This window comes from Mycobacterium sp. URHD0025 (genome assembly GCF_000426065.1).
In the GTDB taxonomy this organism is placed as follows: domain Bacteria; phylum Actinomycetota; class Actinomycetes; order Mycobacteriales; family Mycobacteriaceae; genus Mycobacterium.
On the sequence record NZ_AUEQ01000016.1, the window covers coordinates 57672 to 112959 of the forward strand.

General features: G+C 66.1%; 59 protein-coding genes and 1 tRNA gene (2 of these 60 only partly in view). 31 read left to right on the forward strand and 29 right to left on the reverse strand.

Annotated elements, in window-relative coordinates; all coding sequences use genetic code 11:
- Positions 1-106 carry the 5' portion of an acyl-CoA dehydrogenase family protein gene (locus tag H977_RS0124365; RefSeq protein WP_029110317.1) on the reverse strand. 1073 nt of this gene lie to the left of the window's left edge, so only the first 106 of its 1179 coding nucleotides appear in the window; its start codon is at positions 104-106; its stop codon lies off the left edge, out of view.
- 165 nt (positions 107-271) lie between these two features.
- On the opposite strand from H977_RS0124365, the gene H977_RS0124370 reads away from it, so the two are divergent.
- From H977_RS0124370 to H977_RS0124425, 12 genes are all read left to right on the forward strand, one after another.
- Entirely contained in the window at positions 272-463 is a 192-nt protein-coding gene (locus H977_RS0124370) for a ferredoxin (RefSeq protein ID WP_029110318.1), read from the forward strand.
- 66 nt (positions 464-529) lie between these two features.
- Entirely contained in the window at positions 530-1450 is a 921-nt protein-coding gene (locus H977_RS0124375; RefSeq protein WP_029110319.1) for a 3-oxoacyl-ACP reductase, read from the forward strand.
- 270 nt (positions 1451-1720) lie between these two features.
- Positions 1721-2485 carry an MlaE family ABC transporter permease gene (locus H977_RS0124380; RefSeq protein ID WP_003879810.1) on the forward strand — a complete coding sequence of 255 codons (765 nt, stop codon included), beginning with the start codon at positions 1721-1723 and terminating at the stop codon, positions 2483-2485.
- Complete coding sequence (locus tag H977_RS0124385; protein ID WP_029110320.1) at positions 2482-3324, forward strand: ABC transporter permease; 843 nt, start codon at positions 2482-2484, stop codon at positions 3322-3324. Before H977_RS0124380 ends, H977_RS0124385 begins: the two co-directional genes overlap by 4 nt.
- A 15-nt stretch (positions 3325-3339) precedes the next feature.
- Positions 3340-4545 (forward strand): MCE family protein, encoded by a 1206-nt coding sequence (locus H977_RS0124390; RefSeq protein WP_029110321.1) that lies wholly within the window; start codon positions 3340-3342, stop codon positions 4543-4545.
- The gene (locus tag H977_RS0124395) at positions 4545-5591 is read left to right on the forward strand and encodes an MCE family protein (RefSeq protein WP_029110322.1); all 1047 of its coding nucleotides are present in this window, start codon (positions 4545-4547) and stop codon (positions 5589-5591) included. The genes H977_RS0124390 and H977_RS0124395 overlap by 1 nt, the downstream gene beginning before the upstream one ends.
- Positions 5584-6642 carry a virulence factor Mce family protein gene (locus H977_RS0124400; RefSeq protein ID WP_029110323.1) on the forward strand — a complete coding sequence of 353 codons (1059 nt, stop codon included), beginning with the start codon at positions 5584-5586 and terminating at the stop codon, positions 6640-6642. Before H977_RS0124395 ends, H977_RS0124400 begins: the two co-directional genes overlap by 8 nt.
- On the forward strand, positions 6639-8042 hold the full coding sequence (locus H977_RS0124405; protein ID WP_036477064.1) for an MCE family protein: 1404 nt from the start codon (positions 6639-6641) through the stop codon (positions 8040-8042). Before H977_RS0124400 ends, H977_RS0124405 begins: the two co-directional genes overlap by 4 nt.
- Complete coding sequence (locus H977_RS0124410) at positions 8039-9235, forward strand: MCE family protein (protein WP_051289045.1); 1197 nt, start codon at positions 8039-8041, stop codon at positions 9233-9235. Before H977_RS0124405 ends, H977_RS0124410 begins: the two co-directional genes overlap by 4 nt.
- A complete protein-coding gene (locus tag H977_RS0124415; RefSeq protein WP_029110326.1) occupies positions 9236-10936 on the forward strand; it encodes an MCE family protein in 1701 nt (566 codons plus the stop codon).
- Positions 10936-11634, forward strand: a complete 699-nt coding sequence (locus H977_RS0124420) for an Rv1363c family protein (protein ID WP_029110327.1) — start codon at positions 10936-10938, stop codon at positions 11632-11634. Before H977_RS0124415 ends, H977_RS0124420 begins: the two co-directional genes overlap by 1 nt.
- Positions 11634-12119 carry a hypothetical protein gene (locus H977_RS0124425; RefSeq protein ID WP_029110328.1) on the forward strand — a complete coding sequence of 162 codons (486 nt, stop codon included), beginning with the start codon at positions 11634-11636 and terminating at the stop codon, positions 12117-12119. The genes H977_RS0124420 and H977_RS0124425 overlap by 1 nt, the downstream gene beginning before the upstream one ends.
- Positions 12120-12222: 103 nt before the next feature.
- On the opposite strand, the gene H977_RS0124430 is transcribed toward H977_RS0124425, so the two are convergent.
- From H977_RS0124430 to H977_RS0124450, 5 genes are all read right to left on the reverse strand, one after another.
- The gene (locus tag H977_RS0124430; protein WP_029110329.1) at positions 12223-13674 is read right to left on the reverse strand and encodes an alpha,alpha-trehalose-phosphate synthase (UDP-forming); all 1452 of its coding nucleotides are present in this window, start codon (positions 13672-13674) and stop codon (positions 12223-12225) included.
- On the reverse strand, positions 13675-13839 hold the full coding sequence (locus tag H977_RS35415) for a hypothetical protein (protein ID WP_155946808.1): 165 nt from the start codon (positions 13837-13839) through the stop codon (positions 13675-13677).
- A gap of 45 nt (positions 13840-13884) precedes the next feature.
- Positions 13885-14274 (reverse strand): hypothetical protein, encoded by a 390-nt coding sequence (locus tag H977_RS0124440; RefSeq protein WP_029110330.1) that lies wholly within the window; start codon positions 14272-14274, stop codon positions 13885-13887.
- A gap of 95 nt (positions 14275-14369) precedes the next feature.
- Positions 14370-14702 carry a hypothetical protein gene (locus H977_RS0124445; protein WP_036477067.1) on the reverse strand — a complete coding sequence of 111 codons (333 nt, stop codon included), beginning with the start codon at positions 14700-14702 and terminating at the stop codon, positions 14370-14372.
- 56 nt (positions 14703-14758) lie between these two features.
- Complete coding sequence (locus tag H977_RS0124450) at positions 14759-15115, reverse strand: hypothetical protein (RefSeq protein ID WP_029110332.1); 357 nt, start codon at positions 15113-15115, stop codon at positions 14759-14761.
- A 267-nt stretch (positions 15116-15382) separates the two neighbouring features.
- Between H977_RS0124450 and H977_RS0124455 the strand changes: the two genes are divergently transcribed.
- Both H977_RS0124455 and H977_RS0124460 read left to right on the forward strand, forming a co-directional pair.
- Positions 15383-16291 (forward strand): enoyl-CoA hydratase, encoded by a 909-nt coding sequence (locus H977_RS0124455; RefSeq protein WP_029110333.1) that lies wholly within the window; start codon positions 15383-15385, stop codon positions 16289-16291.
- An 11-nt stretch (positions 16292-16302) separates the two neighbouring features.
- Positions 16303-17145, forward strand: coding sequence for an SDR family oxidoreductase (locus H977_RS0124460; protein WP_029110334.1), 843 nt, complete (start codon positions 16303-16305; stop codon positions 17143-17145).
- 70 nt (positions 17146-17215) lie between these two features.
- Here the strand turns inward: H977_RS0124460 and H977_RS0124465 are convergent, their stop codons facing one another.
- Positions 17216-18112, reverse strand: a complete 897-nt coding sequence (locus H977_RS0124465) for an NAD(P)-dependent oxidoreductase (protein WP_029110335.1) — start codon at positions 18110-18112, stop codon at positions 17216-17218.
- A 40-nt stretch (positions 18113-18152) separates the two neighbouring features.
- On the opposite strand from H977_RS0124465, the gene H977_RS0124470 reads away from it, so the two are divergent.
- The gene (locus H977_RS0124470; protein ID WP_029110336.1) at positions 18153-18587 is read left to right on the forward strand and encodes a YdeI/OmpD-associated family protein; all 435 of its coding nucleotides are present in this window, start codon (positions 18153-18155) and stop codon (positions 18585-18587) included.
- Here the strand turns inward: H977_RS0124470 and H977_RS0124475 are convergent.
- The 4 genes from H977_RS0124475 to H977_RS0124490 are packed head-to-tail and all read right to left on the reverse strand — an operon-like array spanning position 18565 to position 23018.
- A complete protein-coding gene (locus tag H977_RS0124475) occupies positions 18565-19071 on the reverse strand; it encodes a (2Fe-2S)-binding protein (RefSeq protein ID WP_029110337.1) in 507 nt (168 codons plus the stop codon). The genes H977_RS0124470 and H977_RS0124475 overlap by 23 nt on opposite strands.
- Positions 19064-19948 carry an FAD binding domain-containing protein gene (locus H977_RS0124480; protein WP_029110338.1) on the reverse strand — a complete coding sequence of 295 codons (885 nt, stop codon included), beginning with the start codon at positions 19946-19948 and terminating at the stop codon, positions 19064-19066. Before H977_RS0124480 ends, H977_RS0124475 begins: the two co-directional genes overlap by 8 nt.
- Complete coding sequence (locus tag H977_RS0124485) at positions 19945-20646, reverse strand: SRPBCC family protein (RefSeq protein ID WP_029110339.1); 702 nt, start codon at positions 20644-20646, stop codon at positions 19945-19947. The genes H977_RS0124480 and H977_RS0124485 overlap by 4 nt, the downstream gene beginning before the upstream one ends.
- A gap of 2 nt (positions 20647-20648) precedes the next feature.
- Positions 20649-23018 carry a xanthine dehydrogenase family protein molybdopterin-binding subunit gene (locus H977_RS0124490; protein WP_029110340.1) on the reverse strand — a complete coding sequence of 790 codons (2370 nt, stop codon included), beginning with the start codon at positions 23016-23018 and terminating at the stop codon, positions 20649-20651.
- Between the two features lie 231 nt (positions 23019-23249).
- Here H977_RS0124490 and H977_RS33845 point away from each other — a divergent pair, with 231 nt between their 5' ends.
- Entirely contained in the window at positions 23250-24182 is a 933-nt protein-coding gene (locus tag H977_RS33845; protein WP_051289046.1) for a DUF5995 family protein, read from the forward strand.
- On the opposite strand, the gene H977_RS0124500 is transcribed toward H977_RS33845, so the two are convergent.
- Together H977_RS0124500 and H977_RS0124505 are read right to left on the reverse strand one after the other, a co-directional pair.
- The gene (locus H977_RS0124500; protein WP_029110341.1) at positions 24088-25797 is read right to left on the reverse strand and encodes a hydroxysqualene dehydroxylase; all 1710 of its coding nucleotides are present in this window, start codon (positions 25795-25797) and stop codon (positions 24088-24090) included. The two genes, H977_RS33845 and H977_RS0124500, sit on opposite strands and share 95 nt — an antisense overlap.
- Entirely contained in the window at positions 25794-28979 is a 3186-nt protein-coding gene (locus tag H977_RS0124505; RefSeq protein WP_029110342.1) for an ATP-binding protein, read from the reverse strand. Before H977_RS0124505 ends, H977_RS0124500 begins: the two co-directional genes overlap by 4 nt.
- 161 nt (positions 28980-29140) lie before the next feature.
- Between H977_RS0124505 and H977_RS0124510 the strand changes: the two genes are divergently transcribed.
- The 4 genes from H977_RS0124510 to H977_RS35420 all read left to right on the forward strand — a co-directional run bounded on the left by H977_RS0124510 (position 29141) and on the right by H977_RS35420 (position 31941).
- A complete protein-coding gene (locus tag H977_RS0124510) occupies positions 29141-29710 on the forward strand; it encodes a M15 family metallopeptidase (RefSeq protein WP_081681841.1) in 570 nt (189 codons plus the stop codon).
- A gap of 98 nt (positions 29711-29808) precedes the next feature.
- On the forward strand, positions 29809-30510 hold the full coding sequence (locus tag H977_RS0124515) for a cutinase family protein (protein ID WP_029110344.1): 702 nt from the start codon (positions 29809-29811) through the stop codon (positions 30508-30510).
- Positions 30511-30601: 91 nt separating this feature from the next.
- Positions 30602-31747: a glycoside hydrolase 5 family protein gene (locus H977_RS0124520; RefSeq protein WP_029110345.1), complete on the forward strand. Its 1146-nt coding sequence runs from the start codon at positions 30602-30604 to the stop codon at positions 31745-31747.
- Between the two features lie 38 nt (positions 31748-31785).
- Positions 31786-31941 (forward strand): hypothetical protein, encoded by a 156-nt coding sequence (locus H977_RS35420; protein ID WP_155946809.1) that lies wholly within the window; start codon positions 31786-31788, stop codon positions 31939-31941.
- Positions 31942-31962: 21 nt separating this feature from the next.
- Here H977_RS35420 and H977_RS0124530 read toward each other — a convergent pair whose 3' ends face one another.
- The 3 genes from H977_RS0124530 to H977_RS0124540 all read right to left on the reverse strand — a co-directional run bounded on the left by H977_RS0124530 (position 31963) and on the right by H977_RS0124540 (position 33327).
- Positions 31963-32367 carry an HNH endonuclease gene (locus tag H977_RS0124530; RefSeq protein ID WP_029110346.1) on the reverse strand — a complete coding sequence of 135 codons (405 nt, stop codon included), beginning with the start codon at positions 32365-32367 and terminating at the stop codon, positions 31963-31965.
- Between the two features lie 42 nt (positions 32368-32409).
- Positions 32410-32484, reverse strand: a tRNA-Thr gene (locus H977_RS0124535).
- Between the two features lie 27 nt (positions 32485-32511).
- Positions 32512-33327 carry a hypothetical protein gene (locus tag H977_RS0124540; protein WP_029110347.1) on the reverse strand — a complete coding sequence of 272 codons (816 nt, stop codon included), beginning with the start codon at positions 33325-33327 and terminating at the stop codon, positions 32512-32514.
- 95 nt (positions 33328-33422) lie between these two features.
- Between H977_RS0124540 and H977_RS0124545 the strand changes: the two genes are divergently transcribed.
- Positions 33423-34142 (forward strand): response regulator transcription factor, encoded by a 720-nt coding sequence (locus tag H977_RS0124545; RefSeq protein WP_003879841.1) that lies wholly within the window; start codon positions 33423-33425, stop codon positions 34140-34142.
- Positions 34143-34172: 30 nt separating this feature from the next.
- A complete protein-coding gene (locus H977_RS0124550; RefSeq protein ID WP_029110348.1) occupies positions 34173-35606 on the forward strand; it encodes a sensor histidine kinase in 1434 nt (477 codons plus the stop codon).
- Here the strand turns inward: H977_RS0124550 and H977_RS0124555 are convergent.
- From H977_RS0124555 to H977_RS0124600, 10 genes are all read right to left on the reverse strand, one after another.
- Positions 35566-35982 carry an HIT family protein gene (locus H977_RS0124555; RefSeq protein ID WP_029110349.1) on the reverse strand — a complete coding sequence of 139 codons (417 nt, stop codon included), beginning with the start codon at positions 35980-35982 and terminating at the stop codon, positions 35566-35568. The genes H977_RS0124550 and H977_RS0124555 overlap by 41 nt on opposite strands.
- A gap of 39 nt (positions 35983-36021) precedes the next feature.
- Positions 36022-36858, reverse strand: a complete 837-nt coding sequence (locus H977_RS0124560; protein ID WP_036477115.1) for an SDR family NAD(P)-dependent oxidoreductase — start codon at positions 36856-36858, stop codon at positions 36022-36024.
- A gap of 29 nt (positions 36859-36887) precedes the next feature.
- On the reverse strand, positions 36888-37346 hold the full coding sequence (locus H977_RS0124565) for a nuclear transport factor 2 family protein (RefSeq protein ID WP_051289047.1): 459 nt from the start codon (positions 37344-37346) through the stop codon (positions 36888-36890).
- 62 nt (positions 37347-37408) lie between these two features.
- Complete coding sequence (locus tag H977_RS0124570; protein ID WP_029110352.1) at positions 37409-38542, reverse strand: NDMA-dependent alcohol dehydrogenase; 1134 nt, start codon at positions 38540-38542, stop codon at positions 37409-37411.
- A gap of 92 nt (positions 38543-38634) precedes the next feature.
- Positions 38635-39183: a nuclear transport factor 2 family protein gene (locus H977_RS0124575; protein ID WP_029110353.1), complete on the reverse strand. Its 549-nt coding sequence runs from the start codon at positions 39181-39183 to the stop codon at positions 38635-38637.
- A gap of 2 nt (positions 39184-39185) precedes the next feature.
- Complete coding sequence (gene fdx / locus H977_RS0124580; protein ID WP_029110354.1) at positions 39186-39392, reverse strand: ferredoxin Fdx; 207 nt, start codon at positions 39390-39392, stop codon at positions 39186-39188.
- A gap of 1 nt (position 39393) precedes the next feature.
- On the reverse strand, positions 39394-40761 hold the full coding sequence (gene cyp51, locus H977_RS0124585) for a lanosterol 14-alpha demethylase (RefSeq protein WP_029110355.1): 1368 nt from the start codon (positions 40759-40761) through the stop codon (positions 39394-39396).
- An 8-nt stretch (positions 40762-40769) separates the two neighbouring features.
- The gene (locus tag H977_RS0124590) at positions 40770-41579 is read right to left on the reverse strand and encodes an SDR family oxidoreductase (protein WP_029110356.1); all 810 of its coding nucleotides are present in this window, start codon (positions 41577-41579) and stop codon (positions 40770-40772) included.
- A gap of 51 nt (positions 41580-41630) precedes the next feature.
- The gene (locus tag H977_RS0124595; RefSeq protein WP_029110357.1) at positions 41631-42833 is read right to left on the reverse strand and encodes a cytochrome P450; all 1203 of its coding nucleotides are present in this window, start codon (positions 42831-42833) and stop codon (positions 41631-41633) included.
- 72 nt (positions 42834-42905) lie between these two features.
- The gene (locus H977_RS0124600) at positions 42906-43517 is read right to left on the reverse strand and encodes a TetR family transcriptional regulator (protein WP_029110358.1); all 612 of its coding nucleotides are present in this window, start codon (positions 43515-43517) and stop codon (positions 42906-42908) included.
- 188 nt (positions 43518-43705) lie between these two features.
- Here H977_RS0124600 and H977_RS0124605 point away from each other — a divergent pair, with 188 nt between their 5' ends.
- The 6 genes from H977_RS0124605 to H977_RS0124630 all read left to right on the forward strand — a co-directional run bounded on the left by H977_RS0124605 (position 43706) and on the right by H977_RS0124630 (position 49304).
- Positions 43706-45175: an aldehyde dehydrogenase gene (locus H977_RS0124605; RefSeq protein ID WP_029110359.1), complete on the forward strand. Its 1470-nt coding sequence runs from the start codon at positions 43706-43708 to the stop codon at positions 45173-45175.
- Positions 45176-45254: 79 nt separating this feature from the next.
- Positions 45255-46007 (forward strand): SDR family oxidoreductase, encoded by a 753-nt coding sequence (locus tag H977_RS0124610; protein WP_019344176.1) that lies wholly within the window; start codon positions 45255-45257, stop codon positions 46005-46007.
- Positions 46004-46894 carry an NAD(P)-dependent oxidoreductase gene (locus tag H977_RS0124615; protein WP_051289048.1) on the forward strand — a complete coding sequence of 297 codons (891 nt, stop codon included), beginning with the start codon at positions 46004-46006 and terminating at the stop codon, positions 46892-46894. Before H977_RS0124610 ends, H977_RS0124615 begins: the two co-directional genes overlap by 4 nt.
- Positions 46895-46907: 13 nt before the next feature.
- Positions 46908-47351 (forward strand): carboxymuconolactone decarboxylase family protein, encoded by a 444-nt coding sequence (locus H977_RS0124620; RefSeq protein WP_029110361.1) that lies wholly within the window; start codon positions 46908-46910, stop codon positions 47349-47351.
- Complete coding sequence (locus H977_RS0124625) at positions 47341-48567, forward strand: hypothetical protein (RefSeq protein WP_029110362.1); 1227 nt, start codon at positions 47341-47343, stop codon at positions 48565-48567. The genes H977_RS0124620 and H977_RS0124625 overlap by 11 nt, the downstream gene beginning before the upstream one ends.
- Positions 48568-48611: 44 nt before the next feature.
- Positions 48612-49304 carry a M15 family metallopeptidase gene (locus tag H977_RS0124630; protein ID WP_029110363.1) on the forward strand — a complete coding sequence of 231 codons (693 nt, stop codon included), beginning with the start codon at positions 48612-48614 and terminating at the stop codon, positions 49302-49304.
- A gap of 14 nt (positions 49305-49318) precedes the next feature.
- Here the strand turns inward: H977_RS0124630 and H977_RS0124635 are convergent, their stop codons facing one another.
- A complete protein-coding gene (locus H977_RS0124635) occupies positions 49319-49948 on the reverse strand; it encodes a TetR/AcrR family transcriptional regulator (protein WP_029110364.1) in 630 nt (209 codons plus the stop codon).
- Between the two features lie 38 nt (positions 49949-49986).
- A complete protein-coding gene (locus H977_RS33850) occupies positions 49987-51261 on the reverse strand; it encodes a cytochrome P450 (RefSeq protein ID WP_051289049.1) in 1275 nt (424 codons plus the stop codon).
- Positions 51262-51370: 109 nt separating this feature from the next.
- Here H977_RS33850 and purD point away from each other — a divergent pair, with 109 nt between their 5' ends.
- Positions 51371-52639, forward strand: a complete 1269-nt coding sequence (gene purD / locus H977_RS0124645; protein ID WP_029110365.1) for a phosphoribosylamine--glycine ligase — start codon at positions 51371-51373, stop codon at positions 52637-52639.
- Between the two features lie 4 nt (positions 52640-52643).
- Here purD and H977_RS0124650 read toward each other — a convergent pair whose 3' ends face one another.
- Positions 52644-53477, reverse strand: coding sequence for an alpha/beta hydrolase (locus tag H977_RS0124650; RefSeq protein ID WP_029110366.1), 834 nt, complete (start codon positions 53475-53477; stop codon positions 52644-52646).
- A gap of 126 nt (positions 53478-53603) precedes the next feature.
- Between H977_RS0124650 and H977_RS0124655 the strand changes: the two genes are divergently transcribed.
- Both H977_RS0124655 and H977_RS0124660 read left to right on the forward strand, forming a co-directional pair.
- Positions 53604-54242 (forward strand): TetR/AcrR family transcriptional regulator, encoded by a 639-nt coding sequence (locus H977_RS0124655; RefSeq protein ID WP_029110367.1) that lies wholly within the window; start codon positions 53604-53606, stop codon positions 54240-54242.
- Positions 54243-54252: 10 nt separating this feature from the next.
- A protein-coding gene (locus tag H977_RS0124660; RefSeq protein WP_029110368.1) for an APC family permease crosses the window boundary here: on the forward strand, positions 54253-55288 show its 5' portion. The gene runs 404 nt beyond the window's last position; 1036 of the gene's 1440 nt are visible here — the first part of the coding sequence; the start codon lies at positions 54253-54255; its stop codon lies beyond the right edge, outside the window.

A 55288-nucleotide genomic window follows, 5' to 3' on the forward strand; every position in this document is an offset into this window, starting at 1 on the left:
CGGAGGAGCTGAGTGCCTCGACCCGTTCGGGCGTCATCAACTTGGAGAAGTACGCGCGCAACTCGCGGCGCAGCTCCTCCTGCTCGGGGGTGTAACCGATCCGCATTGCGCTGCATCCTCACTGCTTGGTAGACCTGAGTTCTCACCTGGTTGTAACACGTTCTAGTCTTAGGATCCAGGCCGGTGTCGGACTGGTATCCGTCAGGTGTGGTCGTATTCTGTGGCTGCGCGCCCGCAGCCCCGTGCGCGCACACGTCGTGAGGAGGTCGCCATGCGAGTAGAAGTTGACCGTGATCGCTGTGAAGGTAATGCGGTCTGCGTGGGTATTGCCCCCGATTTGTTCGATCTTGATGACGACGACTACGCCGTGGTCAAGGCCGATCCAGTGCCTGCCGGCCAGGAGGATCTGGCCGAGCAGTCCGTCGCCGAATGCCCCCGGGCAGCCCTGATCCGAAAAGACTAGAGGCATTCATAAAAATGTCCCGCGCACGCGAGGCGCGGAAACGATGAAGCGCACGCGAGGAGCGAAATGACAACCGACGACGCCCAGATCGATCTGTCCGGGAAGGTGGCCGTGGTCACCGGTGCGGCGGCAGGCCTGGGCCGCGCCGAAGCCATCGGCCTGGCCAAGGCCGGGGCCACCGTGGTGGTCAACGACATGGCAGGTGCGCTGGACGCCTCTGACGTCATCGACGAGATCGCGGCTGCCGGCTCCAAGGGCGTCGCGGTCGCCGGGGACATCAGCGCGCGCTCGACCGCCGACGAGCTGGTCGCCACCGCCGACGGCCTCGGCGGCCTGGACATCGTGGTCAACAACGCGGGCATCACGCGCGACCGGATCCTGTTCAACATGAGCGACGAGGAGTGGGACGCCGTCATCGCGGTGCATCTGCGCGGCCACTTCCTCTTGACCCGGAACGCTGCCGTCTACTGGCGCAACAAGGCCAAGGCGGGGGATGGGACGGTCTACGGCCGGATCATCAACACCTCGTCGGAGGCCGGACTGTCGGGCCCCGTCGGCCAGCCCAACTACGGCGCCGCCAAGGCGGGTATCACCGCGCTGACGGTGTCGGCGGCCCGGGCCCTCGAGCGCTTCGGGGTACGGGCCAACGCGATCGCTCCGCGGGCCCGCACGGCCATGACCGCAGGCGTGTTCGGCGACGCGCCCGACACCGCCGACGGACAGGTCGATCCGCTGTCGACCGACCACGTCGTCACGCTTGTCCGATTCCTCGCCGCGCCCGCGTCCGAAGCTGTCAACGCGCAGCTGTTCATCGTCTATGGTCCAACTGTCACGTTGGTCGCGCCGCCTACGGCGGAGAAGCATTTTACTGCGGACTCCGACGCCTGGAATCCGGCCGACCTCAGCGGGGCACTGCACGATTACTTTGCTGATCGTGACCTGGGGCGTGGATTCTCGGCCACTGAGCTGATGGATTCACGAGACTGACGGTCTCGTTGACCGTCGCTCGACAGTAGTAGAACGTGTTCCAATCCGAGTTCGGCTCGGTACGCTCTGAACAGCGAAAATAGCGTCCGACATCAGCATTTTGAATTCTTTGACAGTGCGAACATGTTCTAGTTAGTATGATCCGGCTCACTAAGAGCACCGTAAGACCAAGGGGTGGGAGAGCGACCACGACACGTGGTCGTCAAGCTTTCGCTAACGCGAGTTTCCGCGAAATTCCCCCGCCCGAGTACCCCGAGAACGGAGCCCAGGTTGATCGAACAGCTTGCGGTTCCGGCCCGGGCCGTGGGCGGCTTCGTCGAGATGTCCTTGGACACCTTCGCCAAGATGTTCCGTCGACCGTTCCAGTTCAAGGAGTTCCTTGATCAGACGTGGATGATCGCGCGGGTCTCGCTGGTGCCGACGCTGTTGGTCGCCATTCCGTTCACGGTTCTGGTCGCGTTCACGCTCAACATCCTCCTTCGCGAGATCGGTGCCGCCGACCTGTCCGGTGCAGGCACCGCCTTCGGCACCATCACACAGCTGGGCCCGGTGGTGACCGTGCTGGTCGTCGCCGGCGCGGGCGCGACCGCCATCTGCGCCGACCTCGGGGCCCGCACCATCCGCGAAGAGATCGACGCCATGCGGGTATTGGGCATCGATCCGATCCAGCGTCTGGTCGTTCCCCGCGTGCTGGCCTCGACCTTCGTCGCGCTTCTGCTCAACGGTCTGGTGTGCGCCATCGGTCTGGCCGGTGGCTATGTGTTCTCGGTGTTCCTCCAGGGGGTGAACCCGGGTTCGTTCATCAACGGCCTCACCGTGCTGACCGGTCTCGGCGAGCTCGTGCTGGCAGAGATCAAGGCACTGCTGTTCGGTGTGGTGGCAGGCCTGGTCGGGTGCTACCGCGGCCTGACGGTAAAGGGAGGCCCGAAGGGTGTCGGTAACGCAGTGAACGAAACGGTGGTCTACGCCTTCATCTGTCTGTTCGTGATCAACGTGATCATGACGGCAATCGGCGTGCGGGTGCTTGTCCGATGAGTTATGACGCGACACTCCGCTTCCGCCGCCTCTTCCGCGGCGTGCCCAAGGTCGTCGACACCGTCGGCGAACAGGCACTGTTCTACGGCGAGACCATGCGGTACCTGCCCAACGCGATCAACCGCTACCGCAAGGAGACCATCCGGCTGGTAGCCGAGATGACCATGGGCGCCGGCGCCCTGGTGATGATCGGTGGCACCGTCGGCGTCGCGGCGTTCCTCACCCTGGCCTCCGGCGGTGTGATCGCGGTCCAGGGTTATTCGTCGCTCGGTAACATCGGCATCGAGGCCCTGACCGGCTTCCTGTCGGCGTTCCTCAACGTGCGCATCGTCGCGCCGGTGATCGCAGGTATCGCGCTGGCCGCCACGATCGGTGCGGGCGCCACCGCGCAGCTGGGTGCCATGCGGGTGGCCGAGGAGATCGACGCCGTCGAAGCGATGGCGGTCCACGCCGTGTCCTATCTCGTGTCCACCCGACTGCTCGCCGGCCTGATCGCGATCGTGCCGCTGTACTCACTGTCGGTGCTGGCCGCGTTCTTCGCCGCCCGGTTCACCACGGTGTTCATCAACGGACAGTCGGCGGGCCTGTACGACCACTACTTCAATACCTTCCTGATACCGAGTGACCTGCTGTGGTCGTTCCTGCAGGCAATCGTGATGGCCATCGCGGTGATGCTGGTGCACACCTACTACGGCTACAACGCCTCCGGCGGCCCGGTGGGCGTGGGCATCGCGGTCGGTCAGGCCGTGCGCACCTCGCTGATCGTCGTCGTCACCATCACCCTGTTCATCTCCCTGGCCGTCTACGGCGCGTCCGGCAACTTCAACCTTTCCGGTTAGGTGGCGGGAATTTCTATGACAGAGGCAAGCTCCAAACACCGTCGCCATGTCAGGATCGCCGCCGCGATCCTGGCGGCGATCGTGGCCGCCGCCGTGATATTCACCTACCTGTCCTACACAGCTGCCTTCACACCGACCGACACCGTCAGCCTCACCGCGCCGCGGGCCGGCCTGGTGATGGAGCGCGACGCCAAGGTGAAGTACCGGGGCATCCAGATCGGCAAGGTCACCGACATCGCCTACGCCGGCAAAGAGGCGAAGCTGACGCTGTCCATCAAGCGCGGCGAGATGCGCTACATCCCGTCCAACGCCACCGTGCGGATCGCGGGCAACACCATCTTCGGTGCGAAGTCGGTGGAGTTCCTGCCACCCGCACAGCCGCAGCCGACATCGCTGCGCCCGGGTAGCACCGTCGCTGCCAAGGACGTGCAGCTCGAGGTCAACACTCTGTTCCAGACGCTGTCGGATGTGCTCAACAAGATCGACCCGGTCAGCCTGAACGCCACGCTGACCGCTCTCGGCGAAGGCCTGCGTGGCCACGGGGACGATCTCGGTGCGGCCATCTCGGGCCTCAACGGTTATCTGGCACAGATCAATCCAAAACTGCCGACCCTGCAGGACGACTTCGCCAAGGCCGCCGCCGTCGCCAACATCTACGGCGACGCCGGGCCCGACGTGGCCAGCATCGTCGACAACGTGCCCGCCCTGAACAAGACGATCGTCGACGAGAAGACCAACCTCAACGCCACGCTGCTGGCCGCGACCGGATTGGCCAACAACGGCACCGCGACGCTGCAGCCCGCTGCCGACGACTACATCGCCGCGATCCAGCGACTGCGCGCCCCGCTGAAGGTGGCCAGCGACTACTCACCGGAGTTCGGCTGCGTGTTGAAGGGTGTGTCGATCGGTGTCGACCGTTTCGCGCCGATCATCGGTGGTATCCGGCCCGGTCTGTTCGTGTCGTCGAACTTCCTGCCCGGCGCTCCGGCGTACACGTACCCGGAGAGCCTGCCGATCGTGAACGCCTCAGGTGGTCCCAACTGCCGTGGCTTGCCGGACATCCCGTCCAAGCAGTTCGGCGGTAGCTGGTACCACGCGCCGTTCCTGGTGACCGACAACGCCTATGTGCCGTTCCAGCCGAACACCGAGGTGCAGTTCGACGCCCCGGCGACACTGCAGTTCCTGTTCAACGGCGCGTTCGCGGAAAGGGATCGGTTCTGATGGCCGCGGGTGCACGTCCTGACCGGACCATGCTCAAAGTCAGCATCTTCACCATCGCGATGCTGTTGGTGGCGGCGATGCTGGTCGTGGTGTTCGGCGAATTCCGGTTCGCCTCGGAGAACGGCTATCACGCCACGTTCAGCCAGGCCTCGCGGCTGAAGGCGGGCCAGGACGTCCGCATCGCCGGTGTGCCGGTCGGCACGGTCAACGAGGTCAAGCTCAACCCGGACAACACCGTCGACGTGAAGTTCGACGTCAACAAGCGCTACCAGATCTACACGTCCAGCCAGGCCAAGGTGCGTTACGAAAACCTGGTCGGCGACCGGTATCTGGAGATCACCTCCGGCCCTGGGGAGCTGCGCAAGCTGCCCCCGGGTGCGACCATCCCGCAGCAGAACACCCAGCCGGCGCTGGATCTCGACGCGCTGCTGGGCGGGCTGCGCCCGGTGATGAAAGGCCTTGACGGCAACAAGGTCAACGAGATCTCCAACGCCGTGATCGAGATGCTGCAGGGCCAGGGTGGAGCGCTGGCGAACATGCTGACCAGCACCAGCGCATTCACCCAGAACCTGGCCGCCCGCGATCAGCTCATCGGTGACGTGATCACCAACCTCAACACCGTGCTGGGCACGGTGGACGAGAAGGGCGCGCAGTTCGACTCCAGCGTCGACGAACTGCAGAAGCTCGTCAGCGGCCTGGCCGAGGGGCGCGACCCCATCGCCGGCGCCATCGCACCGCTGGCCTCGGCTGAGAACGATCTGACGGACATGCTGGAGAAGTCGCGTCGCCCGCTGCAGGCCGTCATCGAGAACGCGCGTCCGCTGGCGCAGCGCCTCGACGAACGCAAGGGCGACGTCAACAAGGTCATCGAGCCACTTGCCGAGAACTACCTGCGGCTCAACGGGCTCGGCGCCTACGGCTCGTTCTTCAACATCTACTACTGCTCGATCCGGATGAAGGTCAATGGTCCGGCAGGCAGCGACATTCTGATTCCGTTCGGCGGCCCGCCGGACCCGTCCAAGGGGAGGTGTTCGGAGAATGGCTAAGCGCGACGGCGACACAGCGCTACGCACCGGGATCTTCGGGATCGCTCTGGTGGCATGTGTGGTGCTGGTGTCCTTCGGCTACACCGGGCTTCCCTTCTTCCCCCAGGGCAAGAAGTATGAGGCGTATTTCAGCGATGCCGGCGGGATCGACCCGGGTAACGATGTGAACGTCTCCGGCATCGCAGTCGGCAAGGTCACCGGAGTGGCGCTGGCGGGGGACACCGCCAAGGTCAGCTTCACCGTGGATCGCAACGTCAAGATCGGCGATCAGTCACTGGTGGCGATCAAGACCGAAACCGTGCTCGGACAGAAGTCGCTCTCGGTCACGCCGAAAGGCAGCGGGACGTCGACGGTGATCCCATTGGGGCGCACCACGACTCCGTACACCCTCAACACCGCCCTGCAGGATCTCGGTCAGAACGTATCCGAGTTGGACAAACCCAAGTTCGAACAGGCCCTGCAGACGCTGACCGACACACTGCGCGACGCCACGCCGCAGTTGCGCGGCGCGCTGGACGGTGTGGCGAACCTGTCGCGCAGCATCAACAAGCGTGACGAGGCCCTCGAGGGGTTGCTGGCGCACGCCAAGCGGGTGTCGGATCTGCTGGCCTCACGGGCCGGGCAGGTCAACCAGTTGGTCACCGACGGCAACCAGTTGTTCGCCGCGCTGGACGAGCGCAGGCAGGCGCTGAGCAATCTGATCGCCGGTATCGACGATGTGTCCCGGCAGCTCTCGGGATTCGTCGCGGACAACCGCAAGGAGTTCAAGCCGGCGCTCGAAAAGCTCAACCTGGTCATGGACAACCTGTTGGAGCGCAAGGAGCACATCGGCGAGGCGCTGAGACGGCTGCCGCCGTACGCGACCACACTCGCCGAGGTGGTCGGCAACGGTCCCGGCTTCAACATCAACCTGTACGGCCTGCCGCCCGCGTCGATGTCCGAGGTGCTGCTCGATACCTACTTCCAGCCGGGCAAGCTCCCCGACAGCCTCGCCGACATGCTGCGTGGATACATCTCCGAACGCACGATCGTTAGGCCGAAATCGCCATGACCGCAGCTGATCCAGGAGAAAACTCGGTGTCGTCCGGTCGCAACCGGTGGCTGCGGATCGGGCTGGCTGTTCTGCTGCTGGCCGTCCTCGCCGTCGGCGTCTACCAGGTGTGGCCGTCGCGGACCGGCCCCAAGCTCACGGCGTACTTCACCAACGCCGTCGGGTTGTACCCCGGCGACGAGGTGCGGATCGTCGGTGTGCCGGTGGGCACGATCGACTCGATCGAGCCGCGGCCCTCGGACGTCAAGATCGAGATGACCCTCGACCGCGGCATCAAGGTGCCCGCCGATGCGAAGGCGTTGATCCTCTCGCCGAACCTGGTGTCGGCCAGGTTCATTCAGCTGACACCGGCCTACACCGAGGGCGACGTGATGGCCGACGGCGCGTCGATCAGGCTGGACCGCACCGGCGTCCCCGTGGAGTGGGACGAGGTCAAAGAGCAACTCACGCAGCTCAGTTCACAGCTCGGGCCGCAGGCCAACTCGGTCCAGGGCCCGATCGCACAGTTCGTCGATCAAGCGGCCACCACGTTCGACGGCAACGGCGACTCGTTCCGTAACGCCTTGCGTGAGCTGTCCCAGACCGCAGGCCGGTTGGGCGATTCCCGCACCGACCTGTTCGGCACGGTGAAGAACCTGCAGGTGCTCGTCAACGCGTTGTCCAACAGCAACGAACAGATCGTGCAGTTCACCAATCACGTGGCCTCGGTGTCGCAGGTATTGGCCGACAGCTCCAACGGTCTCGATCAGACGCTGGGCACGCTGAACCAGGCGCTGGGCGATGTCCGTGGCTTCCTGAACGAGAACAACGACGCGCTGATCGCGCAGGTCGGCAAGCTGGCCGACTTCACCCAGATCCTCACCGATCACAGCGACGACATCGAACAGATCCTGCACGTCACGCCGAACGGCCTGGCGAACTTCTACAACATCTACAACCCGGCCCAGGGCACCGTCGGTGGTCTGCTGTCACTGCCCAACTTCGCGAACCCGACGCAGTTCATCTGCGGTGGCACCTTCGACATCGGCGCCAACCCGGACAACTACAAACGCGCCGAGATCTGCAGGCAGCGGATGGGGCCGGTACTGCGCCGCATCACGATGAACTACCCACCGGTGCTGTTCCACCCGGTCAACAGCATCACCGCCTACAAGGGTCAGATCCAGTACGACACCCCCCAGACCGAAGCCAAGTCGGAGACGCCGGTGCCGTACCTGCAGTGGCAGAACAACCCCGGTGTGACGCCCCCGCAGATCCCGCACGACGCGACGCTGAGTTCGCTGATCCTGCCGCCGGATGCGCCCGCACCCGCACCCGGGACAGGAGTCGGCCCCGCGCCGGGGCCCGCAGCCGGACCTGCGCCTGGTCCTGCTCCTGCTGAGGCTGGAGCGGGCGGATGACGAGGGGTAAAGCATTGAGGGGTAAGGCATCCCGGCTCGGCGGACGCACGCTGGCGATCGGCAGTGGCGCGATGCTGCTGGCTGGCTGCCAGTTCGGTGGGCTGAACTCGCTCAACATGCCGGGCACCGCCGGGCACGGATCGGGCTCCTACAACGTGACCGTGCAGTTGCCCGATGTGGCGACCCTGCCGCAGAACTCTCCGGTGATGGTCGACGACGTCACCGTGGGCAGTGTGTCCGGACTGGACGCCGTGCAGCGTCCGGACGGCACCTTCTACGCGGCGGTGCAGCTGTCCATCGACGGTGACGTCAAGCTCCCGGCGAATGCCGTTGCGCGCGTTGCCCAGACGTCACTGCTGGGTTCTCAGCACGTCCAGCTGTCCGAGCCGGTCGACGAACCGGCACAGGGACGGCTGGGCGAGGGCTCCAACATCTCGCTGAAGCAGACCAGCCGCTACCCGACCACCGAAGAGGTGCTGTCCTCGCTCGGCATGGTGGTGAACAAGGGCAATCTCGGTGCGCTGCAGGACATCACCGACGAGGCCTACGCGGCGGTGGCCGGCCGGGCCGGAAGCTTCGCCGAGTTGATCCCGCGCCTGGCCGAGCTGACCGCATCGCTGGACCAGCAGACCAACGACATCATCGCCGCGGCCGACGGGCTGAACCGCTTCGCGTCGATCCTGGCCCGTAGCAAGGACAACCTGGGCCGCACGTTGGACACTCTGCCGGGCGCGCTCAAGGTGCTCAACGAGAACCGCTCCAACATGGTCGAGGCGTTCACCGCGCTGCGCGGTTTCGCCGAGGTGGGTTCGCGGATCCTGTCCGAGACCAAGGACGATTTCGCGGCCGACATCAAGGATCTGTACCCGGTGATCAAGGCGTTCAACGACAACGCCGACGACTTCATCAAGGACCTGGAGTTCCTGCCGACCTTCCCGTTCCACTACAAGTACCTGCGCAACGCGGTCCGCGGTGACTACCTCAACGTGTTCGTCACCTTCGATCTGACGCTGCGCCGGTTCGGCGAGTCGATTTTCACCACGGGCGGATTCGACCCGAACATGAAGCACCTCGACGAGGTGATCAATCCGCCGGACTGGCTGACCGGGGAGATGGCCAACCTGTCCGGACAGGCTGCCGACCCGTTCAAGATCCCCGCCGGAACTGCCACCCAGCACGAGGAGAAGCCGTAGATGATCGACCGGCTGACCCGCATGCAGTTGATGATCTTCGGGGTCGTCACCGTCCTCACCGTCGGTGCGATTTCGCTGTTCTATCTGCATCTGCCTGCTGCCGTGGGCATCGGCACCTACCACGTCAACGCCAACTTCGTCGCCGGCGGCGGCATCTACGAGAACGCCAATGTCACCTACCGCGGTGTGACGATCGGCCGGGTGGATTCGGTGGGCCTGGCTCCCGACGGTGTGGTCGCCAGGATGCAGCTGAACAGCAGCACGGCGATTCCCGACAACGTCACCGCCACGGTCAAGAGTGTCTCGGCAGTCGGTGAGCAGTACATCGATCTGATCCCGCCGGAGTCACCGTCCACCGACAAGCTGCGCAACGGCGCGACCATCGATCAGCAGAACACCCGGGTCGGCCAGGACATCGCGGGCATGCTGCACGAGGCCGACGCGCTGGTCAGCAGTATCGGAAACAGCCGCTTGCAGGATCTGCTGCGCGAGACGTTCAAGGCGTTCAACGGATCCGGGCCCGAACTGGCGCGGCTCATCGAGTCCTCGCGCCTGCTGATCGACGAGGCCAACGCCAGTTCCGGCGAGACCACCCAGCTGATCGACCAGGCCGGGCCGTTCCTCGAAGCGCAGATGCGCAGCGGTGACGACATCCGGTCGCTGGCCGATGGGCTCGCCCGGTTCACCGGTGAGGTGAACAAGGCCGACCCGCAGCTGCGCACCACCCTCAAGACTGTTCCCGGCGCCACCGAGGCGGCCAACACCGCGTTCAGCGGTATCCGCCCGACCTTCCCGGTGCTGGCCGCCAACCTGGCCAACTTCGGCCGGATCGGCGTGATCTACAGCAAGTCGCTCGAGCAGGCGCTGGTGATCTTCCCGGCCCTGATGGCGGCGCTGAACACGGTCGCAGGCGGTGTTCCCGTCGACGAGGGCGGCAAGCTCGACTTCAAGGTCGACCTCGGCGATGCGCCGCCGTGTCTGACGGGCTTCCTTCCGCCCACCCAGACCCGCTCCCCGGCCGATCTGACCCTGCGGGACCTGCCGACCGACATGTACTGCAAGACCGCGCAGAACGATCCGGCCGTGGTGCGTGGCGCCCGTAACTACCCGTGCCAGGAGTTCCCGGGCAAGCGCGCCCCCACCATCCAGCTGTGCCGCGACCCCAACGGCTACATCCCGGTGGGCTCCAACCCGTGGCGTGGCCCGCCGGTTCCGTACGGCACGCCGATCGAGGACGGGCGGAACATCCTGCCGCCCAACAAGTTCCCCAACATCCCGCCGCAGGTCGATCCCGACCCGGGGCCGCCTGTGGTGCAGTTGCCGCCCGGTGTCGAGCCGGGTCCGGGTCCCGCACCGCACGCTCCGTTCCCGCTGCCGGTGCCGCCGAACAAGCCGGGCACCCCGCCGCCGCCGTGGCCGTACTTCGCGCCGCCGGACCAGATCGTGCCGCCGTACGGCCGCACGCCCCCGGGAGCACCCGACGCGCCACCGGCACCCGAAGCGCCCGCACCGGCTCCGGATGCACCGTTGCCGGCCGAGGCACCACCTCTGGCCAGCGCTCCCACGACTGGCACCTACGATCAGCACAGTGGGGTCTTCGCTGACGCCGACGGAGGCACGGGCGTGTACGCCGCCGGCGCCGACAATCTGCATCCCGCGGAGACCTGGGTAGACCTGATGCTGGATCCAAGGCAGGCTTGATGACGGAAGAAACGGCCTCGAACCCGAGGCCGGTGCGTAGGCGCGCGTCCAGGGCGGCCGGCCCGACGCGGGCGGCGACCGCCGACGAGGTGACCACAACCGCCGTGGTGGTCGATTCATCGACGACCACGGTGCCCAGAGCGTCGAAACCGGCACCGCTGAAGGCGCCGCCCCGGCGGCAACCTCACCGAAAGCTGGTGGCTCTGGTAGCGGTCCTGGTGCTGGGCGTGGGCGCCGCGGCGCTGGGGACACTGGCCTATGTCATGCGCGATCAGCAACGTGGTGTCGACGCTCTGCAGGCCCGCGACGAACGCTTTGTCGACACCGGCAAACAGACCGTGATCAACATGTTCACCTACACGCAGGACACCATCGACGAGAGCGTGAGCCGCTTCATCGACGGCACGAGCGGCCCGCTGCGCGACATGATGAGCCAGGGGAACAACGCCGACAACCTCAAGGCACTGTTCCGCGACACCCAAGCCAGCTCGGAAGCGGTGGTGAACGGCGCCGCGCTGGAGAAGGTGGACGACATCGCCGGAAACGCGTCAGTGCTGGTGGCGGTCCGGGTGACGGTCGCCGACATGGACGGTGTTAACTCACCGACCAGGCCCTACCGGTTGCGGGTGATCGTGCACGAGGACGACAACGGGCACATGACCGGATACGACCTCAAGTACCCCGACGGTGGAAACTGATGCGCTCTAAACTCACAGCCCTGCTGATCGGTGTCTTGGCCGTGGTGTTCGTCGCGGCAGCGGGGATCGGCGGTTCGCTGTACTGGAACCGCGTGACGCAACGCGGTCAGGAAGCAGCCCGGACCGAGTTGCCCGCCGTGGCGGCCGATCAGATCCCTAAGGTGTTCGGCTACGACTATCAGACCGTCGAACGCAGCTTGACGGAAACCTATCCGCTGCTGGCCCCCGACTTCCGGCAGAAGTTCGAGCAGGATGCCACAGCCAAGGTGATCCCCGAGGCACGCAAGCGTCAGCTGGTGGTCCAGATCAGCGTCGTCGGCGTCGGTGTGATGGCCGCGGAGCGTGAATCAGGATCGGTGCTGGTGTACATGAACCGCACGGTGACCGACAAGTCCCGCCAGCCGCTCTACGACGGCAGCCGGCTGCGCGTCGACTACCGCAAGATCGGCGGGAACTGGCTGATCAACGCGATCAACCCGATCTAGCCAACACTCAATCCGATTGAGCCAACACTCAAGCTGAATTCGCGTTGGCCAACGCTCAAGCCGAATTCGCGTTGGCCAACGCTCAGGCTGATTGAGCCAACGCTCAAGCTGAATTCGCGTTGGCCAACGCGTCCAGAAACGCGCGGGCCCAGCGGTCCACATCATGCGCCAGCACCTGGCGTCGTAGCGCACGCATCCGCCGCTTGCCCTCCTCGGGGCTCTGCGTCAGCGCGGCCTCGATCGCGTCCTTGACGCCCTCAAGATCATGCGGATTGGTCAGGTAGGCCTGGCGCAGCTCGGCCGCCGCCCCCGTGAACTCCGACAGCACCAGGGCTCCGCCGAGGTCGCTGCGGCAGGCCACATACTCCTTGGCGACCAGGTTCATCCCGTCGCGCAGCGGGGTGACCAGCATGACGTCGGCAGCGACGAAGAACGCGATGAGCTCGTCACGGGGCACCGGCCGGTGCAGATAGTGCACCAGCGGATGCCCGACCTCACCGTATTCACCGTTGATGTGACCGACCTGGCGTTCGATGTCCTCCCGCATCGCGATGTAGCTCTCGACCCGCTCGCGGCTCGGTGTCGCCAGTTGGACCAGCACGGTGTCGTCGCGTTTGATCCGGTCCTCTTCGAGCAGCTCGGTGAAGGCACGCAGGCGGACGTCGATGCCTTTGGTGTAGTCGAGCCGGTCGACGCCGAGCAGGATCTTGCGTGGGTCGCCGAGCTCGGCGCGGATCTGCCGGGCGCGTTGGCGAATCGCCCGGTTGCGTGCCTTCGCGTCCAGATCGGCGGAGTCGATCGAAATGGGGAAGGCACCGACTGTGACGGTGCGGAAGCCGTAGGACACCTCGCCGAAGCGTGAGCGGACGCCGATCGAGGCGCGCGACGTGTTGGCGCCGACCAGGCGGCGGGACAAGACCAGGAAGTTCTGGGCGCCTCCGGCCAGGTGGAACCCGACTAGATCTGCCCCCAGCAGGCCTTCGACGATCTCGGTGCGCCACGGCATCTGCATGAACAGTTCGACGGGCGGGAACGGGATGTGCAGGAAGAAACCGATGGTGACGTCGGGTCGCAGCATGCGCAGCATCTTGGGGACGAGCTGCAGCTGATAGTCCTGAACCCAGACAGTGGCCCCGGGTGCGGCAGCGCGGGCCGTGGCCTCGGCGAAACGCCGGTTCACGTCGACGTAGCTGTCCCACCACTTGCGGTGGTACACCGGTTTGACGATGAGGTCGTGATACAGCGGCCACAGGGTCGCGTTCGAGAACCCCTCGTAGTAGTCCGCGACGTCCTGCGCGGACAGCTCCACCGGATACAGCTGCACGCCATCTTCGAGGATCGGCTCTTCGCCGCTGTCGGGGACACCGGCCCAACCGATCCAGGCGCCGCGGCGTTTGCGTAGCAGCGGCTCCAGCGCGGTCACCAGCCCGCCAGGGCTGCGCTTCCAGGTTGTGCTGCCATCCGGCAACCGCTCCATGTCGATGGGCAGCCGATTGGCCACCACGACGAAGTCGGAGTTACCGGAGGCGGCTTTCGGGCCGCCCTCCGGACTCATTTACGCCTCGGTTTTCGAGGGCCCAATGCCGAGCATGGAAAGGAACATCCGGCACTCGTCAGCGTCGGTGGCGTAGGTGGCGACGACGCGACGGGCCTGACTGGCGGTGCTGTCGGCGAGCGGCTCGACGTCGTCGATCTCGGCGGTCTCAGTTTTCGCAGGCATGACACAACTGTAGGCGACCGGGACGGCCCCGGTCGCCCCACGCCATCAGCCGATGGAACCGTGCACGGTCGGGCTGTTGCCGACGGTCGACTCCGGCACCGGCTGCGGGCCCTCGGCCTGTTGTTCCTCGGCCAGGCCGATGCACTCGCCCGAGTTGGCGCCGGTGCACGGGATGGAGCCACCGCCGCCGGGCACGTTCACCGAGGGCAGATCCGGGTTGGCCGCAGTGCTGCTGAATCCGCCGGGGGAGTTCGGCACGGTGTGCGGGACACACACGCCGGTGTAGAGATCTTCTTCCTCGCCCGTCGGGCAGGCGACCGCCGGGCCGGAGGACATGGGTACGGCGAAGGCTGCGATCGCCGGCGCGGTGGCGGCGGCGACCGCAAACCCGCCGGCAAAGATCAGTCGTCGCATCGAGATCGGGAAGGTCGCCATCGTCACGCTTTCTCTAGGTATTCGATTGTTGTGTTGGAGGGATTGTATGGAGGCTGTGAGAGATCTGCATCAGATCTACGAGTTGGCTGGGAGTTCTACGGGCTGGCGCTGATGGTCGAACGTGGAATGGGCTGAGGGCCTTCGGCCTCGTCCTCCTCGGCCAACCCGATGCACTCGCCGGCATTGTGGCCCGTGCACGGGATCGCTCCGCCTCCGCCCGGCAGCGCCACCGCAGGCAGATCGGGGTTGCCGGGGATGCCGGTGAACGGTGACGGTGAATTCGGCACCAGAAAGGGCGTGCACGTAGTGGTGTAGACGTCCTCTTCTTCGCCGGACGTGCACGCCGCCTGAGCGACCGGCGAGCTCAGCCACAGCGCGCAGCCGGCGCCCACGACGGACAGCACGACGGCTCCAAAACGTGATCTCACCTCAGCAGTCTAGGACTGCTGAGGGTTTACTGTGCGGTCTCTGCGGTACGGCTGTGTCAGCCGATGGAACCGTGCACGGTCGGGCTGTTTCCGACGGTCGACTGCGGATCCGGTTGCGGGCCCTCGGCCTGCTGTTCCTCGGCCAGCCCGATGCACTGGCCGGAATTGCCGCCCGTGCAGGGGATCCCGTCGATCTGGGGCAGCTGGTTCGGGGCTGAGCTGAACTCCGGCGAGTTGGGCACGAGGTCGGGAACGCACACTCCGGTGTAGGTGTCCTCGGTCTCACCGTTGGGGCAGGAGGCGACCGCGTGAGACGACGTCGTGAGGACCGCCAGAGCGGGGGCTGAGGCGAGGGCCGCGGCAATGCCGGCCGCGACGGCGAAGCGACGGGCGACAAGCGGGGAGATAGCCATTGTCACGCTTTCTCTCTGGGCCTTCGAAAAGTTTGCTCATCATCCGGCCAAGGTGGTCCGAGGACGATCGTGAGTGGTGTCGTCTCGTATCGCCATACTACCTCCCACAAGGGGAAATGGCTGTGCGAATGATCCGGGCCGCGCCGGAGGTAACGTTCCGCTGTGAAGCACCTGCGAATTAGCTGTGGTCCCGGTGTGAGCCGGGTTACGTGATACACGTAATGTGCAGTTCGTAACTTACTTACCCTGCCTAAGAGGTGGTCCGAAATGGTCAGTCCCGACGACGCAGCCCGCCAGGTCGAATACGAGACACTCGATGACGGACGCATCGCCCGGATCTGGCTGAACCGTCCGGATGCGCAGAACGCGCAGTCCCGGACCGTGCTGGTGCAACTCGACGAGGCGTTCGGCCGGGCGGAGGCCGATGACACGGTCCGCGTGGTGATCCTGGCAGCGCGTGGGAAGAACTTCTCGGCCGGCCACGACCTCGGTTCCGAAGCGGCGCTGGCCGAGCGTCAACCGGGCCCGACCCAGCATCCGACGTTCCGCTCCCACGGTGCCACCGCCGCCGGCGTCACCGAGCGAACCTACTTGCAGGAGTGGCACTTCTATTTCGAGAACACCCGGCGTTGGCGCGATCTGCGCAAGATCACCATCGCCCAGGTGCAGGGCAACGCGATCTCGGCGGCCCTCATGCTGATCTGGGCCTGCGATCTGATCGTCGCCGCCGATGACGCCAAGTTCAGCGACGTCGTCGGGGTCCGGATGGGAATGCCAGGTGTCGAGTACTACGCGCACCCATGGGAATTCGGCGCCCGCAAGGCCAAAGAACTACTGCTGACCGGTGATTCGATCGACGCCGATGAGGCGTACCGGCTGGGCATGGTGTCCAAGATCTTCGCGCGCGACGAACTCGAAGACCAGACACTGGAATTCGCACGGCGCATCGCCGAGCGGCCGACGATGGCCGCCTTGCTGGTCAAGGATTCCGTCAACGCGGCCAGCGACGCGATGGGCTTCACAGAAGCGCTGCGCCACGCATTCCACATTCACGAACTCGGGCACGCGCACTGGGCGTCGGTCAACGAGAACCGCTGGCCGGTGGGTATGCCACCCGATGTTCCCGACTGGCGGACGCTGGGCGCTCCGAAGCCGGCCCGACGAGATACACCATAAGGATGACGCGAATGGAACTGTCGTTGAAGGATCGCACCTACCTGGTCACCGGCGGCGGTAGTGGCATCGGCAAGGGTGCCGCGGCCGCCATCGTCGCGGCCGGCGGCAACGCCATGTTGATCGGTCGCAATGCCGACAAGCTCAGTGCGGCCGCTGACGAATTGAACGCGGGACTCGGAGCCGGCGGCGGATCGGTGCGCTACGAACCTGCCGACGTCACCAACGAGGAGGAGGTGCGCCGCGCGGTCGACGCCGCCACGGCCTGGCATGGCCGGCTACACGGTGTGGTGCACAGTGCCGGAGGGTCGCTGACCATCGGTCCGATCACCCAGATCGACTCCGAGCTGTGGCGCCAGACCGTCGATCTCAACGTCAACGGCACGATGTACCTGATCAAGCACGCGGGCCGGGAGATGGTCCGCGGTGGCGGCGGCTCGTTCGTCGGCATCTCCTCGATCGCGTCGAGCAACACCCACCGGTGGTTCGGTGCGTACGGCGTGAGCAAGGCGGCGTTCGACCATCTGCTCAAGCTGGCCGCCGACGAGCTGGGCCCATCCTCTGTGCGGTTCAACAGCATCCGGCCCGGCTTGACCCGGACCGAGATGGTCGGCCCGGTCTTCGAACTCCCGGCAGCCCGTGACGACTACGAGGCCTGCACGCCGATGCCACGGTTCGGCGAGGTCGAGGACATCGCCAACCTGGCGGTGTTCCTGCTCAGCGACGCCGCGGGCTGGATCACCGGTCAGGCTATCGGTGTCGACGGCGGGCACGCTCTGCGCCGCGGCCCCGACATCTCCGGAATGCTGGAACCGCTGTACGGCGCCGACGGCCTACGCGGCGTCGTCGCCGAGTAACTTTCGCGTTTGACATCGCGCTGAAGATCGCAGTCACCAGGTGACCGCGATCTTCAGCGTTGTCGCGTTTCTAGGCCGACGTCGCCGGTCCGGCGGCTCCGGCCTCCCACGCGCTGAGCGCACCGACCGCCGACCAGTCCAGTTCGCCGCCGCCGGTGGCCAGCAGCGTGAGGAAACGGTCGCGCAGCAAGCTCGCGACAGGCAGGGGAACCTGCAGCTCCTCGCCGGCACTCAGCGCCAGTTTGACGTCCTTGAGGCCCAAGGTGGCGGCGAACCCGGCCGGCGTGAATTCCCCGCGAGCCAACAGCCCGCCGTAGGTGCGATACACCGGGGCGTCGAACAGCGTCGAGGTCAGCAGTTCCACGTACTGTTGTTTGTCCACACCTGCCTTGCCCACGAGAGCCATTGCCTCACCGAGGGATTCGATCACCGAGGCGATCAGGAAGTTGCCGCTGATCTTGACCAGGTTCGCGGCTTGTGGATCTTGGCCGAGGACGAATGTGCGCTGCCCGATTGCGTCGAAGATCGGCGACACCGTCTCGACGGCGGCAGGGGCGCCGGCCGCCACGACGAACAACTTGGCTGCCGCGGCAGCCTCGGGCCTGCCGAAGACGGGAGCGGCGACGAAGCCCTGGCCGGCCTCGTGATGCGCCTCGGTCAACCGCTGCGCCAGCGCGACACTGATGGTCGACGACGAGACATGAACGGCGCCTTCCGGCAATGAGGCGATCACCCCGTGATCCCCGAAAGTCGCGGCCGTTACCGCGTCGTCGTTGGAGAGCATGGTGACGACGACGTCGCCCTGGCAAGCGTCGGACACCGAGCCCGCCGGACGCGCACCGTCGGCGGCCAATGCGGCGACCTTGTCGGGGGAGCGGTTGTATGCGGTGACCTCATGTCCGGCCTTGAGCAGGTTGGCGGCCATGGCCGCGCCCATGTTGCCCAGGCCGATGAATCCGATCTTCATACCTCCACTCTTACCGGCTACGTTGGCGGAGGGAGGGTTCATGAAGTTCTCGACAACGATGTTCCAGGACGGCAACAACACCGGTATCGAGGTGCCCGCCGACGTGGTGGAAGCGCTTGCAGCGGGTAAGCGCCCGGCCGTGGTGGTCGACGTGAACGGGTACCGCTACCGGTCGACGATCGCGCCGATGGGCGGAAAGTTCCTGATTCCGTTCAGCGCCGAGCGCCGCAACGAGTCGGGAATCGGCGGTGGCGATGCCATCGATGTCGACCTGACCGTCGACACCGAACCTCGCACCGTGGACGTCCCCGATGACCTGCGGGCCGCGTTGGCGGAGTCACCGGGCGCCGTGGCGAAGTGGGACAGCCTCTCCTACAGCAAGCAGAAGGCCCACGTCGCTTCGGTACAGGCAGCCAAGGCGGCAGACACCCGGGCCCGCCGCATCGCGAAGGTTATTGCTGAGCTAGAGGCTTGAGCCCGTTGTCGGTCTCCGCGTGTTCGCACGCCCGGTGTACGGCGTTGACGATGCCCTGGTAGCCGGTGCAGCGGCAGAAGTTGCCAGACAGACCCTCGCGGATCTCCTCGTCGCTGGGATTCGGGTTGTCCCGCAGCATGGCGGTGATCGAGGTGACGAATCCCGGTGTGCAGAAGCCGCATTGCAGCCCGTGGCACTCCTTGAGCGCGGCCTGGACCGGCGACAGTTGACCGTCCGGGCCCGCGATGCCCTCGACCGTGGTCACCTCCTGGCCGTCCACCTGGACCGCGAACACCAGACATGACCTGACGGCCTGCCCGTCCAACAGGACCGTGCAGGCACCGCAGGCCCCGTGTTCGCAGCCGAGGTGGGTGCCGGTGAGACCGCAGTTCTCCCGCAGGAAATCAGCCAGGGTGACCCGCGGCTCGACCACACCCTGGTAGTCCCGCCCGTTGACCGAAACCGCAACCGGCAGTTCATGCATTGAGCGCCTCCTCGGCGTGCGTGGTTGCCTGGGTCCAGGCTCTGGAAACCATGGCGGCGCCGACCCGGGCCCGGTATGCCGCCGTGCCCTGCAGATCGGAAGGAATGTCGGTGAGCCCGGACACCGCCAGCTGCCCGATCTCGTCGGCGGTGAGGCCGCCGATCGGCGTGCCGATCAATGCCGACTCGGCCGGGGTGGCCCGCAGCGGGGTGGAGCCCAGGCCGAGCAGGCCGATACCGCAGCGGGTGATGCGGTCATCTTCATCGAGTTCGAACCCGACCGCGGCGCCGGCGATCGCAAAATCGCCGTGACGCCGGGCGAATTCGGCGATACCGAAACCGCTCCGACCCGAGGCCACCGGGAAGCGCACGGCGGTGAGGATCTCGTCGGCGGCCAGCGATGTTTCCCACAGTCCGGTGAAGAACTCCGCGGCCGGAATCTGACGGGTCCCGCGTGACGAGGTGGCCTCGATGGTCGCGTCGAGGGCCAGTGCGACGGCAGCGTACTCGGCCGCCGGATCGGCATGCGCGATCGCACCGCCGAGTGTGCCGCGGCTACGGATCTGGAAATGCCCGATGTGCGGGGTGGCCAGGGTCAACAGCGGCACCGAATCGGCGATCTCGTCGTCGAGGCCCACCATGGCGTGCGGGGTGGCCGCGCCGATCCGAACCTCGTTGTCCTGCAGGGCAATGTCGTTCAGCTCGGACAACCGCGAGATGTCGATCAGATTCTCGAAGTGCGTCAGCCGCATGGCCAGCATCGGCACCAGGCTCTGACCGCCTGCCAGGATCTTGGCGTCCTCGCCGTACTCGCTCAGCATGGCCACCGCCTCGGTGACCGTGGCGGGACGGTGATACGCGAAGGGGGCGGACTTCATGACACCAGCCGCAACAGCGCGGCGTGCAGATCCTCGGGCGCCAGCACGCTGTGTCTGCGGCTCTTTCGGCCGGCCCGGCCGATGAGGAAGCCGAGTACGCCCGCGGCGGCGGCCGCGCCGATGGCAGGGGCGAAGCGCTTGGCCATCGGCACCGCCATCACCTTGGCCAGGGCCAGGGCGTTGATCGGGGCGGCTTCCTGGGCCGACTGCGCGGGGGTGCCTGCAGCGGTACCGGTATCGGCGGCTGACGCCGAACCGCCGAGCAGTTCGGCCTCCAGGCTGCGGGCGAACTGGTCGATCAGACTGCCGGATACGTCAGCCAGAACGCCGCGGCCGAACTGGGCTGCCTTGCCGGAGATGGCCAGATCCGTGGTGACCACCACGGTCGTCGAGTCGCCCTCGTCTTTCAGTTGGGCGGTCACGATGGCCGAGGCGGTGCCGTTTCCGCGGGTCTCCTTGCCGTTGGCCTTGAGGACCACGCGCTGAGCGGCCGCGTCCTTTTCCTGGAAGGTGGCATCGCCCTTGTAGGACACCGTGATCGGGCCGACCTTCACCTTGACCGCACCGGTGAAATCGTCACCGTCGACGCTCAGCAGCGTGGCACCGGGTAGGCATGGTGCGACGCGTTCGACGTCGGTGAGCACCTCCCAGGTTTTCGCCGCAGGTACCGCCACCCGGAATTCGTTGTTGAGCTCCACGATCAGTGATCCCTTCCGTGCTGTTCTTGCGAGCGGGGTTCCTGCGCCTGCTCTATGGCTTCGACGATGGCTGCCGGGGTGGCGGGCAATGTGGTGAGAGTGACCCCGAGCGGTGCCAGCGCGTCGTTGACCGCGTTGATGACGGCCGGCGTCGATCCGATGGCCCCGCCCTCGCCCGCGCCCTTGTAGCCTCCGACGCCGGGGCCGGGGATCTCGACGTGGCCGTACTCGATCACCGGTACCTCGGTGGCCGTGGGAAGCAGGTAGTCGACAAATGTTGAGGACAAAGGGTTTCCGGCGTCGTCGTAGGACAGTTTCTCCAGCAGCGCACCGCCGATGCCCTGGACCGTGCCGCCTGCGATCTGTCCTTCGACCACGTTGGGGTTGATCATGGGGCCGACATCCTCGCTGACGATGTAGCGGGTGAGGGTGACGTGCCCGGTGACCACATCGACCTCACAGGTGCACGCATGGGTGGCGTTGGCCCAGTGGATCGGTGCGGTCGGCGGTGCGGTGTAGCGTGCGGTGGCCTCCAGGTTGGCCGACACTCCCGGCGGCAGCATCTGTGGCTCGTAGTGGGCCCGGTATGCCAGATCGGCGAAGCTCACGCTCTTCTCGGGATTGTTGCGCGCGACCGCTTTCGAGCTGCCGAGCTCGATCTCGGACTCCTCGACCTCCAGGCGTGCCGCTGCCATCGCCACCAGTTGGGTGCGCAGGATGGTGCCCGCCTCGTTGACCGCACCCGCGGTCATCGGAGCACTGCGGCTACCCTGGGTGCCCGCGCCGTAAGGGGTCACGGCGGTATCGCCCTGGATGGTCGCGACATCGTCGATGTCGGCACCGAGCGCGTCGGCGGTGAGCTGGATGACGGTGGTCTCCAAGCTGTTTCCGGTGGACCCGCCGTTGACGTACACGTTGATCTTGCCCGTGGGCTCCATCCGGATGGTGCAGCCCTCGCTGGCCAGGTGACCGGTGGCCGCGCCGGTGGGCTCGATGTAGGCCGAGAAGCCAAGTCCGAGATAGCGGCCCTGGGCCAGGGCCTCGGCCTGTTCCTTGCGGAAGCCCTCGTGGTCGAGGATCTTCACGGCCTGCTCGAAGGTCTCGATCGGGGCGACGTGGTCATACGGCATGCCGTTGGGGTTGAAATAGGGCATCTCGTCGCGCCGCAGCAGATTCTTGCGCCTCAGATCCACCGGGTCCATGTCCATCTTGCGGGCGGCGATGTCGAGAAGTATTTCGCGCGTGAGGGTTTCGTACTGCCACGGGCCGCGATAGGCATGCAGGCCCGCAGTGTTGGAGAACACCGTCTTGTAGTTGAAGCTGGCCTTGGGCACCCGGTAGGGGCCGGGGAAGAACATGCCGATCGCGGCGGTGGTCAGCACCGGGTACGGCGTCGGGTACGCGCCGACGTCCTGGATGAAGTCGATGTCGGCGGCCAGGATGTTGCCGTCGTCGTCGAATGCCATGCGCACATCGCCGTCGACGTGACGGGACTGACCGGCCGACATCAGGTTCTCGCGGCGGTCCTCGATCCACTTCAGTGCGGTCGGCACTTTGCGCGCGGCCAGCATGATGCACATGTCTTCGCGCATCGGGACGACCTTCTGGCCGAATCCGCCGCCGGTGTCGCGCATGATGACCCGCACGTGCTGGGCCGGGATGCCGAGCAGACGGGCCGCGAAGGCCCTCAGTTCGTGCGGGGTCTGGGTGGAGGCCCAGATGGTCAGTTCGCCCGAGGTTGCCGACCATTCGGTGACCATGCCGCGCGTCTCGATCGGCACCGGCACATGCATCTGCTGATAGATGTGCTCTTTCACCATATGCGCGGCGGATCCGAAGACTTCTTCGTCGGGCGGCATGCCGGCCATACCGCCGGCATTGTTGTCCGGAAAGGCCTCGTGGACCGACACCTCGGAAGTGAGTGCCTGGCGGAAGTCGGCCAAGGCGGGCAGCGGCTCGTAGTCGACGTCGACAAGGTCCGCCGCGTCCTCGGCGACGTAGCGGCTCGCGGCGATGACGAGGGCCACCGGATCGCCGACGAACTTGACCTCGCCCTCGGCCAGCGGCGGGCGCGGGGTGTCGGCTACGTCCTTGCCCGCGACCGCGTGCCAGGCCTCTTTGGCCTCCGGGTTGAGGTCGGCGGCCGTGAGCACCGCGTGCACGCCGGGAAGCGCCAGGGCTGCCGCGGCATCGATGCTGCTGAACCTGGCGTGCGCGTAGGGGCTGCGGACGAAGCAGGCGTGCAGCATGCCGGGGCGCGTGATGTCGTCGACGTACGTACCGCGTCCGGTGAGCAGCCGGGTGTCCTCCACCCGTTCGACCCGTCTGCCGGCATAGCGGTTTGCGACGGTTTCCGGTGCGGCTGACGCCATAGGATCGCTCCATTCCGTCGGTTTACTCGTGCGCAGCGCTTATGCGCATAACCCAGCTGTCGTCGGAGGTTCCGACGACGTATCAAGAGTGTCGTTATCGTACATCGGAAAGCAACATGCCTGAAGAAGAGAGTGGCATTTCCGCTCGAAACTAGGGTATGCGGCTACTCATGACCCCGCGCTCGGGCCGGCCCAAGCTGAAGTCGGTCGGACAAAGGTGGTGGAGCGACGATGACGACGCAGCCTCTCATTCTGGAACCCCTCGAAGACGCCTCGAACATCGATGACGTCGTACGCAATCTGGATCTGGTGGTCGACTGGTCGATCCGGGCGAAGAGCACCATCGGCTACTTCGCGGTCCTCTACGGGCGAGGCACCGTTGCCGTGCAGGAGGCGGCCAAGCAGGGCAAGTTCCGCGACGCGCAGTGGGTCGAGCAACTCGATGTCTGCTTCGCCAAGCGGTACTTCGACGCACTGAACGCGTTCTTCCACCCGGACCGGTACGACAGGGAGGCGCTGACCCTCCCGTGGGAGGTCGCCTTCCTCGCCCAGCACAATGGCCACGCAACGATGCTGCAGCACATGATCGCCAGCTTGAACGCGCATATCTGCTACGACCTCGGCATCGCCGTGGTCGACCTTTCCGCGAATCGGCTCGAGGAGATCAAACCCGACTTCGAGGGCATCAACGACATCGTCGCCACCCAGACCGAAAGCATGCTGGCCATCGTGCAGCGACGGTCGCCCGCCGTGCGTTGGATCCGCTGGGCGATACCCGGCGAGACGAAGTTCATCCGGACCATCCTCGGCAGGTTCCGGGAGGGCGCATGGCATTTCGCCATCGGTATGGCCCTGAACCCGGAAGCCATGCACGCGAAGCGGGTGAACCAGGTTGCCTGGACGGCGGGCCTCGGGGCCTGGTATCTCGAACCACCCCAGACGTGGTCACCGGCGCCGCTGCTCGTACGCGGCATCGCCAGGAGTGAAAATACCGATGTCGCCGGCAATATCCGGGCGCTGCGGGCATCGCCCGCCAATCCAACCGCACGGCGCGGAATTCGCCAGGGCCTCAGCCGAATTGGCGCAGCACTGCGAGCAGTCCGCTCGCGAGGACGCCGGCCGGCCCGGACACACCGCCCAGATCAACCTGGAGCGGCGGCTTGATCGGACCCAGGCCCAGGCGCCACCGCACCTTGTCGATTCTGCGGAACGGTTCCAGTGCCCGCGGCTCGCGCAGCGGCCACACGGGGCAACGGGACGCTGTGGAACCCGTTGCGTCGAGTATCCCGTTGACCGCGCGGCGGGCGGCCTCGTTGGCGCCTTCCATCGTCGCCAAGTCGGTGTAGGTCCGGACGAAGTCGGCAGCCAGGAAAAGATTCGGTATGGCGGTGACGGCATCAGGGCGGTCGGCCCATGAGCCCTTGGTGTTGATCAGCAGCGGTTCGTCATTCTCGGCCGTGACGATCGACGGGGGCGCGGGCAACTTGATCGCGGGATCGAGAAAGAAGTCGAGCACGTTGGCCTTGGTGAGCGAGCCGTCGTCGAGGTGCGCGGTGAGTTGCGCCCACACCTCCTCGCGAATCTCCTCCTTCGAGCACTCCTTGGCGGTCTTGAGGATCTTGCCGCCCTTCCGCTCCCACTCGGAGATGTCAACCGACAGAATGCCTTCGACACGGCCGTCACCATGCTTCGTCCAATCGAAGCCGCGCCAGAACTGGGCCTGCGAGATTGCGGTCAACGACCACTCGGAGTCGATGAAGATCGCGTGCCCGTGGATCAGGGGTTTGTCGACGTGCAGGTAGAACATCGCGCCGTTCATCCAGTCGGTGTGCAGCCGCGCAAGGCCGGCCAGTCGCGGCTCGCAGGCTTCGAGGGCAGGGGTGACCAATGCCTGCAGGCGCTCCTTCGGCAACGCGGCCACGTAATGGTCGGCCACGATCTGCTCGGCGCTGCCGTTGACCGACATGGATACCCCGGTGATGCGTTTTCCGTCGCAGTCGATTCCGTTGACCCGGCAGCCGTGTCTCAGCGTCACCCCGAGGTCGTCGAGATGCTCGATCCACGGGTCGATCCAGACCGCACTGGTCGGCCCGTCCAGCACCCGGTCCAAGCGGCCGTCGGCGCGCACCAGGTCAAACATCAACTGGCACAGGACCAGACCGCCGGTGCGCGCGGACATCTCGGTCGCCTTCGCCGCCACCAGGGTACGGGTCATGCCCTTGGCGAGGAACTTCTGGAACTGTGGCGAGCGCTGGTCGGCTTGAATGAAATCCCACCAACTCGTGTTCTCCCACTGCCCGAAACGACGTTCTTCGCACGAACACAACAGGGTCAACAACCGTTCGACGAACGCTGTCATCTCGAGAGGCGGAATGCCCAGATCCACGCCGAGGTGCCAGATGGCCTTGATGGTGACCGACAGATCGTCGAGAGAAGACGGGATCTGGGTCGGCGTCACGATCTCATTGGCCCCGTTCGCCTGTGCCAGCATCATCCGCGTCGCCGCCACGAGGTGGTCGGCGACGGTGCGACCGGCGTCCGGGATCCTCACCATGGTGTCCGGCACATGCCGGTAGAAGCCGGGGAAGAACCGGAATCCATGTTCGCCCGGCAGGTCTTCGCGCTGTCCGGTGCCTGATCCGGGCACCGGCATCGACCGTGCTTTGCCTCCGAATGCGCCACGCCCCTCGTAGACCGTCACGTCGAATCCGCGGTCGGCAAGTTCGTGGGCCGCCGTCAGCCCGCCGATGCCACCGCCGAGTACCGCCACGGTGGTCACGACAGTATCCGTTCGGCGCGAATCTGCTCAGGCCACAGGTCGTTTCCGGGGAATCGGGTCGCCACCCGATGCAGCTCGTCACGGTCCCCGTCTCCGAAAAGTTCGAAAGAGTCGAGTAGACAACGTAATTGGAACAGAACGGCATCTTGGCGCCGGGCGAATGCCAATGCCTCGGCAAGTGCGGCACGGCGTGCCGGTTCCGTCGACAATGTGTGGGCGCGCAGCCGCATCAGTTCCGCGTCGTGGAAGTGCATCCCAGTGTCCCCCGCCCGTAGTAGTGACATCTCCAACCGTTCGCGTGCCTTCTCCGGCCGGCCCGCCGCGATCAGCAGACGGCCCACGATCGAGTCGTGAAAAGTGAGATAGACGTTGAGATGCATGAGACGAGATCCGTCGACACGCCTCGCGATGTTCTCGGCGGCGGATTCCAGCGTTGCGGTGTCGGCGCCGGCGCGCAGTGCCGCAGCGGCTTTCACCGTGGCGTGCTCGGTGCTACTCACGACGCGCCACAGGTCCAGTCCGGACTCTTCTGTGCAGCGGCGCATCTCGGCCGAAAGGGCGGCCGCCTCGTCGATCTGGCCAGCCTCCAGGCAGACCCAGATTTCCTTGAAGTAGGTGTGAGCCCGATTGAACGCGTTCAGCGGAAAACCGAGTTCTCCGCAGCGGCACACCGAGTCGGCCAGATGGGCCTTCGCCCCCGGTAGGTCCCCGGCGATGAGGTCGGAGAGGGCGAGGTAGGTGTGGGCGCCCGAGATCGGGTCGGTGTTTCCCCGCCAGGTGGTGTCCAGTTCGCGTGGATCTGCCACGGACCGGTCGGCCAGTGCCCTCAAGAGATGTTCACGGGCAACTGCGAAGTGACCCTCAAGCCAGGTGACCGAACCAAGCGATGAGGCGATCGCCGGATAGAGCCAGGGCCGGTCTTTCGTGATGCTTCCGGCCAGGGAGTCCAAGAGCTCGTGGGCCCGGCGCAGCTCGGCCCGGGGCACGCAGTAGCTCACCAGCGCGGTCAGCGTGGCGAACAGCTCGTCCTTGTACGCGTCTGCGGTGGACAACTGGAGGCAGCGTTCGAAGTCGGCCGGACCGTCGCCGCTCATGCTTCCGTGTGCGGCCCCGATCAGAAAGCCGCGTTCGAGGCGCAGCGCGATTTCCAACTTGTCGCGTCGCGGCCCGATTGCGCATCGGTCCAACTGATTGAGCGCGTTCGTCAGACACGTGCAGGCCTCCGACGCTGCGCCGCGCCGCCTCGCCTCCACGCACGCCTTCTGGTAGGCGATGACGGCCTCATCGAAACACTGCGCACTCTCGTAATGGCGTGCCACCAACCGCCAGTCGGGCTCCATCCCAGTGGCCGCTTGCACCAGCTCACGCGCCACCCTGGCGTGCAGCTCGCGCTGCAGGCTCGGCGGTGCCAGCTCGGCCGCCACTTCGCGGAGCAATTCATGGCGGAATCGCCACCGTTCGCTGCCCTCGGTCTCGAAGACCTGGGCCTCGACCAGTTCGGCGGACACGGTGTCGACGTCGACGTCGGCGTCCACCACCGATCGGAGCAGAGCCAGATCACCACTTCGCCCGATGACTGCCGCCGCTTCCACCACGGGCACGACACCCGGGCGGGTGTGCAGCCGGGCGAAAAGCTGCTCGTACAGCGCCTCGGGCACCTGATCGTTCCCGGCAGCGTCCAAACCGGCCACGACATGCTCGATGTAGAACGGGATCCCGTCACATCGACTGCACACAGCCGTCTTCTGCGCCTCCGTCACGACCGGGTCGAGGGCCTCGATGAGCTCGTTGCACTCGTCGGTGCTCAGTGCGGTGAGTTCGAACGATTCCACCGGCCAGTCAGGCCTGAGCCATTTCCCCTCACGGCCGGTGGCAACCACCAGCAGGCGGCCGTCGGCGTGAGTGAGTAGGGCATCGACCACGTCCGAGGTCGAGGTATCGAACCAGTGCATGTCCTCGGCGAGGATGAGGCCCGCACTGCCATTCAGGCACGCCAAAAGGTATTGGTGAACCGCGGCGCCGATCAACTGGTACAGCGTGAGACCTTCGGCGACGGAAGGCCGGTAGCCGTGTTCGGGTCCGACGCCCAGCACCGGCGCAAGCAGAGGTATCGCCGTCGCTGCATCCATCCCACGCGAACGCAGTTCGGCATCCAGTAGACGCAGCCGCTCGGCGGCGCCGGTGAGCCGATCGATGCCGCAACGGCGTTCCAACAGCCGCCGCACCGGGTACAGACCCGCGTCGGTGTGCAGCGGTGAACCGCGCATCTCGATCACGGTGCCGCCCGATTCCGCAACGAGCTCCGCGGCGGCACGGGCCATCCGGGTCTTGCCGATGCCCGGTTCACCACGGAACGCCACCCCGGCACAGGTCGACACTCCGCTGCGCGCGCGGCGCCAGGTGTTCTCCAGCCAGGCGAGCTCGCGGTGTCGTCCGACCAGCGGCACTGTCCGTGGCGCGGCTGATTGCGGGTATTCCGAAACCACCTGATGGTGGTTCACAGGGCCATCGACTCCCTTGACGGGGGCGGCCGGGCAGGCGGCGAGTTCGAATGTGCCGTCGATCAATGTGGCGACGGCGTCGGACACGGCGACTGTCCCCGGTGCTGCCAGCGACGAGATGCGGGCGGCGAGGTTCGCGGCGAACCCGTAGACGTCGTCCTGGTCGGTGTCGAGGTAGACCACCCCGCGGTGCACACCGACCCGCACGTTGACGGTGACGCCGAACCTGCGCTCGGCCTGTTCGCTGATTCGTGCTACCGCGTGGGTGATGTCCAAAGCCGCGGCAACGGCGCGCCGGACGTCGTTCTCGTGTGGTTTGGGATGGCCGAACACCGCGAGGAGACCATCGCCCTTGGTCGAACTGATATGTCCCTCATAGTGATTGACCAGGCGAGCCACATCCTGGCGGTACCTGCCGACAAGCGTGCGATAGGTCTCTGGTTCGACGCGGGTGGACAGCACGGTCGAGTCCACGAGGTCGATGAACATCAGGGTGAGGCGGCGGATCTCTCCGTGCCCGTCGGATGCGGCGAGCAGATCCTCGGCGTCGGTGTTGCCATGGTCGACGGCCAGCACCTGCTCGGCCAGGGTGGCTGCGGTGGCGCGATCACCCCGGTTGCAGGCACCGACTGCACGATCGAGCAATTCATCGATCGACGTCTGATCCTCGTGGAGGTTCATCTGGTACTCCTGCCCAGAATGGGCAAAGCCTATCTCTGCAGCTATACCGCCCCGATGAAATTGACGGCAAAGCCGAAATGGTGCTTGAACCGGCAATCAAGGCGATGTGATGCAATCAGTCTGTGCGACGCGCCCTGGTTGGCCTGGTTCTGCTGTACGGCATGGTCTGGCCCCCGGTGGCTTTCGCCAAGCCGGCAGCCGAGGCGGGACTGGTCGACATTCGCTCCGTGGTTCCCGACGCGGTGATCGACCTGCGGTACGCGACCAGTGACAACTTCGTCGGCCAGCGGCTCTATCCATCCGGGGCGCCATGCCTGGTGCACGAGTCGATGGCTCCGGGACTGGCGGCCGCCGCGGCCGCGCTACGCCCCGACGTCCTGGTGTTCTGGGACTGCTACCGGCCGCACGAGGTGCAGGTGCGCATGTTTGAGGTGGTGTCCAATCCCAACTGGGTGGCCAGGCCCGGCCCCTATGCCCGCAGCCACGAAGCGGGCCGGTCCGTGGATGTGACGATCGCCGGAGCTGACATGGGCACCGGATTCGACGACTTCACCCCGCGCAGCCTGGCCTACGCCACCGCCGGGATCAGCCCTACCGCCCAGGCCAACCGGACGCGGCTGCGCGAGGCCATGAAGGCCGGAGGGCTGGCCGTCTATTCCGGGGAATGGTGGCATTTCGACGGGCCGGGGGCCGCCGAGCCGCGGCCGTATCTGGACGTACCGCTGGAATAGGCAACCACAGCAGTGCTGCCCCCTGTTCTCCGCGTTTGGAATATGCCAGCATGGGGAACCGTAACGTTCGTCACGATCCGGGTAGGCGTGGAGTCGAAATGAACGTCCTCAAACTGATCCAAGGTGCGATGCTGGTTGCCGCTTGCGCCGTACCGATTGCCCCCATGCCCGCCGCGTCGGCGCAGCCATGCCCCGACGTCGAGGTGGTGTTCGCCCGCGGAACCTATGAGCCGCCGGGTGTCGGTGGGCCGGGGCAATCCTTTGTCGACGCGTTGCGGGCACGCACCGGTGACCGTTCCGTCGAGGTCTATCCGGTGAACTACCAGGCCAGCGGGAACTTCGGCGATCGAATCGAATTCGCCAGGACAGTTGTCGACGGCATCCGCGATGCGGCCAACCACATCAAGGCCACGGCGAAGGACTGCCCCAAGACCAAGGTGGTGCTGGGCGGGTACTCGCAGGGTGCCGTGGTGGCCGGTTTCGTCACCTCGGCCGCCGTGCCGGACGGGATCCCGACCGAGTACAAGCAGTTCATCCCCGACCCCATGCCGCTCGAGGTTGCCGACCATGTGGCCTCGGTGGTGCTGCTGGGCACGCCGTCCGACGAGTTCATGCGTGATATCGGCGCACCCGCGATGGTGATCGGCCCGCGATACAAGGACAAGACCATCGAACTGTGCGAGCCAGGGGACACCATCTGCGACGGGACCCCTGCGGGCGTCCCCAACTTCGCCCACACTGCGTACGTGCTCAACGGGATGCCGGGTCAGGCCGCCGATTTCACGGTGGGCCGGCTCTGACCGTGCTTGTTTGATAACGATATGAAACCTCAATGGTTGCAATATCATCCGTGAGCCCGGGGGCTTTGCTGGACGCCACTATGTTCACTAAGTGCACCGTCGAACGGCCCTCAAGATCCCGCTGGTTCTGGCAGCAGCAGCGGCTCTCCCTCAGGTACTGGCCCCTCTTCCCGTGATCCCGCGCGCGTCCGCGGCACCAGGCCAGTGGCCCGTGGAGCGCGCCAACGCGTGGTATCAGGCGCAGGGCTGGCTTGTCGGCACGAACTTCGTCACGTCCAACGCGATCAACCAGATCGAGATGTTCTCGCCCGGTACCTATGACGCGCGGCGCATCGACAGCGAGTTGGGGGCGTGCCGGTTACTCGGCTTCAACACGGTCCGGGTCTTCCTGCACGACCTGCTCTGGGCGCAGGATCGGGCGGGATTCCAGAGCAGACTGGCCCAATTCGTCGGAATCGCGGCGCGCCAAGGCATCAAACCGCTGTTCGTCTTCTTCGATTCGTGCTGGGATCCGCACCCACAGGTCGGCGCGCAGCGGGCACCGACGCCCGGCGTGCACAACTCGGGCTGGGTACAGAGCCCCGGAGCGCAGCGCATCGACGATCCCCGCTACCGGCCGGTCTTGCGGGATTACGTGGTCGGGGTGATGAGCCAGTTCCGCAACGACAACCGGGTACTGGGCTGGGACCTGTGGAACGAGCCGGACAACCCGGCGAAGCAATACCGCAAGGTCGAGCGCAAGGACAAGATCGACGCCGTCGGAGGACTGCTGCCCCAGGTGTTCGGCTGGGCGCGTTCGGTCAACGCCGTGCAGCCATTGACCAGCGGTGTGTGGCAGGGTAGCTGGGACCGCGGAAGCCGCAGCGAGATGGACAACTTCCAACTCGACAACTCCGACGTCATCTCCTTTCACTCGTATGCCGGTCCTACCGAATTCGAGGCCCGCATCGCCGAGCTCGCTCCGCTGGGACGGCCGATCCTGTGCACCGAGTACCTGGCACGGGACCAGGGCAGCACGGTCGAAGGCGTGCTTCCGGTGGCCAAGCGACACAACGTCGGTGCGTACAGCTGGGGGTTGGTGGCCGGCAAGACCCAGACCTATTTCCCGTGGGATTCGTGGGACAAGCCCTACACCAAGGTGCCGAACGTGTGGTTCAGCGATCTGCTGCAACCGGACGGCCGGCCGTATCGCGACGCGGAATATCAGACCCTTCGAAAGCTGACCACGAGGGTGTGAGTGTTTGGCCGCGGTGAATGCGGGCGACTCAACGGGCTATGGACCAACGTGACGGTGGCCGGCCGATACCGGAAGATGCCCGCAAGGTGACCGAGGGGCAAGAGGAGATTCAGGACGAGTTCGACCGTCGCGGTGAGGATCCCGAGGGCCCGGGATTGCACGAGAGCCACGAGCACATCGCCGACGAGACGTGAACGCGCGCAATCACTCTGCCGTCAATAGGACTGCCCGTTGGCGTAGCGCTCTCGACGGTAGTAGCGCCCGTTCCCGCGGTTGCGGCTCTTGTATGTGGGCAGCTGGGAGTCGCAGTTCGGGCAGACCAGCCGTAGGTTGTCCCGTCGGTTGTTCGTCGGGTCCCCATCGATGTGGTCCATGACCAATACCAGGGGAAGGTCCTGCCATGTACTGGCTGCGCCGCAGATCGCGCAGCAGCCCGACTGGGCTTGAGTCAGGTAGAGCCGGATGTAGTGGCTGTGAAGAGAAGTGATGTACGCCTCCCCGGTTTCCAGCCAACGTTCGGTGTTGGCCTTCTGACGGGCTGATCCCTGACACGCGTTACTGCAGTAGACCTTCTGGCTGCGTTTCGAAAGTGGCGAACCGCAGTTGCGACAGAGCCTCATACGCGGAAGCTACTGGCGTGCACCGACAACAAATGGCAGGCATGGAGCCTCCTATCGGGATTGAACCGATGACATTCCGCTTACAAGGCGAACGCTCTACCACTGAGCTAAGGAGGCGGGTGGAACGCGCCCTAGCTTAACCGGTCAGTCGTCGGCGTCGACAATGCGTTGCGAGACCACGGGCCGCGGGGAGGACCGCCGGGACGAACGGCGCGGCAGCGGGATGCGGTCGGCGATGTTGCTCAGCGGGTTGACCACCTGGCTCAGCGTGATGACCGCGTCGTGCAGGGCGTCGATCGTGGGGGCCAGGGCCTCCAGCCCCGGCGCCAGCCGATTCAAGGTGTCGGCCACATCGGCGAGCTTCAGCAGCGGACCGTCGGGATCGGTCAGGGTATCGAGCAGGCCGCCTTCGGCGAGCAGGCGATCGGCCACCCCGTCCTCGCGCAGCACCCGCTCGAACAGGCCGTCATTGGCCAGCAGCTGGTCGGCCAGTCCGCCCGGCGCGATCACGCGTGACAACGCGCCGTCCTCGGTGGTCAGCCGGTCCAGCAGACCGCCCTCCACAGTGACCTGGTCCACGAGACCGCCGGGGGCCACCGCCCTGGCCACCGCCCCGTTGTCGGCGGTCAACCGGTCCAGCAGGCCACCCTCGGCGGTCAGCTGGTCGACGAGACCGCCCGGTCGTAGCAAACGGTTCACCGGGCCGTTCGGCGCCAGCGCCCGACCGAGCGGGGCGTCGTCGTCCAGCAGCCGCGCGAGCCGGTTGGCCCGCTCCACCGCGTCGTCGAGTCCGAGCAGCCCCGCCATCGACGACCTGCCGCTGAGTGGGTTGGAGTCGGTGATGCCGCGCTGCACCGCGTTGAGCGTCTCGTTGGCGATGCCGAGCCCGGCGTCGGCCACGGCCAACCCGATTCGCACGGGCGCGGTAGCAACCTGGATCAGCGTCTTGCCGAGGTTCATGGCGTCAGTGTAGTTACCCCGATCACAGCTAAACTCACAGGAAGTGCACAGCGTGCATGCAGGTTGAGTTCAAGACGCACCGTCAACATCAGGGAATGGCCATGCCTGCAGTTCCTGAGAGCGTCCCCGAAGCCCGGATCCTCGTCGTCGACGACGAGGCCAACATCGTGGAGCTGCTGTCCGTCAGCTTGAAGTTCCAGGGCTTCGAGGTTCACACGGCGTCCAACGGCGCCGCCGCACTGGACAAGGCCAGGGAAGTCCGGCCCGACGCCGTGATCCTCGACGTGATGATGCCGGGCATGGACGGCTTCGGGCTGCTGCGCCGGCTGCGCGCCGACGGCATCGATGCGCCCGCCCTGTTCCTCACCGCACGCGACAGCCTCCAGGACAAGATCGCCGGCCTGACCCTGGGCGGCGACGACTACGTGACCAAGCCGTTCAGCCTCGAAGAAGTCGTGGCCCGGCTGCGGGTCATCCTGCGCCGGTCCGGCCGGGGCGTCGAAGAACCTCGCAGCGCCAAGCTGTCCTTCGCCGACATCGAACTCGACGAGGACACCCACGAGGTGTGGAAGGCCGGCGAACCGGTATCGCTGTCGCCGACGGAGTTCACGCTGCTGCGGTACTTCATCATCAATGCCGGCACCGTGCTGTCGAAGCCCAAGATCCTCGATCACGTGTGGCGCTACGACTTCGGCGGCGATGTCAACGTCGTCGAGTCCTACGTGTCCTACCTGCGCCGCAAGATCGACACCGGCGACAAGCGCCTGCTGCACACCCTGCGCGGTGTCGGCTACGTTTTGCGCGAGCCGCGCTGACGGTCAGCCCGTCGGCGGCATACTTTTGAGGTGTTTGACCGGGTAGAGCGGCGCGGTGTGCCGTTGCGGGTCGGCCTGGTGGCCGTCGCGCTGGTTCTGGTGGCGTGCGGCCTGCTGGCCTCCGGCGTAGCGGTGACCTCGATCATGCGGCACACAGAGGTCAGCCGCATCGATCAGACGCTGCTCGACGCGGCGGGAAGCTGGGCCCAGGAGCCGCGCCAACTGGCCTCGACGCCCCTGGAAGGGCCGAACCCGGCGCGGCCGCCGTCGAACTTCTACGTCCGCGGCGTCGACCAGGACGGCAGAACCTGGATCGCGATCAACGACCGCGAAGCCGAACCGGAGCTGCCCGACGACAACGACGTCGGCCCGGCACCGGTGACCGTCGAGTCCGTCGGCGCGTCCGATGTGCAGTGGCGCGCCATGACGGTGCGAGGCCCGAACGGCGAGCTCACCACGGTCGCGATCGACCTCTCCGACGTCCAGTCCTCGGTGCGCGCGCTGATCTGGTCGCAGGTCGGCATCGGCACGGTCGTGCTGGTGGTCCTCGGCATCGTCGGCTACGCCGTCGTACACCGCAGCCTGCGTCCGCTCGTCGAGGTGGAACGCACCGCCGCGGCCATCGCGGCCGGCCAGTTGGATCGCCGCGTCCCCGAACGAGATCCGCGCACCGAGGTGGGACGGCTGTCCTCGGCGCTCAACGGCATGCTCGCGCAGATTCAGCGAGCCGTCGCGTCGTCGGACGCCTCGGCCGAGCAGGCGCGCACCTCCGAGGAGCGGATGCGACGCTTCATCACCGACGCCAGCCACGAACTTCGGACGCCGCTGACCACGATCCGCGGATTCGCCGAGTTGTACCGCCAGGGCGCCGCTCGTGACGTCGAGATGCTGATGGGCCGGATCGAAAGCGAATCCCGGCGGATGGGTCTGCTCGTGGAAGACCTGCTGCTGCTGGCCCGCCTCGACGCGCAGCGTCCGCTGGATCAGCATCGCGTCGACCTGCTGACGCTGGCCACCGATGCCGTGCACGACACGCAGTCGATCGCCCCTGGACGCCGGGTACGCATGGAAGTGTTCGACGGGCCCGGAACCCCGGAGGTGCTCGGTGACGAGGCCCGGCTGCGGCAGGTGCTGAGCAACCTGGTGGCCAACGCGGTGCAGCACACCCCCGAAACCGCCGGGATCACCGTGCGCGTCGGCACCGAGGGCGACGACGCCATCATCGAGGTGTGTGACGAGGGCCCCGGAATGAACGAGGACGACGCGCGGCGGGTGTTCGAACGGTTCTACCGTGCCGACACCTCACGCACGAGGGCCAGCGGCGGTACGGGATTGGGACTGTCGATCGTGCATTCGCTCGTGCTGGCCCACGGCGGCACCGTCAAGGTCACCACCGCGCCCGGTCAGGGCTGCCGGTTCACCGTCAGCTTGCCGCGGATTGCAGATCTGCCAGCGCGGCTTTGATCTTGGCCTGCGCCTCGTCGAGGGATTCGGGTGACGGGTTCTGGTCCACGTGGGCGAATCCGAAATCGGCCAGGTTGTAGGCCGGGAAAACATGCACGTGCAGGTGCGGCACCTCAAGGCCGGCGATGATCACGCCGGCACGCTGTGCCCCGAACGCCCGGCACACAGCCTTGCCGATCAGCTGTGACACCTCCATCACCCGGCCGAACACGGCCGGTTCGACATCCTGCCAATTGTCGATCTCGGCCCGGGGCACCACCAGCGTGTGCCCCTGCGTCATCGGCGCGATGGTGAGGAACGCGACGATGTCATCGTCCTGGTAGACGAATCGCCCGGGCAGTTCTCCGTTGATGATCTTCGTGAAGACGGACGCCATGGTCGCCAAGCATAGTGAGCGGCGATCCGGCCCTGCGTCTCACGCCCCCGGGGCGCCCGAGATCAGGCCGTGCAGTTCCTCGACCGACCACGGCGGCGTACTGTGATGGTCGCGGTATCCGATGAAACCGGTTGAGGGCCGGGCGAATTCGCCGATGAACCCGCCCGCGGCGATGAAGATGCGGCCGGTCACGTCCTTAGCCCGGTCGCTTGCCAGGTAGCCGTACGTCGGCGCGACATATTCCGGCGGTGCGGCATCGAGCGCACCTTGCATGCTGACGTCGTCGAGGAGGCCACGCCGATTCAGCTCGGCGATGTGCTGTTCATAGTCCGATCCGGTGGACAGCCGGGTGCGGGCGCCCGGGCACACCACATTGGCCCGTACTCCGTGCTCCTTGAGTTCGGCCGCGATGGCCAGGGTCAGCCCGTTGACCGCCCCCTTGCCCGCCGGATAGCCGCTGCCACCGTAGTCGCCGAGGAAGGCGAAGGAACTGGTGTTGACGATGCTGCCACCGCCCTGGGCCACCATCTTCGGTGCCGCCGCGCGGCACGTCTCGAACACCGTGCCGAGATGCGCGTCGAGAAGTTCGTGAAACTCAGCACTGCTCACATTGAGGATCGAGGACCCGGCCGGTTCGGCGGTACCGGCACAGTTGACCAGGATGTCGAGGCGGCCGTACTCGGCCACACAGGTGTCGACGAGCGCGTCGGCGACCGCCGGGTCAGCGGGTGAACCGGCGTGGGCCACACCGGAAATGGATTCGGCCGCAGCTGTGGCAGCCGCCAGGTCGCGGCCGTTGACCACCACACCCGCACCCTGGGAGGCCAGTAGCTCGGCGACCGCCAGACCGATGCCACGGGTGCCGCCGACCACGATCGCGCCGCGGCCGGCGAGCTCTCCGCCGGTCAGTTCTCTTCCTGCGCAAAGGTCATGGCGTCCATGTTCCAGTAGCCGCGGAGGTTGGTGATCAGGCCTTCGTCGTTCACCTTGTAGGTGAAGACGCCGCGCACGGTGGCGGTGAACCCGTTGGGAAACTTGGTGCGCAGCACCAGAATGTAGGCAATCTCGCTCGGTGAGCTGGACGGGAATGTCTCTTCGCAGGTGACGGTCAGCTCGTTGGGCCCGATGTTGGCGTCGTAGAAAGCGCCGAGGGCTTCCTTGCCGCGCACGCCGGTGCCGTCGGGGTTGGTGACGGCCTCGCCGATCGGGTCCTCGACCACGATGTCGTCGGCCATCAGCGCCAGCCAACCTTCGCGGTCACCGGATTGCACGCACCTCCACGACGACCGGGATGCGACGACCACGGATGTCTCGGTGGTTGTTTCAGTCACGAATGCTCCTCCGGGTAGATGCCGAAATGGCATTCCGGCAGGTGGTCACTCGACCTTTGCCTGCTGGAATGCCATTTCGCGGGTTGAAAAGGGTGTCAGCGATCGGCGTCGGTGTAGCGGATGACGCCGCGGATGTTGCGGCCCTCGAGCATGTCGGCGTAGCCGTCGTTGATCTGCTCCAGCTTGTACTGGCGGGTGACCATGTCATCCAGGTTCAGCCGGCCGGCCTTGTACATGCTCAGCAGCTGTGGGATGTCGTGGTGCGGGTTGCCACCACCGAAGATGGTGCCCTGCAGGCGCTTCTGCAGCAGCGTCAACATCGACAGGTTGAGCTTCACGTCGTTTTCGGCCATGTTGGCCACCGCGGTGGCCACCACGGTGCCGCCCTTGGCGGTGATGTTCATGTAGTGGTCGATGTCCTCGCCCTTGAGCTCGCCGACGGTGACGATCGTCTTGTGCGCCATCCGGCCCTGGGTGACCTCGGCGACGCCGGCCATCGCGGAGAAGATGTCGGGGTAGGCGTGCGTGGCGCCGAACTTGAGCGCGTTGTCCCGTTTGAACTCAACGGGATCCACCGCGAAGACGTTGCGCGCACCCGCGGCCAGCGCGCCCTGCAGCGCACCCGTGCCGACACCGCCGACGCCGACGATGACGACGTCGTCGCCGGGGCGGACGTCGCCGCTACGGACAGCCGAGCCGTAACCGGTGGTGACACCGCAACCCACGAGGCAGGCCACCTCGAAGGGGATGGACGGATCGATCTTCACGACCGAGCTCTTGTGCACCACCATGTAGGGGCTGAAGGTGCCGAGCAGTGTCATCGGGATGACCGGCTGGCCGTTCTTCACGGCGTGGATGCGGTTGGTGCCGTCGGAGACCGCGGTCCCGCTCAGCAGCAGAGCGCCGAGGTCGCACAGGTTGCGCAGGCCCTCCTGGCAGGCCGGACATTCACCACAGGACGGGATGAAGGACAGCACGACGTGGTCGCCGGGCTGGATGTGGTCGACGCCCGGGCCGACCTCGGTCACGATGCCCGCGCCTTCGTGGCCGCCGAGCACCGGGAAACCCGCCATCGGGATGTCACCGGTCACCAGGTGGTGGTCCGAATGGCACATGCCCGAGGCTTCCATCTGAATCTTGACCTCGTCCTTGACGGGGTCACCGATCTCGATCTCCTCGATCGACCACGGTTGGTTGAACTCCCAGATGAGAGCGCCTTTGGTCTTCATCGCGTGTGCCTTCCACTAGAGCCGCTGACCACAGACTAGAGCCATTAGTTGCGTGGGTCACACCCACCCCCAAGCAACTGCTTGGCCGGGAACTACCAGATTTTGACGGGTGCCTCACCGAGCGGGTAGTAGCCGGGCAGCTTGTCGCCGGCCAGCGAACGCTCGATGCGCTTCTGCATCGTGGGGGTGAGATCTCCGGACTCGATGAGCTTCAGGAACGCCTTCTGTACGTGCCCGAAGTCGAAGAAATCCCGCTGCCATTCGATGAGCAGTTGATCGTTGAGCCGGAACCAGCTGCCGCCGATGCCGTAGATCTCGTCCTTGGTGCCGTCGCTCTTGTTGGCGATCTGCTTCCAGAAGCCCACGATCTCGTTCTGCTTCTCATCGATCAGCACGCGCTGGTACTCGTAGACCCAGTTCTCCAGGCCTTCCATCTCCAGACCCAGTGCCACGTCGCGGATTTCGTCGCGACCGACGCACATCACGTCTTCCTTGGGCCCGATGTTCCAGCCGTAGGTCGCGTCCTCGGTGTAGAAGTCGGCCAGCGGCTTCCAGTCACCGGCCTTCTCGGCCTCCTGATTGGCCTTGAGCCAGCGGTCGGACCATGCTTCGAGGGCTTCTCTTTTGGAGGATGAAGTCATTGTCATTCCTTCTCTTTCACGGATAGTGCTTGGGTAGGACACATCTCGACAGCCATCTCGACGGCCTCGCGCATATCGTCGGGTGGTTCATGATCGAGGATCTCGACGACGCCGCGTTTGGGCACCCGGAACACGTCGGGAGCCTCCAGCTCGCACATGGCGTGGCCTTGGCACAGGTCCTCATCGACCTCAACGCGGTAGCAACCCATTTCAGGCCTTGACACGCCTGCGGTAGCGGACCTTGGCCGGCTGGGCCAGCTGCACGACCATCTTGGAGTGGTCGTTCTGGTAGCTCTCCGACGGCTGCGACATCTCGAACTCGTACTCGCGCAACAGGACGGAGAAGATCGCCTTGATCTGCATCTGGGCGAACGCGGCACCCACGCAGCGGTGCTTGCCCGCCCCGAACGGGATCCAGGTCCACCGGTTGATCAGATCTTCCTGGCGCGGCTTCTCGTAGCGGGCGGGATCGAAGGCCTCCGGATCGGGGAAGTCCTCGGGGATGCGGTTGGAGATTGCCGGCGAGGCCGCCACCATCTGGCCCTTGTGGATCGGGCGACCGGCCACCTCGAACTCGTCCTGGGCCACCCGCATCAGGATGATCAGCGGCGGATGCAGGCGGAGAGTTTCCTTGAGCGAGTTGTCCAGCTTCGGGATCTGGCGCAGCGCATGGAAACTCACCTCCTGGCCGTCGGCGTAGAGCTCATCGAGCTCTTGCTGCACCTGTGCGTACACGTCGGGGTTGCGCAGCAGTTCGATGAGAGTCCACGACGAGGTACCCGAGCTGGTGTGGTGCCCGGCGAACATCAGCGAGATGAACATGCCGGTGACCTCGTTGGCGGAGAACCGGTGATTGCCTTCCTCATCTTTGATGGACACCAGCACGTCGAGCAGATCGCGATCCTCTTTGCCCTTCGGCGGGTTGGCGATCCGGCCGTCCATGATCTCCTGCACCAGCGCGACGAGTTTGACGCGCGACTCGTCACGGATGCGAAAGCTCTCGATGTCCAGGTACGGATCGACGTAGCACAGCGGGTCGGTGCCGCGCTCCAACTGGTGGTAGTACTCGGCGAACCGGCGGTCGAGCTGCTCGCGGAACTTCAGCCCGATCAGGCAAGCCGTCGAGGTGTAGATCGTCAACTCGGAGAAGAAATCGAGCAGCTCGATCTCGCCCTCGTCGCCCCAGTCGGCGATGATCTTCTTGACCTCGTTCTCGATGGTCGCCGCGTGGCCCTTCATCTGCTCACCGCGCAGCGCGGTGTTGTGCAGCATCTCGGCCCGACGCTCCGGGTCGGCGTCGAACACCACACCCTCGCCGAAGATCGGCGTCATGAACGGGTAGGCCTCGGCCTGGTTGAGCTCGCTGTCGCTGGAGCGGAAGAAGAATTCGTTGGCCTCTGCGCCGCTCAGCAGCAGCACCTGCTTGTCGGCGAGCTGGAACCAGCCGACGTCGCCACATTCGTCACGGATGCGCTGCATCAGACCGATCGGATCGGTGCGGAATTCTTCGAGGTGGCCGTGTTCCTCGCCTTCACCACCCGAAACGCGTTGCACTTCCTTGAGTTCTGAGCTTGTCATTATCCTTGTCAGCCTTCCACTTTCAGCTTCTGGCGATCCTTGACATCGGCGAGTGGAGCTTCGGGCTGAATCTCCAGTTCGGCGATGAAGCCGCCGCGCGGGGTTTCCGCGACGAAGGTGATGGCCCGCGCGAGATCGGCTGCGCGCAGGAAGTAGTCGTGCCGGGCCTGGCCCCACTTGGCCCAGTCCTCGAGCATCTCGCCGACCTTGTCCATCGGCGCACTCCAGCCCATGGCGGTCTTGGTAGGTCCTGGATGGACAACGGATGCGCGCACACCGGTGCCCTCCAGCTCCATCTGCAGGGTCTTGGCCATGCCCAGTAGGCCGGCTTTGGCCGCGCCGTAGCCGCCCATGTACGGCCGCGGCCGCAGGGACACGTCAGAGCCGACGAAGATGATGTCGCCGCGCCGACGTTCGACCATGCCCGGAAGCACCGCAGTGGCAAGGCGATTGGCCCCGATGAGGTGAATCTGGATCTGATTCTCGAATTCGTCGGTGCTGATCTCGTGGAGCTGGCCGAAGAACGTGTCACCGGCACCGGCCACCAGCAGCTCGATGTCGCCGAGGGCCTCGGTGGCGCCGTGTACGAACGACTTGACCGACTGGGCGTCGGTGACGTCGAGCGGCAACGCGACCGCCTCTCCACCGGCAGCCGTGATCTGGTCGACCAGCTCCTGGCATTTCTCGACACGGCGTGCGCCGAGGGCGACCGGGAAGCCGTGTGCGGCCAGCTCGGTCGCCGTGGCGGCGCCGATGCCGGATGATGCACCGGCCACGATGGCCGGTCTGCGGTCGGGATGAGGTTCGAATCGGGCCATTTACGTGCCTTTACGTTGATGGGTTTGTGCGGGGGACACCGCAATTGGGCTTCAGCGGTGGGACACCGAAATAGGGAGATGAGCGAATCCGCGGACACTGCTGGAATGGACGCGGACGGCGTTGGCCTCGTCGACCTCGTATCCGCGGATTCGCTTGAACAACTCGGTCAGCGCCACCCGGGCCTCCATGCGGGCGAGGTGCGCGCCCAGGCAGAAGTGGGCGCCGCTGCCGAAACTCACCAGCTTCGAACCGATGTCACGGCCGATCCGGTATTCGTCGGGGTTTTCGAAAACGCGCTCGTCGCGGTTGGCCGAGCCGGCAAGCAACACCAGCACATCGCCGGCCGGCACCGTGGTGTCGTAGAACGTCATGTCCTCGACGACCGCGCGGGCGAGGATCTGGCTGGAGGTGTCGTACCGCAACGTCTCCTCGATCCACGGTGAGATCAGGTCGTGGTCGTCGAAAACCGGGGCCAGCTGATCGGGGTTCTTGAAACCCCAATACGCGGCGTTGGCAAGCAGCTTCGTGGTGGTCTCATTACCGGCGACGACCATCAGGAACAGGAACGCCATGATCTCGTCGTCGGTGAGCTTGTCCCCGTCGATCTCGGCCTCCACCAGCGCCGAGGTCAGGTCGTCGCTGATCGCCTTGCGGCGCTGCTTCACCATATCGGCGTAGTAGACCAGCAGCTCGCCGGATGCCGCGATGGCGGATTCCGGGACGTCTGCGAGGCCGTCCTCGCGGTGCATGACCCCGTCGGCCAGTGCGCGGATCCGCACACGGTCCTCCACCGGCACACCCATCAGCTCGGAGATGACGTCCATCGGCAACTTGCCGGCGAAATCGTCGACGTAATCGAAGGTGTTGTTCTGCAACGCCTCGTCGAGGTGCTGCACCGCGATCTCGGTGACCCGGGCCTCCAGTTCGCGGATGCGCCGCGGGGTGAAGCCCTTGGACACCAGGGTGCGCAACCGCAAATGGGCCGGATCGTCCAGGGCGAGAAAGGACATCACCCGGTGGGCCTCGTCGTTGCGCGAGATCGGGTCGAGCGAGACGCCGTGCTTGTTGGACAGCGCGACGCTGTTGCGGAAGCCGGCCACGACGTCCTTGTGCCGGGACAGCGCCCAGAACTTGCGCTCGTCGTTGCGGTACAGCGGCGCCTCGTCGCGCAGGCGGCGGTAGTACGGATACGGATCTTCGTGGAAGTCGTAGTCGTACGGGTCGAGGATCGGCTCGACGGCATTCACGGTCATTTGTCTTCTCCCAGGCTCAAGTTCATCGGTCCTCTCCGAGACTCCTGTCATCGGTCCTCTCCGAGACTCCTGTCATCGGTCCTCTCCGAGGACGAGTCCGACCACGTACGTCAATCGGTCCGCAATCTGGTGGTAGGTGAAGGCGCCACTGCCGGCATTGACCAGGGCGCCGAAGAACGTCATCTCCAGGGCGGAGACGATGCGGGCATCGGCATCCGGCCCGACGGCCGACCGGATGCGCTTGTGGATCTCCGCGCCGATGCGGTCGCGCACCTTGCGCACCGCCGGATCGGTGCCGCCACCCAGCAGGGCTGTGGTGCAGGCGGCAGCGACCTCGGGCTCATCGGCGACCACCAGGGTCAACGCGCGCAGCGCCTTGTCGACGCGGGTGGTCATGGACTCGTTCACGTCGGTGAAATACGGGCACCGGCTGACCAGGTCCAGGTACATCTCCGCGATCAGGTGGTTCTTCGACGAGAAGTACGTGTAGGCCGTGGCGGGGGCGACTCCGGCGCGTGCCGCGACCGCGCGCACCGTCAGATCGGCGTAGGACGACTCGCGCAACATCTCGATCCCGGCGGTCAGGACCTTGCGGAAGGTCTCTTCCTGCCGACGGTTGCGCGGGGCTTCCTTGCCTGGCTCCGGAGCTGGTTCTGTGACTGCCGACACCGCATCGCTGGACACATGTCCAAGTTATCCGACGATGTCGAGGTTGAGCAAGTATGGATCCCGACCTGCCGCGATGAGCAGTGCATTTCTTTAGCAGGCATGGCCCGGTGGGGTAGGCGCTTGCGGCTCGACATTGTCTGCGGCTATCGTTCGAGACGAGACAGCCGGACAGTTGTCCAGAATTCGTGAAGTGGAGTTCACCGATGCCGGTACTGGCCGATCGCCAGAGTCAACTGCTTATCGACGGCAAGCTGGTCGCCGGGGGCGGTGGAGCTTTCGAGACCGTCAACCCCGCCACCGAGGAGGTGCTCGGCGTCGCCGCCGATGCCAACACCGAGGACATGGGCAACGCAATAAACGCCGCGCGTCGGGCATTTGATGACACCGACTGGTCGACGAACACCGCGCTCCGGGTGCGCTGCCTGCGGCAGCTGCGCGATGCGCTGCGCGAGAATGTCGAGGAATTGCGGGAGCTGACCATCGCCGAGGTGGGCGCCCCGCGCATGCTCACCTCCGGTGCGCAGCTCGAAGGGCCGATCGACGATCTGGCCTTCTCGGCGGACACCGCCGAGAACTACCAATGGCGCACTGATCTGGGACACGCCACCCCGCAAGGGATTCCGACCAATCGGGTGGTGGCCCGTGAAGCTGTCGGCGTCGTGGGTGCCATCACGCCGTGGAACTTCCCGCACCAGATCAACCTGGCCAAGGTCGGCCCGGCGCTGGCCGCCGGCAACACCTTGATCCTCAAGCCGGCCCCGGACACCCCGTGGGCGGCCGCGGCCATCGGCCAGATCATCGCCGAGCAGACCGACTTCCCGGCCGGCGTGATCAACGTCGTCACCTCCAGCGACCACTCGGTGGGCGCGCTGCTGTCCAAAGACCCTCGGGTGGACATGGTTTCGTTCACCGGGTCGACCACGACCGGACGTGCGGTGATGACCGACGCGGCACTGACCCTCAAGAAGGTGTTCCTGGAACTCGGCGGCAAGTCGGCGTTCCTTGTGCTCGACGACGCCGACCTGGCCGGCGCCTGCTCGATGGCGGCCTTCACGGTGGCCATGCACGCCGGTCAGGGATGCGCGATCACCACGCGTCTGGTGGTGCCTAGGGCTCGTTACGACGAGGCGGTCGAGGCTGCGGCAGCCACATTGGGCGGCATGAAGCCGGGCGACCCCAACAGCAAGCGCACGGTGTGCGGCCCGCTGATCTCGGCCCGCCAGCGCGACCGCGTGCAGTCCTATCTGGATCTGGCGCTGCAGGAGGGCGGCCGCTTCGCCTGCGGCGGTGGACGCCCCGCGGATCTCGACACCGGCTTCTACATCGAGCCGACCGTGATCGCCGGCCTGGACAACAACGCCAGGGTGTCCCGCGAGGAGATCTTCGGGCCCGTGCTGACCGTGATCGCGCACGATGGCGACGACGATGCGGTGCGGATCGCCAACGATTCGCCGTACGGTCTGTCCGGCACCGTGTTCTCCGGTGACGACGACCGCGCCCAGGCTGTGGCGGCCCGGCTGCGCGTCGGCACCGTCAACGTCAACGGCGGCATCTGGTACTCGGCCGACGCACCGTTCGGCGGCTACAAGCAGTCCGGGGTCGGCCGCGAGATGGGCCTGGCCGGCTTCGAGGAATACACCGAAATCAAATGCATCGCGACCTTGGCTAATTGACGTCGAGCGGCCAGTTGCGACACGCGATCTCGCGAGAACCGTGGAACAACTGGCCAGTCGGCCGGAAAGGAATTGAGACATGGGACAGTTCGACAACAAGGTGGCCATCGTCACCGGCGCTGGCGGCGGAATCGGCCAGGCCTACGCCGAAGCCCTGGCACGTGAGGGCGCGGCCGTCGTGGTCGCCGACATCAACACCGAAGGCGCGCAGAAGGTCGCCGACGGCATCAAAGGTGAGGGTGGCAACGCGCTCGCCGTGCGCGTCGACGTCTCCGACATCGACTCGGCCAAAGACATGGCCGCGCAGACGCTTTCGGAGTTCGGCGGCATCGACTACCTGGTGAACAACGCCGCGATCTTCGGCGGCATGAAGCTGGACTTCCTGTTGACCGTCGACTGGGACTACTACAAGAAGTTCATGAGCGTGAACCTCGACGGCGCGCTGGTGTGCACCCGCGCGGTGTACCGCAAGATGGCCAAGCGGGGCGGGGGAGCGATCGTCAACCAGTCCTCGACCGCAGCCTGGCTGTACGCCAACTACTACGGTCTGGCCAAGGTCGGCATCAACGGCCTGACCCAGCAGCTGTCACGCGAACTCGGCGGCCAGAACATCCGGATCAACGCGATCGCGCCCGGGCCCATCGACACCGAGGCCAACCGCACCACCACTCCCAAGGAGATGGTGGACGACATCGTCAAGGGAATCCCGTTGTCCCGCATGGGTCAGCCGGAGGATCTGGTCGGCATGTGCCTGTTCCTGCTGAGCGACCAGGCCAAGTGGATCACCGGCCAGATCTTCAACGTCGACGGCGGACAGATCATCCGGTCATGACCGACGAGCGCTCGCGTGAGGAGCAAACCCCGCTGAAACTCGGCTACATCGGCCTCGGTAATCAGGGCGCACCCATGGCCAAGCGGCTTGCCGACTGGCCCGGCGGCCTCACCGTGTTCGACGTGCGCGCCGAGTCCATGGCTCCGCTGGTCGAGCTCGGGGCGAAGGCGGCCGAAAGCGTCGCCGGTGTGGCAGAGGCCGACGTCATCAGCGTCACCGTGCTGACCGACGCACAGGTGCGCGACGTGGTGGCCGAGCTCGCCGCGCACGCGAAGTCCGGAACCGTGATTGCGATTCACTCCACGATCGAGCCCGGCACTGCCGCAGAGTTGGCAGACCAGCTGCGGCCCAAGGGAATTCGTATCGTAGATGCCCCGGTCAGCGGAGGGGCTGGTGCGGCGGACAAGGGCGAGCTGGCCGTCATGGTCGGTGCCGACGACGACGCGTACGACCTGGTCAAGCCGGTGTTCAAGCAGTGGGCCTCGATGGTGGTCCGCGCCGGAGAACCCGGAGCGGGAACGCGGATGAAGATCGCCCGCAACATGTTGACGTTCATCGGCTTCGCCGCCGCATGCGAGGCGCAGAAGCTCGCCGAGGCGGCGGGGATCGACCTGCAGAAGCTCGGCCGGGTGGTGCGACACAGCGACGCCCAGAGCGGCGGGCCGGGCGCGATCATGGTCCGCGACGACACGTCACCGTTGGCGTCGGATCACTGGATCTACGACATGTTCGTCCACACCCGGGGGCTTGCCGAGAAGGACCTGCGGTTGGCACTCGGGCTCGGCGAGGCCACCGGCGTCGAGCTCCCGCTGGCGGAGATCGCACTGCGGGATCTGGCCGCCGGACTCGGTGTGCCGCATACGGCTTCACACGGCGAAGTCGGCTAGAGAGGATCGAAGAATGGACGAGTTGCGCGCCAAGGGCCTGGCCAAGATGAACGAGGTCTACGGCTGGGAGATGCCGAACATCGAAGGGGACCCGTACTTCGATCTCACCGTCGATCATCTGTTCGGCACCATCTGGAGCAAGCCCGGGCTGTCCATGCGCGAGAAGCGGCTGATGACGTTGTCGGCAGTGACTGCCGTCGGCTCGCAGGACCTCGCCGAGATCCAGGTCAACGCCGCGTTGCTCAACGGGGAGTTCACCGAGGAAGAGCTCAAGGACATCGCCATCTTCCTCACCCAGTACCTCGGCTTTCCGCTCGGTTCCGGGCTCAACGGCACCGTGTCCAAGGTTGTGGCCAAGCGCCGCAAGGCCGCTGAGAAGGGGCTTGACGAGGATCGGCGGGCCAATGTGAACGCCGCCGTGAAGATGAACACCGGGAGCGAGCTCGATGACAAGTAGGTACGCCTCGCTGACCCGCGATGAGCTGGTCACCCTGGTTCCGGAGCTGCTGCTCATGGGGCAGATGATCGACCGCTCTGGGATGGCCTGGTGCATCAGTAATTTCGGCCGGCCGGAGATGCTGCAGATCGCGATCGAGGAGTGGGCGGCATCCAGCCCGATCTATACCAGGCGGATGCAGAAGGCGCTCAAGTACGAGGGCGTCGACATCATCACGATCTTCAAGGGCCTTCAGCTCGACATCGGTGCTCCGCCGCAGTTCATGGATTTCCGCTACACCGTCCATGACCGTTGGCACGGAGAGTTCCACCTCGACCACTGCGGGGCACTGCTCGATGTCGAGCCGATGGGTGAGGACTACGTGCGTGGCATGTGCCACGACATCGAGGACCCGACCTTCGACGCCACCGCGCTGGCCACCAACCGCAAGTGCCAGGTGCGCCCGATTCACCGGCCGCCCCGGACCCCGGCCGACCGGCAGCCGCACTGTGCCTGGACCGTGATCATCGACGAGTCCTACCCAGAGGTCGACGATATCCCGGCACTCGATGTGATCGGCCGGACTCGGGCTGCCCGAACGGTTCTGGATCCCATCGACCCCTCTGACGAGGGCGCGTCCGATTACTCGGGGCCGCTGCTGTCGGACTTCGACTTCGCGGCGTTCTCTCACTCGGCGCTGGTCCGCATCGCTGACGAGGTGTGTCTGCAGATGCATCTGCTGAATCTCTCGTTCATCCTCGCGGTCGGTGCCCGCGCCGGTGCGGACACCGCACTGGCCACCGACATCTGCACCAAGCAGCTGATCGGCGTGGCAGGGCTGGGTGCCGAGCGCATTCACCGGGCGCTGAACCTGCCCGGCGGGATCGAAGGTGCGATCCGGGTGCTCGAACTGCATCCGATGTTCAACCCCTCGGCCTACGTCGATGCCGAGTTCGGCCCCGACACGGTGTCGGTGCGGCGTTCCCCGGCCCATGAAGACGGTGCCTGGGTGTCCCTGGCCGGGCCTGCCGAGACCCGGCCGTTGGAAGCCGTCGTCGCCGCCGTCGACCCGCACCTTTCCGTCGAGGTCGTCGGATCGGACCAGGAGTGGACGGCTCGGGTGATCCAAACCGATACCGCGAGAAAAGAATTCGGTGAAGTCGCGGTGGCGAAGTTCAGCGGCGGGGCATCGTTCGTGTTCGAGCCGCGGAAATCGTTGCCGCTGACGGTGGTGTGAGTCTCCATACTTCACCGCCCGGCTCAGCGACCTAGAGTGGCTGGGTGGGCATCGCAAAGGTCCGCGCATGCGCCCTGGTGGTGGGCTTGTTCGCCGGGTGTGTGGCGGGCTGTGCCGATGATGGGCCGGTTCCGGAGAAGGCGCCGGCCGCCGGCGCGCCGCAGACCGGTGCGCCGGCGATGCAGCCCGCGCGTGTTCGGTCAGTGGACGCGGCCGCGCTGGGCGCCGCTTGGCGTCCGGAGTGCCCGGTACCGCCCGCGGATCTTCGCCGGATCACCCTGTCCTATATAGGTTTTGACGGCCGTTCGCACCGGGGCGACGTGGTGGTGCACCGTGAGGTGGTCAGCGACGTGATCACGATCTTCGGGGACCTGTATGCGGCGCGATTCCCGATCGAGAAGATGCGCACGGTGGACAACTATCCGCGCGCCGACGACGAACTGTCCATGCGGGACGACAACACCTCGGCGTTCAATTGCCGTCGCCTGTCGAATGGATCCTGGTCGTTGCACGCGTACGGTCGCGCGGTCGACGTCAACCCGTTGATCAACCCGTTCATCTCGGCCTCAGGCGAGCTGCAGCCGGCCACCGCGCGGGCATATCTGGACCGCACCCGCACCGATCCGGGGATCATCCGCGACGGCGATGTGGTGACACGGGCCTTCGCCGAGCGCGGCTGGCGGTGGGGCGGGCACTGGCACGACCCCATCGACTACCAGCATTTCGAGCGCCGCTGACGTCGTGTACCGGTTCAGGTCCCCGCTGACGGCCTCTCGGGCGTCAAACGTCCGCCCACGACGGCCGAGCCGACCCACCGCGTCAGATAGCCGCGCAGGGCCTCTCCGGTGCGGGGAGGCCGGCCAGGGTCGATGACGAAGGACTGGATGATCCGGAGTAAGTGCTCGGCGAGCTCGTCCAGTTCGGCGTCGCTGTACCCCACGTCGGCCCAGTCGACGTCCATCTTGTGCAGCATCGCGCGGGCAAAATCGACTGCGACATCCGAGGTCACCGACTCGGTGTGCGCGTTCGCGCGTCCGGGAGCCACGAGCAAACCGATGTGCTTGTCCTGGGGCAACCACTCCAGGGAGGTGGCGATGGATTCGGTGACCGCCTCGACCGGATCCGTCACGCCCTTGACGTGGGTGGCCAGCCGGTCCAGGAAGTCGCTGGCCGCATGTACCGCGGCGGCCACCAGCAGGGCGTCGGTGCTCGGGAAATAGCGGTACACGGTCTGGCGGGTGACGCCGAGCGTGCGGGCCACGTCGGCGATCGAGAAGTCAGCGCCCCGCTCGTCGATCGCCTTCCCGGCCGCGGCCAGGATCCGGGCAATCGCCTCTTCGTCGGTCGCCGGCGCCGACCCGGCCCACCCGTGCGTTCGCATGGGCGAATCCTAGAACAACGAGCGGATAAACCAGCCGGTCAACGGTGGTAGGCGACCGGCAGGTCCTTGACCCCGTTGATCCACCCGGACCGGAGCCGTTGCGGCTCGGCCAGTTTGGTGATGTCGGGGATCTGGTCGGCGATCTCGTTGAACATCAGCTTGATCTCCATCCGCGCCAGGTTGGCGCCGATGCAGTAGTGCGCGCCGTTGCCGCCGAAGGCCAGGTGCGGATTGGGGTTGCGCAGGATGTCGAACGTGAAGGGGGAGTCGAAGACATCTTCGTCGTAGTTGGCCGAGCTGTAGAACAGGCCGGCGCGCTGTCCGGCCTTCACGGTGACATCGCCGATCTGGGTGTCGACCAGTGCGGTGCGCTGGAAGCAGTGCACCGGGGTGGCCCAGCGGATGATCTCGTCGACCGCGGTCTCCGGGCGGTCACGCTTGAAAAGCTCCCACTGGTCCGGATTTTCGAGGAATGCGTTCATGCCGTGCGTCATGGCGTTACGGGTGGTCTCGTTGCCGGCCACCGCCAGCAGGATCACGAAGAACGCGAATTCCACGTCCGTGATGCCTTCTCCAGCTGTGCCTTCCGAGTCGGCTTGTACCAACCGCGTCACGATGTCGTCGGCCGGACACTTCCGGCGCTGTTCGGCCATGTTGTACGCGTAGCCCATGAGCTCCGCGTTGGCCATGGTCGGATCGCTGTCGAAATCGGGATCGTCGGTGTTCATGATGGCGTTGGTCCAGTGGAAGAGCTTCTCCCGGTCTTCCTCGGGCACACCGATCAGGTCCGCGATGGCCTGCAGCGGCAGGCTCATGGCGATGTCGTCGACGAAATTGCCGGTGTCCTTCTTGGCCGCCGCCGCCACGATCTCGCGGGCCGCGACGGCGAGTTTCTCCTCCAGCCCGGCCACCGACCGCGGCGTGAACAGCCGTGACACCAGTTTGCGCAGCCGGGTGTGCTCGGGCGCGTCGTGGTTGATCAGCAGTGCCTTGGTGAGGTCGAGTTGTTCCGAGGTCACACCTTCGGGGAGGCGCATGACGGCGCCCTTGGCGTTGGTCGACCACACTGCGCCGCCGTCGCGGGAGATGGTCTTGATGTCCTCGTGGCGCGTGATCACCCAGTAGCCGCCGTCATTGAAGATCGACTCGTCCTGCTCGTTCCACCACACCGGCGCGGTCTTGCGCAGTTCGGCGAACTCGGTGACGGGGATTCCGCGGAGCAGCACGTCGGGATCGGTGAAGTCGATCCCCGGGGGTAGGAGCGAAGCGACTGGGGGGACATCACCGTCGGCGCCGAACGGGCAGGCATTCATCGTGGTCAAGCCGGATCATCTCCTCGTGTGACGGCGAGCACATTTCTGCATTCGACCATACACTGCGGCGTCAAGTGTATGCCCGAACGCTTCCCGCTACGCTACGACGGTGCGCGTCCTCGTTATCGGATCCGGTGCCCGTGAACACGCCCTGCTGCTGGCCCTGCGCCGCGATCCGCAGGTGGAGGAGATGGCGGTGGCCCCCGGCAACGCCGGTACCCAGTCCATTGCCGATCAGTACGAGGTCGACATCACCTCGGGCGAGGCCGTGGTGAAGCTGGCCCAGCGCCTGCAGAGCGACCTGGTGGTGGTCGGTCCCGAGGTACCGCTCGTGCTCGGCGTGGCCGACGCCGTGCGGGCCGCGGGAATCGCCTGCTTCGGAGCGAGCAAGGACGCCGCCCGCATCGAAGGTTCGAAGGCCTTCGCGAAAGACGTCATGGCCGCGGCAGGCGTCCGTACCGCGAGCAGTGAGATCGTCGACAACCCGGCCCACCTCGACGCCGCGCTCGACCGGTTCGGCCCGGCCGCCGGTCAGGCCGCCTGGGTGGTCAAGGACGACGGCCTGGCCGCCGGTAAGGGCGTGGTGGTCAGCGCCGATCACGACGCCGCCCGCGCCCACGCCGCCAGCCTCCTGGACTCCGGCCACCCCGTGCTGCTCGAATCGTTCCTCGACGGTCCCGAAGTGTCGCTGTTCTGTGTGGTCGACGGTGCCACCGTGGTGCCCCTGCTGCCCGCGCAGGACTTCAAACGGGTCGGTGACGGGGACACCGGTCCCAACACCGGTGGCATGGGCGCCTACGCCCCGTTGCCCTGGCTGCCGGACTCGGTGAAGAACCAGATCGTCGACGAGGTCGTCAAACCCGTTGCCGCGGAACTGGTTGCGCGCGGCAGCTCGTTCTCCGGTCTGCTGTACGCCGGTTTGGCGATCACCTCGAACGGTCCGGCGGTGGTGGAGTTCAACTGCCGCTTCGGTGATCCGGAAACGCAGTCGGTTCTGGCCCTGCTCGATTCGCCGCTCGGGCAACTGCTGAACGCCGCGGCCACCGGCGAGCTCGCCTCATTCGGTGAGTTGCAGTGGCGCGACGGCTACGCCGTCACCGTCGTGGTGGCCGCCGAGAACTATCCGGGCCGGCCGCGCGTCGGCGACGTCATCCACGGATCGGAAGCCGACGGCGTGCTGCATGCCGGCACGGCGCGCCGTGACGACGGCGAGGTGGTGTCCTCGGGCGGCCGCGTGCTCTCAGTGGTCGGCACCGGAGCGGACCTGCCCGCCGCGCGTGATGCGGCATACGCGCTGGCCAAGTCGATCAGGTTGCCGGGCAGCCACTTCCGCACCGACATCGGTCTGGCCGCCGCCGAAGGGCGGATCAGCGTCTAGCCGATCAGGCGACCAGTAACGGGGCCATCCACGCGATCTCGGCGGGCAGCTGCGAACTCCAGAAGCTGCCGTCATGCCCGCCGGGGGAGAAGCCACCCGCCGGCGGATTGGGCAGCTCAGCGATGAACTGCTTGGTGGCCGAGTAGAACGGATCGCTGTTGCCGCAATCGATTCGGATCGGAATCGATCCCAGTGCGCTCTGGCCCCACACACTGTTCGCGGCGTAGTCGGCTGCGCTGTCGAAGGCGCCGGGCGCAGCGGCTCCCGAGGACGTCCAGAGCGCCGGGCTGACCGCACAGATCGCGGCCGTGCGGGCGGGCCCGAGCCGTGACCCGAGCAGCAGCGCGCCGTAGCCGCCCATGGACCAGCCCAAGAATCCCACCCGCGAGGTGTCGAGCCCCTGATCGCCGAGCATCGGGATCAGCTCGTCGAGCACCATCGCGCCCGAGTCCTCGCCGGACGCGCGTTTGTGCCAATAACTTCCACCGCCGTCGACCGCCACCACGGCGAACGGCGGCAACCCGGCCGCCACCGCCTCGGCCAGGCCCTGTTCCACTCCACCGGCCATCACACCGGCGGCATCCTGCCCTTTGCCGTGCAGGGCGATCACCGGGCGGAGTTTGCCGGTCTGGCCCGGCGGCCGGGCGATGGCCCAGTTGGTGTTCGTCCCGCCACGCGCGGCCGACACGAACGAGCCGCTGGTGAACGTCGGGGCCGCGACCGGGGCGGCCGGCGAGACAGGGGCGGAGGCGAGGGCTAGGGCACCGGCGGCGCCGGCAGCCGCACCGACGCCGAGGCGCAGGACTGCGCGACGGGTCAAGTTGGGCATGCGGGCCATCTTGCCATCGCCCGACAGAGGTATCGGCCAGTGGCATTCCCGTGGCATGGCCGACGCGCCGGAAAAACCTGAGTAGAGCCTGATGATTGGCCGAAACCCCGATGTGGAGGGGGCCGTGCTGGCAGCATGTGGAAGGTGACGGCAGCGGTCACCCCTAAAGGGGAGCGTCGGCGGTACGCCCTCGTCAGGGCAGCCGCCGAGTTGCTTTGTGAAGGCGGATTCGACGCCGTCCGGCATCGCGCCGTGGCGCGCCGGGCCGGCCTGCCGCTCGCGTCGACGACGTACTACTTCTCGTCTCTCGACGACCTCATCGGCAAGGCTGTGGAATACATCGGAACCCGAGAGGCCGAACAACTGAGGGCCGGTGTGGCCAACCTGTCGCGGCGGCGCCGCGGTGCCGAGTCGACTGCCGGCGTCCTGGTGGACTTGTTGCTGGGGGAATCTCTGGAGAGGCCCGGAAGCGAGGAGTTGATCTCGCGTTACGAGCGCTACATCGCCTGCGCCCGGCAGCCCGGGCTGCGCGACATCCAACGGCGCATCCTGCAACAGCGCACCGATGCCGTGCTCGAGGTGGTGGAACGCTCGGGCCGCTCGGTGCGGGCCGAACTGGTCACCGCCCTGGTGTGCGCCGTCGACGGAGCCGTGGTTGCATCGTTGGTGGACGAAGGTGAAGGGGCCAGAGTCAACGCCCGCGCGACGTTGATCGACGTCATCGATGTCCTTGCGCCCGTCGACGAGCAGGCGGGTACGCGTCTGACCGGCTGAAGGAGGGGGAATGTCGCTACCCGCAACCGCGGAGGAGCCACAGCTCAAGCGGGTGATGGGGCCCGGACTCTTACTACTGTTCGTCGTCGGCGACATCCTCGGCACGGGCGTGTATGCGTTGACGGGGCAGGTCGCCAAGGAAGTCGGCGGCGCCGCGTGGCTTCCGTTCCTTGCGGCGTTCCTGATCGCCACCATCACCGCGTTCAGCTATCTCGAGCTGGTCACCAAGTACCCCCAGGCGGCCGGCGCAGCGCTGTACGCGCACAAGGCATTTGGCGTCCAGTTCGTCACCTTCCTGGTGGCGTTCATCGTGATGTGCTCCGGAATCACCTCCGCCTCAACAGCTTCGCGATTCTTCGCGGCCAGCTTCTTCAAGGGTCTCGAGGTGAACTTCGACTACGCCCCCGGCTGGGAGAAGCTCGGCATCATCGGGCTGGCGCTGCTGTTCATGGCGATGATCGCCATGGTGAACCTGCGCGGGGTCAGTGAAAGCGTCAAGCTCAACGTCTTTCTCACCTTCGTCGAGATCACCGGTCTGCTGCTGGTGATCCTGGTCGGGCTGTGGGCATTCACCGGCGGCACTGCCGAAGTGGACTTCAGCCGGGTCGTCGCATTCGAGACGCCCGACGGAAAGAATGCCTTCCTCGCCGTCACCACGGCCACCTCGCTGGCGTTCTTCGCGATGGTCGGCTTCGAGGACTCGGTCAACATGGCCGAGGAGACCAAGGATCCGGTGCGGATCTTCCCCAAGGTGCTGCTGTCCGGTCTCGGCATCGCGGGCCTGGTGTATGTGCTCGTCTCGGTCATCGCGGTGGCGCTGGTTCCGGTGGGGACACTGGCCGCCAGCAAGTCTCCCTTGGTCGAGGTCGTCCACGCCGGTGCACCCGGACTGCCGATCGACAACATCCTGCCGTTCATCTCGATGTTCGCGGTGTCCAACACCGCGCTGATCAACATGCTGATGGCCAGCCGCCTCATCTACGGGATGTCACGCCAGCACGTGCTGCCTCCCATCCTGGGTGCGGTGCACCCGCGGCGCCGTACCC

What these genes read in the sequence shown, in the direction of transcription:
- cyp51 (WP_029110355.1), bottom strand. Translation starts at nt 40,761, where the DNA reads ATGACAAGCTCAGAACTCAAGGAAGTGCAACGCGTTTCGGGTGGTGAA.
- H977_RS0124475 (WP_029110337.1), bottom strand. Translation starts at nt 19,071, where the DNA reads ATGCATGAACTGCCGGTTGCGGTTTCGGTCAACGGGCGGGACTACCAG.
- H977_RS0124370 (WP_029110318.1), top strand. Translation starts at nt 272, where the DNA reads ATGCGAGTAGAAGTTGACCGTGATCGCTGTGAAGGTAATGCGGTCTGC.
- H977_RS0124575 (WP_029110353.1), bottom strand. Translation starts at nt 39,183, where the DNA reads ATGACTTCATCCTCCAAAAGAGAAGCCCTCGAAGCATGGTCCGACCGC.
- H977_RS0124555 (WP_029110349.1), bottom strand. Translation starts at nt 35,982, where the DNA reads ATGGCGTCCGTCTTCACGAAGATCATCAACGGAGAACTGCCCGGGCGA.
- H977_RS0124510 (WP_081681841.1), top strand. Translation starts at nt 29,141, where the DNA reads ATGGTCTGGCCCCCGGTGGCTTTCGCCAAGCCGGCAGCCGAGGCGGGA.
- H977_RS0124605 (WP_029110359.1), top strand. Translation starts at nt 43,706, where the DNA reads ATGCCGGTACTGGCCGATCGCCAGAGTCAACTGCTTATCGACGGCAAG.
- H977_RS0124465 (WP_029110335.1), bottom strand. Translation starts at nt 18,112, where the DNA reads ATGAAGATCGGATTCATCGGCCTGGGCAACATGGGCGCGGCCATGGCC.
- H977_RS0124505 (WP_029110342.1), bottom strand. Translation starts at nt 28,979, where the DNA reads ATGAACCTCCACGAGGATCAGACGTCGATCGATGAATTGCTCGATCGT.
- H977_RS0124530 (WP_029110346.1), bottom strand. Translation starts at nt 32,367, where the DNA reads ATGAGGCTCTGTCGCAACTGCGGTTCGCCACTTTCGAAACGCAGCCAG.
- H977_RS0124480 (WP_029110338.1), bottom strand. Translation starts at nt 19,948, where the DNA reads ATGAAGTCCGCCCCCTTCGCGTATCACCGTCCCGCCACGGTCACCGAG.
- H977_RS0124450 (WP_029110332.1), bottom strand. Translation starts at nt 15,115, where the DNA reads ATGGCTATCTCCCCGCTTGTCGCCCGTCGCTTCGCCGTCGCGGCCGGC.
- H977_RS35415 (WP_155946808.1), bottom strand. Translation starts at nt 13,839, where the DNA reads ATGCCTGCGAAAACTGAGACCGCCGAGATCGACGACGTCGAGCCGCTC.
- H977_RS0124655 (WP_029110367.1), top strand. Translation starts at nt 53,604, where the DNA reads ATGTGGAAGGTGACGGCAGCGGTCACCCCTAAAGGGGAGCGTCGGCGG.
- H977_RS0124410 (WP_051289045.1), top strand. Translation starts at nt 8,039, where the DNA reads ATGACGAGGGGTAAAGCATTGAGGGGTAAGGCATCCCGGCTCGGCGGA.
- H977_RS0124610 (WP_019344176.1), top strand. Translation starts at nt 45,255, where the DNA reads ATGGGACAGTTCGACAACAAGGTGGCCATCGTCACCGGCGCTGGCGGC.
- H977_RS0124420 (WP_029110327.1), top strand. Translation starts at nt 10,936, where the DNA reads ATGACGGAAGAAACGGCCTCGAACCCGAGGCCGGTGCGTAGGCGCGCG.
- H977_RS0124405 (WP_036477064.1), top strand. Translation starts at nt 6,639, where the DNA reads ATGACCGCAGCTGATCCAGGAGAAAACTCGGTGTCGTCCGGTCGCAAC.
- H977_RS0124515 (WP_029110344.1), top strand. Translation starts at nt 29,809, where the DNA reads ATGAACGTCCTCAAACTGATCCAAGGTGCGATGCTGGTTGCCGCTTGC.
- H977_RS0124490 (WP_029110340.1), bottom strand. Translation starts at nt 23,018, where the DNA reads ATGGCGTCAGCCGCACCGGAAACCGTCGCAAACCGCTATGCCGGCAGA.
- H977_RS0124455 (WP_029110333.1), top strand. Translation starts at nt 15,383, where the DNA reads ATGGTCAGTCCCGACGACGCAGCCCGCCAGGTCGAATACGAGACACTC.
- H977_RS0124625 (WP_029110362.1), top strand. Translation starts at nt 47,341, where the DNA reads ATGACAAGTAGGTACGCCTCGCTGACCCGCGATGAGCTGGTCACCCTG.
- H977_RS0124430 (WP_029110329.1), bottom strand. Translation starts at nt 13,674, where the DNA reads ATGAGTCCGGAGGGCGGCCCGAAAGCCGCCTCCGGTAACTCCGACTTC.
- H977_RS0124635 (WP_029110364.1), bottom strand. Translation starts at nt 49,948, where the DNA reads ATGCGAACGCACGGGTGGGCCGGGTCGGCGCCGGCGACCGACGAAGAG.
- H977_RS0124390 (WP_029110321.1), top strand. Translation starts at nt 3,340, where the DNA reads ATGACAGAGGCAAGCTCCAAACACCGTCGCCATGTCAGGATCGCCGCC.
- H977_RS0124425 (WP_029110328.1), top strand. Translation starts at nt 11,634, where the DNA reads ATGCGCTCTAAACTCACAGCCCTGCTGATCGGTGTCTTGGCCGTGGTG.
- fdx (WP_029110354.1), bottom strand. Translation starts at nt 39,392, where the DNA reads ATGGGTTGCTACCGCGTTGAGGTCGATGAGGACCTGTGCCAAGGCCAC.
- H977_RS0124650 (WP_029110366.1), bottom strand. Translation starts at nt 53,477, where the DNA reads ATGGCCCGCATGCCCAACTTGACCCGTCGCGCAGTCCTGCGCCTCGGC.
- H977_RS0124595 (WP_029110357.1), bottom strand. Translation starts at nt 42,833, where the DNA reads ATGACCGTGAATGCCGTCGAGCCGATCCTCGACCCGTACGACTACGAC.
- H977_RS0124565 (WP_051289047.1), bottom strand. Translation starts at nt 37,346, where the DNA reads ATGCCATTTCGGCATCTACCCGGAGGAGCATTCGTGACTGAAACAACC.
- H977_RS0124590 (WP_029110356.1), bottom strand. Translation starts at nt 41,579, where the DNA reads ATGGCCCGATTCGAACCTCATCCCGACCGCAGACCGGCCATCGTGGCC.
- H977_RS0124470 (WP_029110336.1), top strand. Translation starts at nt 18,153, where the DNA reads ATGAAGTTCTCGACAACGATGTTCCAGGACGGCAACAACACCGGTATC.
- H977_RS0124385 (WP_029110320.1), top strand. Translation starts at nt 2,482, where the DNA reads ATGAGTTATGACGCGACACTCCGCTTCCGCCGCCTCTTCCGCGGCGTG.
- H977_RS0124415 (WP_029110326.1), top strand. Translation starts at nt 9,236, where the DNA reads ATGATCGACCGGCTGACCCGCATGCAGTTGATGATCTTCGGGGTCGTC.
- H977_RS35420 (WP_155946809.1), top strand. Translation starts at nt 31,786, where the DNA reads ATGGACCAACGTGACGGTGGCCGGCCGATACCGGAAGATGCCCGCAAG.
- H977_RS0124615 (WP_051289048.1), top strand. Translation starts at nt 46,004, where the DNA reads ATGACCGACGAGCGCTCGCGTGAGGAGCAAACCCCGCTGAAACTCGGC.
- H977_RS0124395 (WP_029110322.1), top strand. Translation starts at nt 4,545, where the DNA reads ATGGCCGCGGGTGCACGTCCTGACCGGACCATGCTCAAAGTCAGCATC.
- H977_RS0124440 (WP_029110330.1), bottom strand. Translation starts at nt 14,274, where the DNA reads ATGGCGACCTTCCCGATCTCGATGCGACGACTGATCTTTGCCGGCGGG.
- H977_RS0124540 (WP_029110347.1), bottom strand. Translation starts at nt 33,327, where the DNA reads ATGAACCTCGGCAAGACGCTGATCCAGGTTGCTACCGCGCCCGTGCGA.
- H977_RS0124570 (WP_029110352.1), bottom strand. Translation starts at nt 38,542, where the DNA reads ATGAAGACCAAAGGCGCTCTCATCTGGGAGTTCAACCAACCGTGGTCG.
- H977_RS0124545 (WP_003879841.1), top strand. Translation starts at nt 33,423, where the DNA reads ATGGCCATGCCTGCAGTTCCTGAGAGCGTCCCCGAAGCCCGGATCCTC.
- H977_RS0124620 (WP_029110361.1), top strand. Translation starts at nt 46,908, where the DNA reads ATGGACGAGTTGCGCGCCAAGGGCCTGGCCAAGATGAACGAGGTCTAC.
- H977_RS33850 (WP_051289049.1), bottom strand. Translation starts at nt 51,261, where the DNA reads ATGAATGCCTGCCCGTTCGGCGCCGACGGTGATGTCCCCCCAGTCGCT.
- H977_RS33845 (WP_051289046.1), top strand. Translation starts at nt 23,250, where the DNA reads ATGACGACGCAGCCTCTCATTCTGGAACCCCTCGAAGACGCCTCGAAC.
- H977_RS0124375 (WP_029110319.1), top strand. Translation starts at nt 530, where the DNA reads ATGACAACCGACGACGCCCAGATCGATCTGTCCGGGAAGGTGGCCGTG.
- H977_RS0124400 (WP_029110323.1), top strand. Translation starts at nt 5,584, where the DNA reads ATGGCTAAGCGCGACGGCGACACAGCGCTACGCACCGGGATCTTCGGG.
- H977_RS0124460 (WP_029110334.1), top strand. Translation starts at nt 16,303, where the DNA reads ATGGAACTGTCGTTGAAGGATCGCACCTACCTGGTCACCGGCGGCGGT.